The organism is Streptomyces sp. URMC 126, assembly GCF_051386555.1.
Classification (GTDB): Bacteria; Actinomycetota; Actinomycetes; order Streptomycetales; family Streptomycetaceae; genus Streptomyces.
In genome coordinates this window covers 1-51,155 of sequence record NZ_JBPQTX010000009.1, presented here as the reverse complement: position 1 = coordinate 51,155, position 51,155 = coordinate 1, and the positions used below count along the sequence as shown (strand labels likewise).

General features: G+C 73.8%; 36 protein-coding genes, 2 tRNA genes and 1 pseudogene. 25 read left to right on the top strand and 14 right to left on the bottom strand.

Translation table 11 applies throughout. The annotated features are described in order from the left end of the window. Both ACSNOK_RS02575 and ACSNOK_RS02570 read left to right on the top strand, forming a co-directional pair. On the top strand, positions 1-1,172 hold a 1,172-nt coding region (locus tag ACSNOK_RS02575), incomplete at its 5' end, for a pyridoxal phosphate-dependent aminotransferase (RefSeq protein WP_436778877.1). Positions 1,173-1,251: 79 nt separating this feature from the next. Further along, positions 1,252-2,310: an MBL fold metallo-hydrolase gene (locus tag ACSNOK_RS02570; RefSeq protein WP_436778876.1), complete on the top strand. Its 1,059-nt coding sequence runs from the start codon at positions 1,252-1,254 to the stop codon at positions 2,308-2,310. A 99-nt stretch (positions 2,311-2,409) separates the two neighbouring features. Here ACSNOK_RS02570 and ACSNOK_RS02565 read toward each other — a convergent pair whose 3' ends face one another. Both ACSNOK_RS02565 and ACSNOK_RS02560 read right to left on the bottom strand, forming a co-directional pair. Next, complete coding sequence (locus ACSNOK_RS02565; RefSeq protein ID WP_436778875.1) at positions 2,410-5,895, bottom strand: ATP-binding protein; 3,486 nt, start codon at positions 5,893-5,895, stop codon at positions 2,410-2,412. A 184-nt stretch (positions 5,896-6,079) separates the two neighbouring features. Next, positions 6,080-6,607: a GNAT family N-acetyltransferase gene (locus ACSNOK_RS02560; protein ID WP_436778874.1), complete on the bottom strand. Its 528-nt coding sequence runs from the start codon at positions 6,605-6,607 to the stop codon at positions 6,080-6,082. Between the two features lie 116 nt (positions 6,608-6,723). Between ACSNOK_RS02560 and ACSNOK_RS02555 the strand changes: the two genes are divergently transcribed. Beyond that, the gene (locus tag ACSNOK_RS02555) at positions 6,724-7,518 is read left to right on the top strand and encodes an SGNH/GDSL hydrolase family protein (RefSeq protein WP_436778873.1); all 795 of its coding nucleotides are present in this window, start codon (positions 6,724-6,726) and stop codon (positions 7,516-7,518) included. 60 nt (positions 7,519-7,578) lie between these two features. Here ACSNOK_RS02555 and ACSNOK_RS02550 read toward each other — a convergent pair whose 3' ends face one another. Beyond that, on the bottom strand, positions 7,579-8,424 hold the full coding sequence (locus ACSNOK_RS02550) for an SAM-dependent methyltransferase (RefSeq protein ID WP_436778872.1): 846 nt from the start codon (positions 8,422-8,424) through the stop codon (positions 7,579-7,581). Positions 8,425-8,857: 433 nt separating this feature from the next. Between ACSNOK_RS02550 and ACSNOK_RS02545 the strand changes: the two genes are divergently transcribed. Beyond that, positions 8,858-10,282: an amino acid permease gene (locus ACSNOK_RS02545; RefSeq protein ID WP_436778871.1), complete on the top strand. Its 1,425-nt coding sequence runs from the start codon at positions 8,858-8,860 to the stop codon at positions 10,280-10,282. 215 nt (positions 10,283-10,497) lie between these two features. Next, positions 10,498-10,911 (top strand): nuclear transport factor 2 family protein, encoded by a 414-nt coding sequence (locus tag ACSNOK_RS02540; RefSeq protein WP_436778870.1) that lies wholly within the window; start codon positions 10,498-10,500, stop codon positions 10,909-10,911. Here the strand turns inward: ACSNOK_RS02540 and ACSNOK_RS02535 are convergent. Continuing rightward, entirely contained in the window at positions 10,901-11,707 is an 807-nt protein-coding gene (locus ACSNOK_RS02535; RefSeq protein ID WP_436778869.1) for a helix-turn-helix domain-containing protein, read from the bottom strand. The genes ACSNOK_RS02540 and ACSNOK_RS02535 overlap by 11 nt on opposite strands. A 125-nt stretch (positions 11,708-11,832) precedes the next feature. On the opposite strand from ACSNOK_RS02535, the gene ACSNOK_RS02530 reads away from it, so the two are divergent. Beyond that, positions 11,833-12,138 (top strand): 4a-hydroxytetrahydrobiopterin dehydratase, encoded by a 306-nt coding sequence (locus tag ACSNOK_RS02530; RefSeq protein ID WP_436778868.1) that lies wholly within the window; start codon positions 11,833-11,835, stop codon positions 12,136-12,138. Positions 12,139-12,208: 70 nt separating this feature from the next. On the opposite strand, the gene ACSNOK_RS02525 is transcribed toward ACSNOK_RS02530, so the two are convergent. From ACSNOK_RS02525 to ACSNOK_RS02515, 3 genes are all read right to left on the bottom strand, one after another. After that, positions 12,209-13,051 (bottom strand): aldo/keto reductase, encoded by an 843-nt coding sequence (locus tag ACSNOK_RS02525; protein ID WP_436778867.1) that lies wholly within the window; start codon positions 13,049-13,051, stop codon positions 12,209-12,211. A gap of 250 nt (positions 13,052-13,301) precedes the next feature. Next, positions 13,302-15,134, bottom strand: a complete 1,833-nt coding sequence (locus ACSNOK_RS02520; protein WP_436778866.1) for an AMP-dependent synthetase/ligase — start codon at positions 15,132-15,134, stop codon at positions 13,302-13,304. Positions 15,135-15,349: 215 nt separating this feature from the next. Beyond that, a complete protein-coding gene (locus ACSNOK_RS02515; protein ID WP_436778865.1) occupies positions 15,350-16,351 on the bottom strand; it encodes a LysR family transcriptional regulator in 1,002 nt (333 codons plus the stop codon). 86 nt (positions 16,352-16,437) lie between these two features. On the opposite strand from ACSNOK_RS02515, the pseudogene ACSNOK_RS02510 reads away from it, so the two are divergent. Further along, positions 16,438-17,508, top strand: a pseudogene (locus ACSNOK_RS02510) (bile acid:sodium symporter family protein); the annotation flags it as partial. Between the two features lie 323 nt (positions 17,509-17,831). Here the strand turns inward: ACSNOK_RS02510 and ACSNOK_RS02505 are convergent. Further along, positions 17,832-18,764, bottom strand: a complete 933-nt coding sequence (locus ACSNOK_RS02505; RefSeq protein ID WP_436778864.1) for a quinone oxidoreductase family protein — start codon at positions 18,762-18,764, stop codon at positions 17,832-17,834. A gap of 137 nt (positions 18,765-18,901) precedes the next feature. Here ACSNOK_RS02505 and ACSNOK_RS02500 point away from each other — a divergent pair, with 137 nt between their 5' ends. Then, positions 18,902-19,363 carry a MarR family winged helix-turn-helix transcriptional regulator gene (locus tag ACSNOK_RS02500; protein ID WP_436778863.1) on the top strand — a complete coding sequence of 154 codons (462 nt, stop codon included), beginning with the start codon at positions 18,902-18,904 and terminating at the stop codon, positions 19,361-19,363. A gap of 543 nt (positions 19,364-19,906) precedes the next feature. Further along, positions 19,907-22,360: a GTPase-associated protein 1-related protein gene (locus ACSNOK_RS02495; protein ID WP_436778862.1), complete on the top strand. Its 2,454-nt coding sequence runs from the start codon at positions 19,907-19,909 to the stop codon at positions 22,358-22,360. Between the two features lie 94 nt (positions 22,361-22,454). On the opposite strand, the gene fdhD is transcribed toward ACSNOK_RS02495, so the two are convergent. Continuing rightward, a complete protein-coding gene (gene fdhD, locus ACSNOK_RS02490) occupies positions 22,455-23,288 on the bottom strand; it encodes a formate dehydrogenase accessory sulfurtransferase FdhD (protein WP_436778861.1) in 834 nt (277 codons plus the stop codon). Positions 23,289-23,630: 342 nt separating this feature from the next. On the opposite strand from fdhD, the gene ACSNOK_RS02485 reads away from it, so the two are divergent. The 13 genes from ACSNOK_RS02485 to ACSNOK_RS02425 all read left to right on the top strand — a co-directional run bounded on the left by ACSNOK_RS02485 (position 23,631) and on the right by ACSNOK_RS02425 (position 38,681). Further along, positions 23,631-25,184: an aldehyde dehydrogenase family protein gene (locus ACSNOK_RS02485; protein ID WP_436778860.1), complete on the top strand. Its 1,554-nt coding sequence runs from the start codon at positions 23,631-23,633 to the stop codon at positions 25,182-25,184. A 353-nt stretch (positions 25,185-25,537) separates the two neighbouring features. Continuing rightward, positions 25,538-25,625: transfer RNA gene (locus ACSNOK_RS02480), tRNA-Leu, on the top strand. A gap of 227 nt (positions 25,626-25,852) precedes the next feature. Continuing rightward, on the top strand, positions 25,853-26,581 hold the full coding sequence (locus ACSNOK_RS02475) for an HNH endonuclease (protein WP_436778859.1): 729 nt from the start codon (positions 25,853-25,855) through the stop codon (positions 26,579-26,581). 49 nt (positions 26,582-26,630) lie between these two features. After that, positions 26,631-27,017 carry a hypothetical protein gene (locus tag ACSNOK_RS02470; protein ID WP_436778858.1) on the top strand — a complete coding sequence of 129 codons (387 nt, stop codon included), beginning with the start codon at positions 26,631-26,633 and terminating at the stop codon, positions 27,015-27,017. A 474-nt stretch (positions 27,018-27,491) separates the two neighbouring features. Then, positions 27,492-27,579: transfer RNA gene (locus tag ACSNOK_RS02465), tRNA-Leu, on the top strand. 361 nt (positions 27,580-27,940) lie between these two features. Next, positions 27,941-30,196, top strand: coding sequence for a hypothetical protein (locus tag ACSNOK_RS02460; RefSeq protein ID WP_436778857.1), 2,256 nt, complete (start codon positions 27,941-27,943; stop codon positions 30,194-30,196). A gap of 1 nt (position 30,197) precedes the next feature. Next, entirely contained in the window at positions 30,198-31,508 is a 1,311-nt protein-coding gene (locus tag ACSNOK_RS02455) for a TRAFAC clade GTPase domain-containing protein (protein ID WP_436778856.1), read from the top strand. After that, entirely contained in the window at positions 31,505-33,997 is a 2,493-nt protein-coding gene (locus ACSNOK_RS02450; RefSeq protein WP_436778855.1) for a GTPase-associated protein 1-related protein, read from the top strand. The genes ACSNOK_RS02455 and ACSNOK_RS02450 overlap by 4 nt, the downstream gene beginning before the upstream one ends. Then, complete coding sequence (locus ACSNOK_RS02445; protein ID WP_436778854.1) at positions 33,994-35,589, top strand: TRAFAC clade GTPase domain-containing protein; 1,596 nt, start codon at positions 33,994-33,996, stop codon at positions 35,587-35,589. Before ACSNOK_RS02450 ends, ACSNOK_RS02445 begins: the two co-directional genes overlap by 4 nt. A 63-nt stretch (positions 35,590-35,652) precedes the next feature. Further along, positions 35,653-35,805 (top strand): hypothetical protein, encoded by a 153-nt coding sequence (locus ACSNOK_RS02440; RefSeq protein WP_436778853.1) that lies wholly within the window; start codon positions 35,653-35,655, stop codon positions 35,803-35,805. A 31-nt stretch (positions 35,806-35,836) separates the two neighbouring features. Continuing rightward, positions 35,837-36,505, top strand: a complete 669-nt coding sequence (locus tag ACSNOK_RS02435) for a vWA domain-containing protein (protein ID WP_436778878.1) — start codon at positions 35,837-35,839, stop codon at positions 36,503-36,505. Further along, entirely contained in the window at positions 36,502-37,350 is an 849-nt protein-coding gene (locus ACSNOK_RS02430; RefSeq protein ID WP_436778852.1) for a PP2C family serine/threonine-protein phosphatase, read from the top strand. Before ACSNOK_RS02435 ends, ACSNOK_RS02430 begins: the two co-directional genes overlap by 4 nt. Then, the gene (locus ACSNOK_RS02425; RefSeq protein WP_436778851.1) at positions 37,350-38,681 is read left to right on the top strand and encodes a protein kinase domain-containing protein; all 1,332 of its coding nucleotides are present in this window, start codon (positions 37,350-37,352) and stop codon (positions 38,679-38,681) included. Before ACSNOK_RS02430 ends, ACSNOK_RS02425 begins: the two co-directional genes overlap by 1 nt. A 15-nt stretch (positions 38,682-38,696) precedes the next feature. Here the strand turns inward: ACSNOK_RS02425 and ACSNOK_RS02420 are convergent, their stop codons facing one another. After that, a complete protein-coding gene (locus tag ACSNOK_RS02420) occupies positions 38,697-39,020 on the bottom strand; it encodes a hypothetical protein (RefSeq protein WP_436778850.1) in 324 nt (107 codons plus the stop codon). A gap of 48 nt (positions 39,021-39,068) precedes the next feature. Continuing rightward, positions 39,069-40,535, bottom strand: a complete 1,467-nt coding sequence (locus tag ACSNOK_RS02415) for a hypothetical protein (protein WP_436778849.1) — start codon at positions 40,533-40,535, stop codon at positions 39,069-39,071. Positions 40,536-40,822: 287 nt separating this feature from the next. Here ACSNOK_RS02415 and ACSNOK_RS02410 point away from each other — a divergent pair, with 287 nt between their 5' ends. Then, positions 40,823-41,149 carry a putative quinol monooxygenase gene (locus ACSNOK_RS02410; RefSeq protein WP_436778848.1) on the top strand — a complete coding sequence of 109 codons (327 nt, stop codon included), beginning with the start codon at positions 40,823-40,825 and terminating at the stop codon, positions 41,147-41,149. 175 nt (positions 41,150-41,324) lie between these two features. After that, positions 41,325-42,905 (top strand): FAD-dependent oxidoreductase, encoded by a 1,581-nt coding sequence (locus ACSNOK_RS02405; RefSeq protein ID WP_436778847.1) that lies wholly within the window; start codon positions 41,325-41,327, stop codon positions 42,903-42,905. A 40-nt stretch (positions 42,906-42,945) separates the two neighbouring features. On the opposite strand, the gene ACSNOK_RS02400 is transcribed toward ACSNOK_RS02405, so the two are convergent. From ACSNOK_RS02400 to ACSNOK_RS02390, 3 genes are all read right to left on the bottom strand, one after another. Continuing rightward, positions 42,946-44,217, bottom strand: coding sequence for a cytochrome P450 (locus tag ACSNOK_RS02400; protein ID WP_436778846.1), 1,272 nt, complete (start codon positions 44,215-44,217; stop codon positions 42,946-42,948). A gap of 210 nt (positions 44,218-44,427) precedes the next feature. After that, entirely contained in the window at positions 44,428-48,081 is a 3,654-nt protein-coding gene (locus ACSNOK_RS02395; RefSeq protein WP_436778845.1) for a ferritin-like domain-containing protein, read from the bottom strand. Further along, positions 48,078-49,649 (bottom strand): flavin monoamine oxidase family protein, encoded by a 1,572-nt coding sequence (locus ACSNOK_RS02390; protein WP_436778844.1) that lies wholly within the window; start codon positions 49,647-49,649, stop codon positions 48,078-48,080. Before ACSNOK_RS02390 ends, ACSNOK_RS02395 begins: the two co-directional genes overlap by 4 nt. Before the next feature lie 397 nt (positions 49,650-50,046). On the opposite strand from ACSNOK_RS02390, the gene ACSNOK_RS02385 reads away from it, so the two are divergent. Further along, positions 50,047-51,117 (top strand): DMT family transporter, encoded by a 1,071-nt coding sequence (locus ACSNOK_RS02385; RefSeq protein ID WP_436778843.1) that lies wholly within the window; start codon positions 50,047-50,049, stop codon positions 51,115-51,117. Positions 51,118-51,155 lie beyond the last annotated feature (38 nt).

Below are 51,155 nucleotides of genomic sequence, written 5' to 3'. Positions count from 1 at the left end.
AGCGCGGTCTCCCCGTCCCGCCCGAACTGCGCGAACGGTTCGCCGAGGCCGCGCCCCGGACCGCGCCGGAACCCGTCGGCGGCGGTTCCGACCTCCGTACGGCGGCCTGCGGCTACTGGGCCCGCCGCGGGCTGGCCGCGGACCGGTCCGACGTCCTCGCCGCGCCCGGCGCCCAGCCGCTGCTGCTCGCCCTGTTCGCCTCCGCCGGCGGCGAGGTGCTGCTGACCCGCCCCTGCGCCCCCTGGTACGCGCCGCTCGCCCGGCTCGCCGGCCGCCTCGCCTACCACGTGCCCGTCACGGCCGAGGCCGGCGGTGTCCCCGACCCCGTCGCCCTGCTGGAGACCGTCCGCAGGATCCGCGCCGAGGGCGGCAGACCGCGCTTCCTCGTCCTGTCGGTCGCCGACGACACCACCGGCACGGTCGCCCCGCCGGAGCTCGTGCACGAGGTCTGCGAGGCCGCGGCGGGCGAGGAGCTGACCGTGGTCAGCGACGAGACGTGGCGCGACGCCCGCCACGACCCGCACGCCACCGTCTTCGTCGGACCCGCCGAGATGTACCCGGACCGCGTGGTGGTCCTCACCGAGCTCGCCGGGACCCTGCTGCCGGCCGCCTGGCCGGCCGCGTTCGCCCTGTTCCCGCGGTCCGGCCCCGGGCCCGTGCTGCGCGCCCGGGTGGAATCCGTCCTGGACGCGCTGCGCGCCGAACTCGCGCCGCCCCTGGCCGTCGCCGCCCGCTGGGCGCTCACCGAACCGCCCCCCGTCCGCGAACGCACCGCGGCCGCCGCGCGGCTGTACGGAACCATGGCCGCCGCCGCCCTGGAACGGATCACCGCGGCCGGGGCGCTCGCCCGCCCCGCGCAGGCGGGCTCCCACCTCTACGCCGACCTGGGCGAGCTGCGCACCGGCCTCGCCCGGCGGGCCGTCACGGACTCCGTCGAGCTGGAGGCCCACCTGAGCGCGGCGCTCGGCCACCCGGTCTGCGGCGGCCACCGCTTCGGGGACGACCCGGACGCCCTGCGCGTCCGGCTCTCCACCCTGCCGCTGCTCGGCGCCGGCGACGAACCCCGGCAGCGCGCCCTCGACTCCCCGGATCCGCCGGCCCTGCCGGAGGTCGCGGAGACGCTGGCCGGCCTGGAAGCGGCGTTCCGCGCCCTGGCCGGCACCGGCACCTGAGGTCCCCGACCCCCGTCGGCGAGCGTGCCGCCGCTCCCGCCCCGCGCCGGCACCCCGTCCCCCCGAACGGAGCCCTTCGATGACCGAGCAGACCGAGCGCCCCCTCTCGGAACCGCGCCCGACGGGGGAGATCCGCACCTGGCCGCGTTCCTTCGCCGACCGGCTCACCGCGCCGCTGCCGGGTGTCCGGGCGCTGGCCCGGCTCGCCCGCGAGGGGATGCTGCGGCCGGGCGCCGAGGCGCTGCGGCAGATCCCCGAGCTGCCCGTGGCGCCGGGCACGCCCGGCCCGCCCCCGGCCGTCGACGCTGCCACGGTCGCCGTCACCTGGGCCGGGCACGCCAGCTGGGTGGTCTCCATCGGCGGGCTCACCGTCCTCACCGACCCGGTGTGGTCTCGGCGGATCCTCGGCACCCCGCCCCGGATCACCCCCGTGGGCGTCCGCTGGGAAGACCTGCCCCGGGTGGACGCCGTCGTCATCAGCCACAACCACTACGACCACCTCGACGCCCCCACCCTCAAGAGACTCCCGCGCGACACCCACCTCCTGCTCCCCGCCGGCCTCGCCCGCTGGGCCCGGCGCCGCGGCTTCACCCGGGTCACCGAGCTGGACTGGTGGGAGGCCGTCGAGCTGCGGGGCGATGCCGGTCCCGTCCGCTTCGACTTCGTGCCGGCCCACCACTGGAGCAAACGGACGGTCACCGACACCTGCCGCTCGCTGTGGGGTGGCTGGGTGCTGACCGCACCGGACGGCCGGCGCGTCTACTTCGCCGGCGACACCGGCTACGGCCACTGGTTCGAACGCATCGGCGCCCGCTACCCCGGCATCGATCTGGCGCTGCTGCCGATCGGCGCGTACGCCCCGCGCTGGATGCTCGGGCCGGTCCACACGGACCCGGAGGAGGCCGTACGGGCCTGCCTGGACCTCGGCGCGCGGATCATGGCGCCCATGCACTGGGCCACCTTCCTGCTGTCGGCCGAACCGCCCATGGAGCCGCTGCGCCGCGTGCGGGCCGCGTGGCAGGCGGCGGGCCGGAACCGGGACGACCTGTGGGACCTGCCGGTCGGCGGCTCCCGGACGCTGCGGGGCGGCGGCGTGGGACCGGAGGGCGTACGGCGGGCTTGGGGCGCCACACCCTAAGGCCAGAGGCGGACGTGCTCCTCGCGGGGCCCGGGCTGCCACCCTCGAGGGACTCACCGACCCCCAGGGCCTGGAATCCCCGCCCCAGAGCCGCACCCCTCACCCCCGCGACCGAGTGGCCATCGCCTCCCAGAACCCGTGCAGCTCCCTGGCCCGCATCCCCGCCCAGTGCGGCGTCCGCCGGCGGAACGCCCCGGGGGAACGCCGCCGTATCCGGCCCCGCAGCAGGGCCTGCTGCTGCCGGCAGAAGGGCTCGCGCAGTTCCGCCCGCGGCCGGACGCCGCGCGGCGGGTACGGGCAGTACCGGAACGGACAGGTGGGCAGGCAGGTGGAGCCCGGCGCCGGGAGGGCGGAGGTGCCCGCCGTCAGCTCGGGGTGCAGGGGCCGCCGGTCCTGGGTGAGGCAGGGCGGAAGCGGGGCGCCCGGCTGCCGTGAGCGGCGGAATCGTTCCTCCACCTCGTCCGGCCGGCCGTCGCGTTCGATCAGGTTGGTCAGGACCAGGACGTCGGCGACCAGCCGCTGCGCGCGGGCGTCGAGGGTGCTCCAGCCGACCGAGGGCGGCAGCCACAGGTTGTGCTTGCGGTAGTGGCGGGGAGCGCAGGCGCGCGAACCGATGGTGTCGACGACGGCCTTCTCGTCGATCCACAGGAACCGCTCCGGGCGCCGCGTCTCCAGGGCGAGCGCCGCGAGGTCGCCGGCCTCGGCGACGAACGGGTGCAGGACCCGCCGCCCCGCCGCCCCGTCCGCCGGACCGCCCGCGCCGTCGGCGCCCTCCGGCGTGCCCGCCATCGACAGCCAGCGGCGCACCGTCTGCACCGCGGTGGTCGGCCGGGCGGCGGGCGGGCCTCCGTCGTCGTCCCCGCACTCCGGGTCCGCCGCCACGTCCGCCTCCGTCCCGTCGCGGGCGATGCTGTCCGGCAGCTTCCACAGGCAGAGCGCCTGCACCAGGGTGAGCTGCGCGTACCAGCACCGGGACTGCTGGAGGACCGTCTCCGCGTGCCGGATGAGCTCGCTGCGCCCGCCCTCGTACGCCAGCGGATGCCGCTTCCGCCGGTTCGCCGCGTACTTGAAGCCCTGGGCGAGCGCGTTCTCCAGCACCAGCGGCAGGTCGGGGCTTCCGCCGGTGTGCCGCGGGTCGAGGTGCCGCATCCACTTCACCAGCCGGTAGCGCGCCTCGTCGCGGTGGCCGTCGGAGACCGACCCGAGCAGCATCGGGACCATCCAGGCCCGGATGACGAACTCCCGCACCAGCTCCACCCGTTGCCGGCGGTAGCGGCGGTGGACGGCCTGCCGCTCGCGGTCGAGCCGGTCCCGCGCGGCGGCGTCCGAGCCCCGGCCGGCCGGCACGCCCCGCGCCGCGGCGGCCCAGGCGTCGTAGGCCCGCCGCCGCTCGGCCTTCAGCGCGCCCACCCGCGACCGGTACTCCTCCACCGGGTCGGAGTCGACGCCGACCCGGCGGCGGATCACGGCGAACGCCGCGTCGCCGCCGTCGCCGAACTCCTGGGCCGCCGCCAGCCGGACCGCGTGCGACGGCTCCTGCCGGGCCAGCTCGAAGAGCTGCTCGTACAGCGGGGTGGTGTCGGTCTTACCGGCCGCCGCGCGCAGGGCCGCGCCGAGCTGTTTGACCAGGCCCAGCTTGGCCTCCTCCAGCGTCCGGCCGTTCCCCCTGACGTCCTGCCAGCGCCTGTTCAGCGTGGCGGTGACGGTGTGCAGCAGCCGCGGCTCGCCCTCCACCGCGTCCATCTCCAGCGCGGCGGCGTACAGGTCGAGCGCCTTGGGGTCCGTCCGCCGGTCGGCGGCGGCCGAGAGCTGCCCGGCGAGCGACCGGCCGCTCAGCGGCGACCGCCGCCACAGCTCGTGCAGGTCGCGCCGGACGTCCGCGGCGAGACCGCCGCCGGTGCCCGCGAGCTCCGCCGCGCGCGCCCGGGAGAGCAGCACCAGCGCGATGAGCAGCTCCCGGCTGGGCCCGGGCGGCGACAGGGCCTGCTGGACGAGGGCGCCGGCGCGGCGCTCCCCGAGGCGGGCGAGCAGCCGGAAGCCGAGGTACGCCTGGATGACGCTGTGCGGGAAGCGGACCTTCCGCTCGAACCCCTCGACCAGGCCCAGCGCGTCCGCCCGGTTGACCGCCCGGGCCAGCGCGGCCTGGCACTGTCCGGTGTTCCCCGTCGTCAACTGCCGTCTCTCGTCGTCCCCGAGACCCTCGCGGAGGGCGTCCCAGAGCCGCTCGCGGTGCCACTCGGAGAAGGCGTCGCCGCGCTTGCCGTACCGGTCGAAGCGGCGGCCCGCCCACAGGTGCCCCGCCGTCGCCCCGGCCCGCCGGACGGGACCGGGGTGGACGTCCCGGTCCAGCAGGTCGGCGAACCCCACCTCCAGCTTGTCCTGGAGCAGCCCGGCGCAGGCCAGGGCGGAGACCGCTTCCAGAGTGTCCCGGCGCTCCCGCGCCGGCAGCCCGACGTGCTCCCGCAGCCGGCCCTCGACCAGCGCGTGGTACCAGGTCTCCAGCAGCCACAGCCGCAGCGTGGACCGGTCCCAGCTGCGGGTGTCGAGCCGGTGCGGGTCGTTGCGCGGCCGGTCGCGCTCCAGGCTGTGGTGGCGGTGCAGCTCCCGGGCGATCTGGAGGTAGAGGGGCGACTCGGTGGCCTCCGCCGTCTCCACGATCCAGTCGAGCCGGCGCTCGTCCGACTCGGCGGCGCGGTCCTCGACGAAGTGCAGCGCCTCCTCCTCGCTGAGCGGCTCCAGCTCGATGATCGCGGCATGGGTCCCCTCCAGCGGCGTGTGCGGCCGGGACGCGATGACCAGGGGGAGGCGTTCCTCGTGGGCGCGTTCGATGGCCCGGCGGATGATGTTGTCCCGGTCGTCCTGGAACCGCTCGCCCAGGACGGCCTCCTCCAGCCCGTCCGCGATCACCACCGGCTTGTCGTCCGCGAGCAGTTGCTGCCAGACGCGCTCGTTCTTGCTGCGGGCCAGGATGCCCTGCGGCGCCTCCTCCGCGAACCGGCGCCGGGCCAGCTTCTCGAAGTCCAGCTCGCCCTGGTCGGCCGTGTCCCGCAGCCGGACGGGCACGGGTACGGCGCCCTGCCGCGCCAGCATCTCGGTGAGCCGCACCAGCACCGCCGTCTTGCCCGTCCCCAACCCGCCGACCAGCAGGTACGGCCGCCGGGTGGCCCGGTCGCGCAGCCGTTCCGCGATGACCTGCGCCACCTCCTGGCGGCCGACGATCTCGGCGGTGTCGGGCCCCGCGGTGGGGACCAGCTCGTGCGGACGGCGCCGGGCCTTCGCCAGATAACGCCGCTTGGTCCAGCCGTACCAGCAGAACAGGAACGCGGCGGAGGCGATCCCGGCGGTCAGCACCGGGCCCACGAACCGGATCAGCGCGTCGAACCCCGCGTTCCCCTTGCGCCAGGTCTCGAACGGCGTGGTGTGCCCGGTGATCACGATGTACACGCCCTCCGCGCACCAGGCGGTCACCACCAGCGCGATCAGCAGGCAACAGGCCCGGAAGACGGCGGTGTACGAGTTCCACCGGCGCCACCGGCCCGGGCGGGGGGCGCCGTGACGGGCCTCGCGGCGGACGACCTGCGTCATGCTGCGTCTCCTCCCGGAGGGGTGGGGAGGTTCGCGAAGTGGCCGTGCGGAAGGCGGCGTTCATTTCACGGTAGGCACGGCCGGAACGCGACCGCAAGCGGGGCGGTGGACGGGCGCGTGAGGGTGTGGCCGGGCGCGCACTTCAGCCGTTCCGGGGGCCCTCTCCAGGGGGGGCCGGGGCCCCTCACGGCCGGGCCTCCAGCACGTACACCCGGACCGGCGCCCCGGACAGCGGGTGTCTCGTCTCCCGCTCACACCGCATCCCGAGCTTGCGCATGATGTGCTCCGAGGCGTCGTTGCCCACGGTGTGCACACTGACGATCCGGGCAAGCCCGCGGTCGCGCAGGGCGAAATCCAGCACCGCGCGGGCTCCTTCGGTGGCCAGCCCGCGTCCCCAGAAGGGCCGGCCGAGCCGCCATCCGATCTCCACGGCGGGCAGGATCTCCGGCAGATAACGCGGCACCGACAGGCCGACGAACCCGATCAGCCGCCGGTCCTCGCGCAGTTCCGCCGCGAAGAGGCCGATGCCCTGCTCCTCCCACTCCCGTTCCCAGGCGGCGATCCCCGCGGCCGTCTGGGAACGGTCCAGCACGGACCCGTCCCTGATCCACCGCATCACCTCCGGGTCGGCCTGGATGGCCGCCATCGGTTCGAGGTCGTCCTCGCGCCAGCGGCGCAGCGTCAGTCGCGGAGTGTGCAGGGTGATCGTCATGGGGGCATCCTGCCCACTACGACGCCCCTTAGAGGTGAATCGGGCCACGCTCAACCGCTCTTGGCGCACCTCGGAGTGGTAGGAACGGCGCACCGTCCACGAACCGGGGAGATCCTGTGCGTCCGACCTTCCGCGCCGCCCGCCTCGTCGCCGTCCTCGCCGCCGCCTCGTCCGTGCTGTGGTCCGCACCGCCGCCCGCCGCCGCCGGGCCGCCCCCGGCCTCGTACGCCGCCCTCGGCGACTCCTTCTCCTCCGGCGTCGGCGCCGGTCCCTACGACCCGACGGGCGGGCTCTGTCTCAGAAGCCCGCGCGCCTACGGCCCGTTGTGGGCCGCCGCGCACCGGACGCGCGACTTCCGGTTCCCCGCCTGCGCCGGGGCCACCAGCGACGACGTGCTGCGGAAGCAGACCGCCGTGCTCGACCCGGGCACCCGCCTCGTCACCCTGACACTCGGCGGCAACGACGTCGGCTACTCCCGGGTCATGCTGGCCTGCAGCCTCGGCGGACCCGGCACGTGCGACGGGGAGGCGGACCGGGCCGAGGCCGCCATGGACCACTCCCTGCCCCACCGGCTGGACGCCGCGTACCACGCGATCGCCCAACGGGCGCCCGGGGCACGCGTGGTGGTGCTGGGATACCCGCACCTCTTCGGCGGCTCCTCCTGCCTGGTCCCCTCCCCGCCGAACGCCCGGCGGATGGACGACGCGCTCGACCACCTGGACGCGGTGATCGCCGACCGCGCCCGCGCCGCGCGGTTCACCTACCTCGACCCCCGCCGGGCCTTCGCCGGGCACGGAGCCTGCTCCGGCGCCCCGTGGATCAACGGGGCGGGACCGCTGTTCTGGGAGTCGTACCACCCCAACGGTGGTGGGCAGCGGGGGTACTTCGGGGTTCTGGAGCACGGCCTCTGACCGGCGGTCGCGGTCCTGCCGTGGTCTCGGCGCGGCCGCGGCGTCATCACCGCCGCGGCGTCAGCGCGGACGCCGCGGCTTGGAGGCGACCACGATCGCGTAGCCGACCTCAGGCGTCTCGGTGAGCCGGTCCATGGCGTCGATCAGGGTACGGAGCTCCTCCCGCTCCTCCGGGGGCACCTCCGTCCCGTCCGTCCGGAGGGCCGCGCAGAGGGCGCGGAAGGTCTGCGGGACGCTGTGGTCCGACACGTCCGCCACGCTCTCGACGACCAGTCCGGCGTCGGCGAGCAGCGCTGGGTAGTCGGCGAGCGGCAGGATCGCGGCGATCCGGTTGAGCTCGCAGAAGGTGTCGAGGGCCCGGCGGCTCGCGGCCGGCAGGGGGGCGCGTTCGACCACGTTGGCGATCGCGAGCCGGGCCCCCGGCCGCAGCACGTCGTGGATCCGTCGCAGCACGTGCCGGGGGTCGGGCATGTGGAGCAGGGACTCGAACAGCCATGCGCCGTCGAAGGAGCCGGGCGGGAACGGGAGCTCCGCCGCGTCGGCGATCCGGAACGAGACGCGGTCGGCCAGGCCCTCGGCGTCCGCCGCGGCGGACGCCAGACGCACCTGCTCGCCGCTGAGCGTGATGCCGGTGACCGTGGCCCCTGTGGCGCGGGCGAGCCGGAGGGCGGGCCGGCCGGTGCCGCATCCGACGTCCAGGACGCTGTCGCCCGGGCGGACCTCCAGGGCGTCGGTCATCAGCCGGGTCATGTGGCCGGACGCCGCGGCGACGGAGGCGTCCTCGGACGGATCGGGCCAGTAGCCGAAGTGGATGCTGCCGCCGAGCAGCTCCGCGGTCCGTTCGCTGCGCCGGTCGTAGAGTTCCGCGATGGCCTGGGGCGTGACGTCCCGGAAACCACTGATCATGGTGGACCCCTCCTGCGGGTGGGCGGGCTGAGGGAACGGGCGGTGATCGACGGTCTTGATAAACGGTTTTGATCGACGGGCGTGAGCGACGGTTTTGATCGACGGGCGTGAGTGACCAGGTCTCGACGAATGCTGTCCGCGGAGACGCGGACGATCTCCCGAACGTTGCCCTCCGGGCCGGCGGCCGGACAGGAGGCGTCCGGCGAAACGGGACGCAAGCCGCGCACGAGCGGCCGTAACCGTCCGCCCGCCTGTTCGGAAGGGGGTGGACGAATCACGGCCGACGCCCCGCCCAGCTGGACCTTTTACGGCGAACGGCGGCCCCGCGCGGGACAAAAAAGAGCGATTTTGCGCCACGGTCCGCACTGGTCACCATGTGCTTCTGTCGCACAGATCTGCGACCTGCCCGCAGGATGAGAGGCGCACCACCCCCATGCACGAAACCGACGGCATCCCCGCGCGCCGTTTCGGCCTCCCCACGGCGATAGCGCTGGTCATGGGGAACATCATCGGCGGCGGCATCTTCCTGCTGCCCGCCTCCGTCGCCCCGTACGGCACCGTCAGCCTGCTCGCCTTCGGCGTGCTCACGGTGGGGGCGATCGCGCTCGCCCTGGTCTTCGGACGGCTCGCGGAGCGGCATCCGCGGACCGGCGGCCCGTACGTGTACGCGCGCGAGGCCTTCGGCGACTTCGCCGGATTCCTCTCCGCGTGGTCGTACTGGACCATGACCTGGGTCAGCAACGCCGCGCTGGCGGTGGCCGGCGTCGGCTACTTCCACGCGCTGACGGGCGGGAAGGGTTCCATGGGCTCCGACCTGGCCGTCGCCCTGCTGATGCTCTGGCTGCCGGCCCTGGCCAACCTCGCCGGCACCCGCTGGGTGGGGGCCGTCCAGCTGGTCTCCACGGTGCTCAAGTTCGTCCCGCTGCTGTTCGTGGCGGTCGTCGGGCTGTTCTACTTCGACCCGCACAACCTCGGCTCCTTCACCGAGGGCGGCGGGAACTGGGCCGGCGGCCTCACCGCGTCCGCCGCGATCCTGCTCTACAGCTACGTCGGCGTCGAGTCGGCAGCGATGAGCGCGGGCGAGGTCCGCGACCCGGAGCGCAACGTCGGCCGGGCGAGCGTACTCGGCACCATCGGCGCGGCCGTGGTCTACCTGCTCGGCACCCTCGCGGTCTTCGGCACCGTGCCGCACGGCACGCTCGTGAACTCCTCGGCGCCGTTCTCCGACGCCGTGAACGCCATGTTCGGCGGTGAGTGGGGCGGCACGCTGATCGCGGCCGCCGCCGTGATCTCCATCGTGGGCGCGCTCAACGGCTGGACGCTGATGAGCGCCCAGGCCCCGTACGCGGCGGCGAAGGACGGTCTGTTCCCGGCGGCGTTCGCGCGCAAGCGGCGCGGCGTGCCGACGGCGGGCGTGCTCGCCGCGTCCGTGCTGGCCACCCTGCTGACGGTGATCAACTACGTCTCGGGCGCGGGCGGGGTCTTCGAGATCCTCGTGCTGGTCACCACGTTCTCGGCGACCGTCCCGTACCTGCTGGCCGCCGCCGCCCAGGTGTACTTCCTGCTGACGGGCCGGCGCGACCGGGTGCACGCGGGCCGGCTGACCCGGGACATGGTGCTGGCGCTCGGCGCGTTCGCGTTCTCGTTCTGGCTCGTCGCGGGCGCCGGTTACAAGGCGGTCTACCAGGGCGTGCTCTTCCTCTTCGCGGGCGTCCTCGTCTACGTGTGGATGGCGGCCCGGCGGCCGTCCGAGCGGTCCGCAGCGGGGGACGCCGTGGACACCGAGGGCGCTGCGAATGCCGTGGACGCCGGGCCCGAGGTGTGCTCGGCCACGGCGGGGGCGGCCGTCAGGGGCTGAGCGTCGCGGGCTCCTTCCGGCCGCTGCCGGCCCGTTCCGACGCGTGAGGGCGCGCCTCGGTCCTGATGCCGGTGCCGCGGGGGAGCCCCGGCCGCTGCCGCTACCTCGGAGGTAATCGCCGCCGGCTCCGGCGCGCGGCAGGCTGTGGGCATGCCTCCGGACCCGGGCGCTCGGGTTCGGAGGCTCCCAAGCCCTTCAGCAGAGGAGAGCCCGCCATGTCCGTCCACGCGTCCGCCCCCACGGCCCCCGCCTCCGCCCCCGCGTCCGTTTACGAGACCGCCGTCATCCGTTACCTCGCCGCCTGGAACGCCGACGCGGCGTCCCTCGCCACGGCCGTCGCCGCCGCCTGGACCGAGGACGGCTCCTACACCGACCCGCTGGCCGCCGTCACCGGGCACGAGGGGATCGCCGCCGTGATAGCCGCGGCCCACGAGCGGTTCCCCGGCTTCGAGTTCCGGGGGACCGGAGCGGTGGACGGGCACCACGACACCGTCCGTTTCGGCTGGGAGCTGGTCTCCACCGCCGACGGCTCCGCGCCCGTCGCCGGCTTCGACGTGGCCGTGCTCGCCGAGGACGGCCGCATCCGCAGCGTCCTCGGGTTCCTCGACCGGGTGCCCGCTACGGCGTGAGGCCCCGCAGGTACGCGGCCGTCTCCGCGTCGGCGGGGAGGAAGGTCTCCAGCGCCAGCTCGGAGACGGTCACGTCCAGCGGGGTGTTGAAGGTGGCGATGGTGGAGACGAACGACAGCGTCCGGCCGTCGTGATCGATCACCATGGGCAGCGCGTAGGCGGCGCACCGGTCGCCCGCCCGCTCGTCGCCGCACGGATCCGGCAGCGGGAAGGACGTCACCTCGTCGTAGAGGGCCCGCAGCGGGGCGGACCGCATCAGGGAGAGCTGACGGTCCATCTGGTGCAGCAGATGGCAGCGCCACTCCATGAAGTTGCGGATGCGCGGGGCCATGCCACGGGGGTGCAGGGTCAGGCGCATCGCGTTCAGCGGCGGGACCAGCAGATCCTCGTCGACCCCTTCCAGCAGCGTGGTGATGCCCCGGTTGGCGGCCACCACCTGGTACGTGCCGTCGACGACCAGCGCCGGGAACGGCTCGTAGCCGCGCAGCAGGACGTCCAGGTTCTCGCGCACATCGCTCAGCACCGGATGGTCCAGCGACCGCTCCGGGTAGCGGGGGGCGTAACCCGCCGCCATGAGGAGGGTGTTCCGCTCCCGGAAGGGAACGTCCAGGTGGTCGGCGAGGCGCAGCACCATCTCCTCGCTCGGCCGGGACCGGCCCGTCTCGATGAAACTGATGTGCCGGGCCGAGGAGTCCGCCCGCAGGGCCAGCTCCAGCTGGCTGATGCGCCGGCGGTTCCGCCAGGAACGCAGGAGTTCCCCCACTTGCGGGACGGTCGAGGTAGCAGTAAGCGTCATGCGTGCGACCGTAACCCGCCGCCCTCCCGAGCCGACGGGAAACCGCCCCCGCCCCATGGGACGCTTGGGGTACCGGCGGTGCGCGGTGCGCCGACGAGGGGGTACGGGCGACGAGAGGAGCCGTCATGGCGGTGGAACCGCTGTCACAGCAAGACGTCGAGGAGCGCCTCCGGGAGCTCCCCGGCTGGACGACCGACGGGCTGCTGCTGCGCCGCACCTACACCTTCGCCGGACACCTTCCGGCGGCGGCGCTGGTGCTGCACATCGCGGTGATCCAGGAGGAATTGGGGCACCACGCCGAGGTCACGCTCGGGTACGACAGGGTCGGCGTCGCGGTCAACACGCACAGTGTGGGCGGCAAGGTGACCGGTCTGGACATCGAACTCGCGCGCAGGATCGAGGCGGTGGCCCCGGGGCACGGAGCGCGCTGACGGAGCCGCCTCGGCGCGCTGACGGAGCTGCCTCGGTGTTGCCTCGGGACCGCCTCGGAGCCGGCCGGGATCAGAACTCGTCGAACGAGTCCGGGTGCGGGCCGAGCCGGGTGCCGTTGTCCAGGGCGGAGAACGCCGCCATGTCCTCGCCGTCCAGCTCGAACCCGAAGACGTCGAAGTTCTCGCGGATACGGGCCGGGGTCACGGACTTGGGGATGACCACGTTCCCGAGCTGGAGGTGCCAGCGGAGGACGACCTGCGCGGGCGTCCGCCCGTGCTTCTCGGCGATCCGGACGACCACCGGGTCGCCGAGGAGCTCCTTGCCCTGACCCAGCGGCGACCAGGCCTCCGTCGCGATGCCGTGGCCGGCGTGGTAGGCGCGGAGCTCGGCCTGCTGGAGGTAGGGGTGCAGCTCCACCTGGTTGACGGCGGGGACCACCGGGGTCTCCGCCAGGACGCGGTTCAGGTGCGCGGGCTGGAAGTTGGAGACGCCCACGGCCCGGGCCCGGCCGCTCTCGGCGATCTCGCCGAAGGCGCGGAGGACGGTGAGGTAGTCCTCGCGCACGGCGCGGGGCCAGTGGATCAGGTAGAGGTCCACGTAGTCCAGGCCGAGCCGGGTGAGGGAGGCGTCGAACTCCCGGAGGACGCTGTCACGGGTCCAGGTCTCGGAAGCGCTGTTCCAGAGCTTCGTGGTGATGAAAAGGTCCTCGCGGGCGATGCCCGAGGCGGCGATGGCCTTTCCCGTGCCCTCCTCGTTCTGGTAGACCGCCGCGGTGTCGATGCTGCGGTACCCCGCCTCCAGGGCGTTCGCCACGGCCGCGGTGGCCTCGTCGTCCGGCACCTGCCAGACGCCGTAGCCGAGCTGCGGCATCCGCACACCGTTGTTGAGGGTGATGGAAGGGACCTTGCTCACAAGCGATCGTTCCTTACGTGCTGACGGCTGCTTGCTTTGGGCGACAACAAGCGGGTTCCGGGGTCGCATTCCCGGAAATGGCCCGAGGTTGCGAGGGGGATACCAGAAAATTCGGCGTGTTTCAGGGATGGGCGGGGGCGGGTGAACAGGCGCTCGAACTAACGTGCGGGCGGCTGTCGTCTTGATGAGCGTACGGTCAAAAGACGATGGGGTCTCCGAACCTTCTGGCCCCGCTCCTCGGGGCGGCGGCCTACGGCACGGCGACGCGGTACAGGGCGTCGACGTCGGTCGCGTACGCCTTCTCTATCGCCCGCCGTTTGAGCTTCATGGTGGGGGTCAAGAGCCCCTGTTCCTCGGTGAACTGGCCGGCGAGGATGCGGAAGGTGCGGATCGACTCGCCCGGTGGCGCCTGGGCGTTGGCGGCCACCACGGCCCGCCGGATCTCGGCCTCCAGGTGCCCGTCGCGCACCAGCTCGTTCGGTGGCGGGACGGACCGGCCCCGCATCGCGCACCAGTGCGCCACCGCCGCCCGGTCCAGGGTGACCAACGCCGCGAGGAACGGGCGGCCGTTGCCGACGACCAGGCAGCGGTCCACGAGAGGGTGTGCCCGGACCCGTTCCTCCAGGGCCGACGGCAGGACACCGATCCCGTCGGAGGTCACCAGGTACTCCGACTTGCGGCCTCTTATCGTCAGGTATCCATCGCGATCGAGGGTGCCCAGATCCCCGGTGGCCAGCCAGCCGTCCCGGAGGACGGCGTCCGTGCCGCGCCGGTCGCCGAGATAGCCGGCGAAGACCTGTGGGCCCCGCAGCCATACCTCGCCGTCGTCCGCCACCCGTACGCCCGTGCCGGGGACGGGTGTGCCGACCGTGCCGAAACGGGGGCGGCCGAGCGGATTGGCCGTGACCGCGCCCGAGGTCTCCGTCAGCCCGTAGCCCTCCACGAGGGTGATGCCGGCGCCCGCGAAGAAGAGACCGAGGCGCCGGTCGAGCACGGCACCGCCGGACAGCGCGAAGCGCAGCCGGCCGCCCAGGCTCTCCCGGATCCCGGAGTAGACGAGGCGGTCGAAGACCTGGCGCCGGACGCGCAGCGCGGCGCCCGGGCCCGGACCGGTGCCGAACGACCGCTCCTCCAGGGCACTCGCATGACGGACGGCCACTTCCACCGCCGCCTCGAACGTCTTCCCCCGGCCGGTCCGCTCGGCGTCCCGCCGGGCAGCGGCGAAGAGCCGCTCGAACACGTACGGCACCGCGGTGAGGAACGTCGGACGGAAACTCCGCAGGCCGGGCAGCAGCGCCGACTCCGACATCCGGGGCTGGTGCCCCACCCGGGCCCCCGCCCGGACGGCGGTGACCTGCATCATCCGGCCGAGAATATGGGCGAGTGGCAGGACGAGCAGCGTGGACGCCTGTTCCCCGGGGCCGGGGCGGAAGACCGGGTCCAGGCGGCCGACGACGTTGTCGGCCTCCGCCATGAGGTTGGCGTGCGTGAGGACGCAGGCCTTGGGACGGCCGGTGGTGCCCGCCGTGTAGAGGACGGTGGCCGGTGTGCCGGGGGTGACGGTGGCGCGCCGGAGGTCGACCTCCTCGTCCGGGACACCGGCACCGGCCGCGATCAGATCGTCGACGGCGCCCGCGTCGAGCTGCCAGAGCCGGCGCAGGGCGGGCAGCCGGTCGATGACGGAGCCCACGGTCATGGCGTGGTCCCCGTGCTCGACGACGCAGGCGGAGGCCTCGGCGTCGTGCAGCGTCCAGTAGACCTGTTCCACGGACGCGCCCGGGTACAGGGGGACCGACTGCGCGCCGACGCACCACAGGGCGTAGTCGAAGAGCGTCCACTCGTACCGCGTCCGGGAGACGATCGCCACCCGGTCGCCGGGGCGGATCCCCTCCGCCAACAGCCCCTTGGCCACGCCCATGACCTCGTCCCTGAAAGCGGAGGCCGTCACGTCCCGCCAGCCGTCGGCCGTCCTGCGGGCGAACGTGACCCGGTCCGGGGTGGCGGCGGCATGCTCGAACACCGGGTCCGCCAGGCCGCCGGAGGCAGGCGGCGGTATCAGGGGTGGGACGGTGATCTCGCGCACAACCTCGCTCCTCGCCACGCTCCGTGCAGCGCGGGTGACCGTACCCGATCCCGTCAGGGTGAACCCTGAGGTTCCGGTAGACGGGCGGGGCTCACGGTATTTGCACGGAATCTCCGCGACCTGGACCGATCAACTGCCGACCGACCGCGACCGTTTCACATACCGAACGGGCCCGATCGCTGGGACACTTCGCCGCCTTCGATGGACCGCGCGCTTCAGGCACAGGTACTGCCGGACGCGCGACCCGCCCGGGCACCGCCACCGTTGTTGCCGGTGCCGTCGTCGGTACCGCCGACGCCGGTGCCTCTCCCTCCGTCCTCGCCGGGGCCGACAGGGGTGCCGACGGATGTGTGCAGGCGGTCACCGGCCGCGAGGATCGCCTGGGACAGCGCCTCCGCGCTGCCCCGCACCGCCGCGTCCCGCTCGGGGCCGGGACCTTGGAGCAGGACGACGTCGATGGCGCCGAGCTCCGGCAGCCCGGCGCGCGCGGGGACCGGCGCCAGCCCCGGCGGGATCATGCCGCGCGTGTGGGCCATCACCCCCAGCCCCGCCCGGGCCGCCGCGACCAGCCCGTTGAGGCTGCGGCTGGTGCACGTCACCCGCCAGGCGCGGCCGTCGCGCTCCAGGACGTCCAGGGCCCGCGCCCGGGTGATCGCCGGGGCCGGGAAGACGACCAGGGGAAGCGGCCGACGGACGTCCAGGCGCAGTCGCTCGCTGCCGATCCACACCAGGCGGTCCCGCCAGACGAGCCGGCCGTTCTGCGGTTGCCGGGGGTGGCGTTTGACCAGCACCAAGTCGAAACGCCCGGCCGCCATCTGCTCGTGGAGCGTGTCCGACAGGTCCACGGTGAGCTCCAGATCGACCTCCGGATGCTCGCGCCGGAAGCGTTCCAGCACCTCGGGCAGCCGGGTGAGGACGAAGTCCTCGGAGGCACCGAACCGGAGCCGTCCGCGCAGCCGGGTCCCCGCGAACCAGTGGGCGGCCCGCTCGTTCGCCTCCAGGATCGTGCGGGCGAAACCGAGCATGGCCTCACCGTCCTCGGTCAGCTCCACGCTGTGCGTGTCGCGGACGAAGAGCTGCCGCCCCGCGGCCTCCTCCAGCCTGCGCACCTGCTGGCTGACGGTCGACTGGCGCACCCCCAGGCGGTGGGCGGCCTGCGTGAAGCTGAGCGTCTGGGAGACCGCGAGGAAGGTCCGCAACTGCACTGGATCGAACACGACGGCCAGCCTATCGCCAACCGTGATGACAGTCAGCACGGTGAACGGGGTTCCCGATGGCCGCCCCGCCGGGCAGGCTGACGACCATGCGCTCACCGTCCCTTCCGGCCTTCTTTCCGCGCTCCTTCCTGTCCTCCCTCCGCTCGCGCATACCCGTCGACCCCTACGTGGCCGCGCTGCTCGGCACGGTCCTGCTGGCGGTTCTGCTCCCGGCCCGCGGCTCGGCGGCGACGGCAGCGGGCGTGGCCGCCAAGATCCTCGTCGGTCTGCTCTTCTTCCTCTACGGCGCCCGCCTCTCCACCCGGGAGGCCGTCGAAGGACTGCGCCACTGGCGGTTGCACATCGCGGTCCTCTGCTGCACCTTCGTGATCTTCCCCCTGCTCGGACTCGCCGCCCGCGGTCTCGTCCCCTACGTCCTCACACCGAGCCTCTACGACGGCTTCCTCTTCCTCTGCCTGGTGCCCTCCACCGTCCAGTCGGCCATCGCCTTCACCTCCATCGCCCGGGGCAATGTGGCGGCGGCCATCTGCGCGGGCTCCTTCTCCAGCCTCGTGGGCATCATCCTCACCCCCCTCCTCGCCGCTGCCCTGCTCGGTAACAGTGGTGCCGGGTTCTCACTCGACTCCCTGCTGTCGATCGTCCTGCAACTGCTCGCGCCGTTCCTCGCCGGCCAGGCACTGCGCCCCTGGATCGGGGGCTTCCTCACCCGCCACCGCACCGTCCTCGGCCGCGTCGACCGGACCTCGGTCCTGATGGTCGTCTACGTCGCCTTCAGTGCCGGCATGGTGCGTGGGGTGTGGAACCAGGTGACGCCGTGGCGGCTGCTGGCCCTGCTGGGCGTGGAAGCCGTCCTGCTGGCGGTCATGCTCGCCCTCACCGGCTACGGCTCCCGCCGGCTCGGCTTCTCCCGCCCCGACCGCATCGCCATCGTCTTCGCCGGCTCGAAGAAGGGCCTGGCGGCCGGACTGCCCATGGCCACCGTGCTCTTCGGCCCGGAATCCAGCCTGGCCGTCCTGCCCCTGATGCTCTTCCACCAGCTTCAACTGATGGTCTGCGCCGTCCTCGCCAAGCGGTTCGCCCGCCAATCCGAGGACCAAGCCCCCGAAGCGGACAACAGCGCCTTCAGGGCCGCTCCGGACGGCTCCGCTACGAGCGGGACCCCGTCGGACGAGACCGCGACCGACGACACCACACTGGACCGGACCACGCCGATCCCGACCGTGCCGCACGCCCCCGCGCCGAACGTCCCCGCGTTGGACGGCTCCGCGCCGGATGCCCTCGCGCCGGATGCCCCCGCGCCCAACGGCCCGGCGCCGGACCGGACCCCGTCGGCCGAGCCCGCCTCCGGCGGTGCGAGCCGGGCCAGGTGACCCAGGGCGAACCACGGAACAGGTGGCGTCCCCATCTCACCGCATCGCATCTCACCGCATCGCATCGCATCGCGCCGCGCCGCAGCACATCGGTCGGCGGGCTCGGGGCGTCACGCCGGCCGCAGCACCACCTTTCCCTGGTTGGCGCGCGCTTCCATGATCTCGTGCGCCTTGGCGGCGTCCTCCAGAGGCAGTTCGGCGTGGACGCACGGGCGTATCCGGCCTTCGGCGTAGAGCGTCCAGAGATCCTGTCGCCACTGCTCCATCAGGTCGGGTCGGTGTCGGGCTATCAGTGCCATCTGGAAGCCGATCGCCGATTTCGCGCCGACCAGCAGGTCGTATGCCTGGAGAGTCCCGCCCCCGGAGCTGTAGGCAACCAATCGCCCACCGGGTGCCAGCGCCCGAACGGCAGGGGAGAGGATGTCGCCGCCGACTGCGTCCAGGACGACGTCCACCGGGTCGCCCCAGGACTCGCTCTCGTAGGTGACGGCCTCGTCCGCGCCCAGGGACCGGACGAACGCGAACTTCTCCCGGGAACCCACCGCCGCCACCACGCGGCCCGCCCCACGAGCCCGGGCGATCTGCACGGCGAGGTGCCCGGCACCACCCGCCGCTCCCGTGACCAGCACGGACTCGCCCTGTGTGGGGCGTGCCGCTTCGTAGGCGCCGCGTGCCACCAGCCCGCATCGGACGAGGGCCACAGCGTCCGTCGCGCCGGCGCCGTCGGGGATCCGGGAGGCCATCGACGTGGACAGCAGGGCGTAGTCCGCGTAGGCGTCACCGAAGCAGAGGCCCGTGACCCGCTCGCCCGGCCGGAAGCCGGTCACGTCCGGACCGACCGCGACCACTTCCCCCGCGACGTCACCGCCCAGTCCCGACGGGAGGGGCTGCCCGCCCTCCCGGACCTTCCGCGTCACGGGCAGGGTGACGCCGATCGCCTCGACGCGCACCAGCAGTTCACCCGGGCCCGGGCGGGGGACCTCCGCCTCTTCGACCCGCAGGACCTCGGGACCGCCGTTCTCTTCATAGCGGACACGTCGCATGGCGCACCTCCACAGGCGTCGGTAGCGTCGGACACATTCATTGGGCGCCCCAACGGTTTCGACCGTAGCGGATGCCGTTGGGATTTCCAACGGTTTTCCGTGGGGATTCCCAACGAGTTCCGGGCTACCCTCGACGCATGGCACACACACGTACGGATCCCGGCACGGGAGAGCCCGCCCTCACCCACATCCAGTCCCTCCCAAGCTGGCTGCTCAACCGCGCCTCGGCCCGCGGGCGCCGTCTCGTCGCCGACGCGCTCGCGCAGGACGGCATGCGGATGCCCCACCATGCCGTTCTGTCCGCCGTGGCCGATCTCGGGCCCGTCGCCCAGGCGGAGCTCGGCCGTACCACGGGCTTCGACCCCAAGGACATGGTCGGCATCCTCAACGACCTCCAGGCGCAGGAGCTGATCACTCGCGCCCCCGATCCGTCCGACCGTCGCAAGAACGCCATCACGCTCACCGACGAAGGCCGCAAGCGCCTCGCCCGCCTCACCGAGTTGGGGGACGAGGCCAACGAGGAACTGCTCTCCGCCCTTTCGCCGGCCGAGCGCCAACTGTTCCTCGCCCTGCTCGCCCGCGTCGTCGGCCAGGGCTGACCGCCTCCGCGAGGTCGCCGCGCCGTCGCTTCCAACCCACGCGCGCCCTGCCTCGGGGGCTCCGAGGCGGGTTCGGGCGTCCGCCGGCGAACGGCGGGGGCGAACGGGGTGCGGTGGAGGTGAGAAGGCGTGAAGGCGACGTGGGCCAATCCCCTGAGGGCTGGCCTAGGGGATTGCCCGGAGGTGACCCTGGGGCGACCCTAGGGCGGCCCTGATATTCGGCCAAATCCCGGACGGCCTCCCCTCGGATCTGGTGGGATGGCTTCGCGCGGACGGTGGCCGAGGAATCGGGGTGGTGAGAGTGGCGTGGGGCATCGGCGGCCTCGCGAGCCCGCGGGGCGCGGCACGGAACGGACGGCCGAGCCCGAGCGGGTCACGTCTCCCGCACCGGCGGGGCAGCGGCGGAGCCGCCGGCCCCGCACGCGCCGGGGCGTTCGCGGTCCCGCCGCGGCCGCCGCGGTCGTCGTGCGGCCTCAAACCCCCGCCCCCGCAAGGCCGTCGGCGTACCACGCGCCGATTCCCCGCACCGCGAAAGGAGCCCGAGTGACCCTCCAGCAACTGCACTACTCCTGCTCGTCCGCGACCTCGGGCCCCCGATTCACCGCCGCCAGCCCCGACCTGCCCGCCCTGCTGCTCGGCGAGACCGAGCCCCTGCTCGCCTACGAGCCGCCGGACGTAGTCCAGCCGCCCGCCTCGGCCCGTCAAGTCCCCGTCTCCCGCGCCGCGTCCGCGACCGCTTCCGCCTCTTGTCACCCCCCTGCCCCCGCCTCCGCCCCCGCCTCCGCATCCGGCTTCCGCTCCGACGCGGACGGTGACGAACTCGCCGACCTCCCCGTCGTCTTCAGCCACAACCGTCTCTCCGACGGCACCCGCCTGCTCTGCCGCACCGTCTGTACCGGCACCTATCTCCGCGGCCGGCGCCACGCCTTCCACGCCCATGCCGTCCGGCTGACGCAGGACGGGCCCCTTCCCGGTGGTCTGCTGCCCATCGAGGCATGGGAATCGCCCTCCTGGGCCGACATGACCCCCGACGACGGCGTGCCCACCCCGCTCACGGCCCTCACCCCGGCCCGGCGCATCGGCAAGGAGGGGCTGCTGGAGTTCGTCACCGCCCGCGCCGAGCGGCTGGAGCCGTTTCTGACGGACGTACGGGCGCTGTTCCGCAGCCCCGACTCGCCTCAGCTGCTCGTCATCGAACGGGACACCACCCGTATCGCGCACTGGATCGCCGTCGCCAGCGCCGTTCTGCCCCGCGAGCACGCTCACCGTCTCACCTTCACCACCTACACCCGCCGACCCCTGCTCGCCCGGCACCAAATCGTCGGTGCCCTCCCCGGATCGGACTTCGACTACGCCCATGTGGCGGCCGACCGCCGGTACCGCGTCCACGATTGCGCGGGAGGGCAGTCCAGTCCCGCCCGGGACGAACCCGACCCCTGGGCCGCTGTGGCCGCCCGGGTCCTCCTGGCGGGGAAGCCCGCGCTGTTCACGGAGGCCGCCCGGCTCCGCACGGCCGGCGACCGCGACACCACGCACGACGCCGGCCGGCTGGCCGCCGTCGCCCTCCGCGAAGGGATCGCCCTGGACGCGGCGGGGCGAGCCGCCGCCGCCCGCTGGGCCCGCCAGCACACCCCGGGCGGCCGGGCGGACGCAGGAGGCGGCGCGGGCCCGGATCCGGTGGTCGTCGCCCTGGCGCGCGGAGGCACCCCGCGCACCACCGCCGAGTGGGCCGCCCTGGCCGAACTCACCGACCGCTTCGCGCCCTTGGCGGACCACCCCGCCGGCGAGCGGATCAGACGCGATCTGCGCGCCGAGCTCGACCGCGCCGCGCCCGGCGAGCCTCTCGAACAGGTACTGTCCCTCCTCCGCCTCGCCGAGGCCCTGCGCGTCGACCACACCCCCGTACTCACCGCCCGGCTGAGCGCCGCACTGCTCGGCGACGCCGCCCAAGACCGCGAACGGGTCTGGGCGGCGGTCACCGGACGCCCGGGGCTCACGACAGCCGTCCTCGACGCCCTGGAACGCACCGCGGCCACCGGTGACCCGACATCCGTCGTCCGCCTCCTCAGCACCGGCTTCCCCAGAGAGCACTTGGTGGACCACCCCCACCTGCGCATGGCGGCGGCCGTGGCAGACCGCCCGCTCCCGGCCGACGAGGACCGGACAGAGCTCCTCGCCGCCCTCGTCCGCACGGCCGGACGCCCGCACGGTTCCGACCCGTCAGTGTTGCGCACCGCCTACCGGCTGATCTGGGGCAGCGCCCGGCCCACCCCGGCGGAGACCGCCACCCTGCTGGCCCGGCTGCCCGCAGAACGGCACCGCGCGGCGGGCCTCGACGACGCGTTCGTCCGGTCCGCCCTGGAGAGCGGCCCGGACGACGAGCACGCGCCGGCCGTCGCCCGGACCCTGATCCTGCGGTGCGGCCGTCGGCTCGACCCCCGCCGGCGCGCGGCGCTCCTCCTCCTCGACCAGGCGGGAGCCCTCGCCGACGGAGACGAACTGCCGGGCTTCGCCGCCAGAGTCCTCGCCCTCCGCGAACAGGCCGCACCCTTGGAACCGGCCGTCGACGAGCGGGTGTGCGGCGCCCTCCTCCGCAGGCTGCTCTCCGGGGAACCGTGCCACGACGAGCTGTCCGCCCTCATCCGCTCCGGCGACGAGGAGCTGATCACCGCCTACGCCCGCATGGCCCGCAGCGGGGTGGCCGACCTCGTCCTGCGCCGCTCGCCCGAGTTCGCGGGCGTGTGCTTCGTCGCCTGGAACGTCGAGGCCGGGACGAGCGACCTCTGGGACGGGATCCGGAACGATCTGCTCACCGGAGTCCTGCGGCCCGCCGTCCGCCGCATGACCCGGGAGGAGCTGGACGAAGTCCAGTGGTTCCTGAGTGAACAGGACGGTCCCTGGGCCGAGATGTTCCTCGACTGGAACAGACGCCCCGGCGTGCTCGGCCGGCTGGGTTCCCTGTGCCGGACGGCGGGGGCGAGGGCTCGGCCGGACTGAGCGCTCCCGCTTGCGGTCCGTCGGCGCCGACCGGACAGGGCGCCCCCGCCCGTACCGGCTCATTCCCGCTCGGCTCCGGCTTCACCCCGGCCCGTCAGGGTGTCAGGACGCGTTCCTCGCCCGCGTAAATGTTCATCGAGGAGCCGCGCAGGAACCCCACCAGGGTCATTCCGGTCTCCAGTGCCAGGTCGACGGCCAGGGAGGACGGCGCCGACACGGCGGCCAGGACGGGGATCCCGGCCATGACCGCCTTCTGCGCCAGCTCGAAGGAGGCCCGCCCGGAGACGAGCAGGACGGTGCCGGACAGCGGCAGGGACCCCTCACGCAGTGCCCTGCCGACGAGCTTGTCGACGGCGTTGTGCCGTCCGACGTCCTCCCGTACGTCCAGGAGTTCGCCCTCGGCGGTGAAAAGGGCCGCTCCATGCAGGCCGCCCGTGCGGTCGAAAACCGTCTGGGCGGCCCTCAACCGGTCGGGGAGGGCCGCCAGCAGAGTGGGCGAGAGCCGCACCGGAGCCGCGCCGTCCGAAACCGGCCACCGGGCCGTGGTCCGTACCGCGTCCAGGCTGGACTTCCCGCACAGTCCGCACGACGACGTGGTGTAGACGTTGCGTTCCAGGCTCACGTCCGGGACGGGCACGCCGGGAGCGAGGCGTACGTCGACGACGTTGTAGGTGTTGGAGCCGTCGTCCACGGCCCCCGCGCAGTAGACGATGTTCGCCAGTTCCTCGGCATGCCCGAGCACCCCCTCGCTGACCAGGAACCCCGCTGCCAGCGCGAAATCGTCGCCCGGCGTGCGCATGGTGATCGCCAGCGGCTTGCCGTTGAGCCGGATCTCCAGCGGCTCCTCCGCCACCAGGGTGTCGGGGCGCGTGTTCACCGCCCCGTCCCGAATGCGGATGACGCGGCGGCGTGCGGTGACCCGTCCCATGCTGATCGGTTCCGTTGCTGTCGGAGGCGGCGGACGGCCTTATTCTCACCGGCGCGGCGGACGGGACGGGACTCGGGGGCGCGAGGGCGGAAGAGGCGGTGATCCCGGGGTGAGCTGGGGCGGCTCGACGGAATCCGGTGCGGCCGTTCCGGCCGACGGCCCAGGGGCGTGGCCGGCGGTCCGCGCCCACGACCCACCCCTCCACCGGTTACCGACAGTCGTACGTGATGTGGGCCTCATCGCGTACCAGGCGCCCTCCCACAGGGCCGGACAGGAGGCTACCGTTCAGTAGGCAACGTGCTGTTCCCCGCCCCGACTGTGCACCGAGAGCGGAGAAACCTCATGGCACCGACCCTCAACACCCTCGTCCTGCGCCCCGGCGCCGAATGGGACAGCGCCTGGCAGCGCTGCCTGGAGCTGGCCCCCGAAGCGTTCCGGGACGATCGCGTCCTCAACCTCTGGAACGGCACCTGGCAGGCGGACGGCCGCCCGCTGCCCGCCGTCACCCCGGTCGACGGCACACCCGTCGCCGGACCCCCGCGGCTCGACGCGGAGGCCGCCCACCGTGCCGTTCGCGCCGCGCTCGACCAGCACCGGACCTGGCGCGAAGTACCGCTCGCCGACCGCAGGGCCCGGGTGAGCGCCGCGCTCGACGCGCTGGAGGAACACCGGGACCTCCTCGCCCTGCTCCTGGTCTGGGAGATCGGCAAGCCCTGGCGGCTCGCGCGGGCCGACGTGGACCGGGCGATCGACGGGGTCCGCTGGTACGTGGACGGCATCGCCGCGATGACCGAGGGACGCGTCCCGCTCCCCGGCCCGGTGTCCAACATCGCCAGCTGGAACTACCCGATGAGCGTCCTCGCCCACGCCATGCTCGTCCAGGTCCTCGCGGGCAACGCGGCGATCGCCAAGACCCCGACCGACGGTGGCCTCTCCTGTCTGACCCTGGCCTGCGCCCTCGCCGTGCGCGAGGGGCTGCCCCTGACCCTGGTCAGCGGCAGCGGCGGCGAGCTGTCCGAGGCGCTCGTCCGGGCGCCCGAAATCGGCTGCGTCTCCTTCGTCGGCGGCCGGGACACCGGCGCCCGCGTCGCGACCGCCGTCGCGGACCTCGGAAAACGGCACATCCTGGAACAGGAGGGCCTCAACACCTGGGGCATCTGGAACTTCACCGACTGGGACGCCTTGGCCCCGCAGATCCGGAAGTCCTTCGACTACGGCAAGCAGCGGTGTACGGCCTACCCCCGCTTCGTGGTGCAGCGCTCGGCCTTCGCGGACTTCCTGGCCGTGTACCTGCCGGCGGTACGGTCGGTGCGCTTCGGGCACCCGCTGGCGACCGAATGGCCGGCGGACGACCTCCCGGACCTGGACTTCGGGCCCCTGATCAACGCGGCCAAGGCGAAGGAACTCACCGACCAGGTCGCCGAGGCGATCGACCGTGGCGCCGTCCCGCTGCACCAGGGCTTACTGACGGACGGGCACTTCCTCCCCGGCCAGGACCGCAGCGCTTACGTCCCGCCCGTCACCCTGCTCAATCCGCCGCCCTCATCCCCCCTGCACCACGCGGAGCCCTTCGGTCCCGTGGACACCATCGTCCTCGTGGACACCGAAGCGGAACTGCTCGCCGCCATGAACGCGAGCAACGGCGCCCTGGTCGCCACCCTCTCCTGCGACGACCCCGCGACCTTCGACCGCCTCGCCCCGCAGATCAGGGCCTTCAAGGTCGGCCACGGGAAGCCGCGCTCGCGCGGTGACCGCGACGAGCTGTTCGGCGGCTTCGGCGCGTCCTGGCGAGGCGCCTTCGTGGGCGGAGACCTCCTGGTCAAGGCGGTAACCCAGGGCCCGACCCCGGACGAACGCCTGCCCGGCAACTTCCCGGACTACCACTTGATGCCCTGACGCGAGGCGCGCCGGCCGGCGCCACACGTGCGGCTCCGGCGCGGGGCGCGCGGCCGGCGCGGCGTGTGGGGCCGATAGGGCACGCATCCTCCCGGGCCAAAGCACCCGCCCACCCGCGGCGACCTCCGGCCCCCCGCTGCCGGCCCCCGCTTCCTGACCCAGCCCATGGCGGCGGAGCCCCCGCAGTCGAAAACCCGACCCCGCCCCGTTGAGCGTCACTCAGCCGCCGATGAGCCGCCTATGCCCATAAAAACCCCTTATGGCCGCCTTAAAAACCCTGGTCAGAGGTGCTTCGAAACCTTGGTAGAGTTATCCGTGTCGCCGCGGGGAGCGCCCCGAGGAGACAGCACCTGGTCCGGGTGGCGGAATGGCAGACGCGCTAGCTTGAGGTGCTAGTGCCCTTTATCGGGCGTGGGGGTTCAAGTCCCCCCTCGGACACCACTGAGAACCCCAGCTGAGCTGGGGTTCTTCTGTTTGTGTGGCTCTGGCGTGACCAACCACGTGACCAACAGCCGAGCGGACTTCCTCGTCATGGCAGGCGCCAGTTGTCAGTGGCGGCACCTACTGTGCGTACATGAATGACAACTCACTGAACGGGCGGGAGTCGATGTGAGGCCGAAGGGTGTCGCGCTGTATCACGACATGCGGGTCGAAGAGGACTTCATCAAGTGCGCCACCCGCCTTTTCTCGATCCTCAAGAAGGCCGCCGCGAGAACCCCGGTGCTCCGCGCCACTTCTACCTCGATATCCAGGGGCATCGCGACGCCGCCGGCGGCTACGACGATGACGCCCTAGAGATCATCCGCGACTTCGTTCCGGGATTCCTCGGTCCGTATCTCACGGAGACCAGCACACCGCTCTACCAGGCGAGAAACCCCGAGCCGCAACGTGAGGACGTCCCTGATGTCCTGAACATACGAGACCCCGACCGTGAACACGCCTGCGACCATCGCGAGCTGCCCGTACGCAACCGTGACAGCCACCCCGACCCCCGCCGGTCCAGGCCCCCGGTCCGGGCCATCGCCGACTACCTCGGTCTCGATGAGCCCATCTGCCTGATCTGCTGGCAGGCGCCGGTGGAGAGAGCCCATGTCGTTCCGGAGTCGCTCGGCGGTTCCAACGGTGTGCGTAACTTCGCCCTCCTCTGCCCGCGTCACCACCGTGAGGCGCCCGATGTCGCGGACGCTGAGGCGTTCTGGTCCTGGGTCGACTATGCCTGTGAGCGCGACGGCCATATGAAGTGGGAGGGTGTGGAGCCTGAAACGCTGGCGAAGGCGGAACGTGTCGGCCTCCACATCGAGACGTCTGGGCGCGGAAAGGCCTGCGCCATTTCGACCGACTCCGTGACGAACTTGTGCGTCACTACGGCTGGTGCCCGGGCGCGAGGCCGACGATGACCGGCCGGTGGTATCGAGGCGTCCGTCGGTCGAGTTGGCGGAGCGGACGGTGCGCAAGTCGCCTGACAACAGTGGCGCGCGGAGCTTGGCCGATGCCGCACGGCGGGCGGACATCGCGATCGAGGCGGTGGCACTCGTGCGCGACATCATCGCTTCGACGTGGGTTTCGAGTGCTGAGGAGGTGCTGCGGGGCATCAAAGAGGAGGCGGCGGACCGCACCGCACAGTTCGAGCGGCTGGCCGATGAGTTGACGGGGCACGCAGTCTGTCGGTACTGCGGCCACGCTATAGCGCGGATCGGGGACGCTCCCTGGCGCCACAGCGCTGCGGCGCCCATTTCCCGTGGCTGTCGCGCGGCCAGTTTCGACCGGGACGGCACCTGGGACGATTCCCTCGATCGAGCGTGGAAGGGGAGTCCGCCGAAGACGTATCGGTGAGCTGTCCGCAGACGCCAGTAGGGACGCGGTGGCGCGTTGGTTGGAACTCGATTCGCTCCGCGCCTGACGCAGGAAGAGTTCAAGTCCCCCTCGGACACCGGCAAGATCAGACGAAACCCCCGTTCATCGGGGGTTTCGCTGTTTCGTGGCCGTGGGGCCTTGGGGCGGAGTGGTCGGCAGGTTCGGAAGCTCGCCGCCGGTGTGGGGCGTCCGGTAGCTGTTCGCCGGTTTCCTCGCCTTCCGGCCGTGAGTGTGCTCAGGCAGTGACGGGACGACAGCTGCGGAAGGACCGGTAGCCGGTCCGGCAGGCTTCGTATGTTCGGCCGACTGGTTCGCGAGGTGGTCGAAGGCCGCGCCGATGGGCCGCGGGGAATCGGCGCTTCCCGTCGCTCCTCGACCGTGGTCGGCTGGGCCTCGGTATACATGTAGACTTATCCATGTCGCCACGGGGAACGCCCCGTGAGACGACACCCGGTCCGGGTGGCGGAATGGCAGACGCGCTAGCTTGAGGTGCTAGTGCCCTTTATCGGGCGTGGGGGTTCAAGTCCCCCCTCGGACACCAGTGGAACCCCAGTTGACCTGGGGTTTTTCTGTTTTCCGGGGGCGGTCGCCGGGTGTTCGACGCCGGGTGGCCTGTGACCCACGCGTGGTCCCTGCGCGGTCCGCCGTGCGAGCGGCGGTCAGGGTCCCGGTTTCCGTAGGCGATCTTCTCCTCGCCTCCGCCCGGCCCTCAAGTGATCTTTGTCGAAATCCCCGGCGGTGACGCCGCCGATCTGATGAGATGGCCTCCGCACGTGGGGGACGTGGGACGTGCGGAAACACGACACTCATGGTCCGTGGGGGAGCAGGGGCGGATGGCACGGGAATTCGGGGAAGTGCTGGGGCTTCCCTTGGCGTTGCCGGATCTTCCGGTCGCTCCGCTCGTGCCCGCTTACGCCGACCTCCGCGCGCAGCAGGCGGCGCTGGGGCTGCGGCACGCCGCCGACGGGCTCTTCCCGCCGACCGCGGGGCAGCCCGCGCGTGCGGTGCGTTTCCTCGTGCTGGACGGCCTGCGGATACCCGGGCGGGGAGGCCGCCCGCGCCATGTCGACCGCCGCTGTATAGCCGAGCTCCGTGCCGCCCAGGCCGGACCGGAGGCGACGGCCGCGGCCGCCTGGACCGCGTTGCTGGCCCGCTACGACGCCATCCTCGCCGAGGATCCCATGGGGCTGCGCCGCGTCGTGCTGTACGAGCTCTCGCGCCTGCTGGGCGAGGATCCGCAAGGTCCCCGGCCGGAGACCGCCGTCGCCTTGGGCGTCGACCCGCTGGAAGCCAAGGCCCTCGCCTACGCCGCGGGCCGTACGCCGCGCCTCGACGCCGACGGGCGGGAAGCCGCCGAAACCCTCCCGGACATATGGCGCGCGCACCGCGTCCGCCGTGCCCATGCCCTCGCCGGACGGCTTCCCACGCCCCTGCGCGATCAGCGCCTCGCCCGGCTCGTCGCCCGCATCGAAAGCCGGGCCGGGCACGCGGACCGGCTGCTCCGCGAGGCGAGAGCCCTGAAGCGAGCCGGTGAAGGGGAAGCCGCCGTCGGCCTGTACCTGCGGGCCGCCCGGGCCGCCGAGGACGACGCCCACGCGCTGCGCGGTCTCGTCCTCGCTCGCCGCCCGGGCGGGCTCCGCGTGGAGCCCGGCCATGAGGGTGTGCGTCTGGAATGGCGGATGGATGCCGTCTCCCCGGTCTCCGACGACGCCTCCCTCGTCTCCCCGGCTTCCCCTGCCTCCCCAAGCGCCAAAGCGTGGCGGATCCTGCGGCACGCGCCCGGGCACGCCCCCGTGGCCGTCGGAGAAATCGCGGCGACGCCCCCGCCCGGTGCGGGCGCGACCGCCGCCGTCGTCTTCACCGATGCCACCGCCGCCCTCGGCACCCGCGTCCGTTACGCCGTCCTCCCGCTCGCGGGCGGCCGGATCGCCGGGCTTCCGCTCGTCAGCCCGGACGTCCTCGTCGCGCCCGAGGCGGACGAGGTGCGGCTGTCCGACGCCCGTGCCCGGATCGAGGCGGAGTGGCGCACTCCGCCGGAGGCACGCCGCGTCGTGGTCGTACGCTCCGGGCCGTCCCCGGACGCCACGGCCGCCGAGATACCCGCCGCCCTCCACGGCTTTCGTGACGAGGGGCTGTCACCCGGCACGTACGAGTACGCGATCAGATGCGTCTACCGCACCGCCGACGGCCGCGAGATCCGCTCGCCGGGGCTCCGGGTCCGCCGGACCGTCCACCCGTGGCCCACCGCGGTGACCGCCCTGACCGTGGGGCCCGGCAGCACCCCCGGGACGCTGGAGGCCACCTGGACGGGAGGCGACGAAGGGACCGTCAGCCTGCGGGAATGGCCCGGTACGCCGCCTCCGGCCGGACGGGACCTGCTCCCCGGCGCGGATCCGCTGCCGCCGCCGCTCCCGTGGCCCCGTACCGGGCCCACCGCGTTCCGGCCGCCGCCCGGCACCGCCGCGTACCTCACCGCCGTCACCGTGCTCGGCGAGCGGGCGGTCACCGGCCCCAGCGTCCGCGTCGACGTCCCCGAGGCCGTCCGGGCGCTGACGGTGCGCCGGGCCGGAGCCGGCCGCGCGCGCCTGACCTTCGAGTGGCCGGGAGAGGCGGACAGGGTCCTGGTCCGCTGGTGGCAGGGCGGGGAAGCCGGCGAGCGCGTGGTCGCGCGCAGCACCTATTTCCGCGAGGGGCTGCACCTCGACGTCACGGCCGCCGCGCTCCGCGTGCAGGTGGAACCGGTACCCGCCGGGGGCGCCGACGTACTGCTCCCGCCATCGCCGGCGGCCGCGGAGCTCCCCGCCGACGTGGCCGTCGCCTACACGGTCGGCCGGTCGGCGCGGATCCCCGGCCGGCGCCGCCGGGTCACCGTGCGGGCGGAAGCCCTCGGCGCGGCCGGCCCCGCCGCGCTCCCGGACCTCCTGATCGTCGCCCGCGCCGAGGCGGAGCCCCTGCCCCGCACGCCCGAAGACGGCACGCCGGTGGGGCGCCTGAGCGGAGCGGAGTTGAGGGACGGGCCGGTGTTCCAAGACGTGGCGACGGCCGTGGCGGAGGCGGGGATCCGGCGCCCCTATACGGTCCGCGCCTTCCTGCTCGGCCCGCACGCGCACGCGGTGCGCCTCGAAGACCCCCCGTACAAGGACCTGGTGGTGCGCTGACATGACGACCGTCATCTGTCCCTACTGCTTCACCCGCGCCCGGGCGGCGCAGCTCGGCTACCGCTGCCGGATGTCCGCCACGGGCGTGCGCGGCGGGACCACGTGCGATCCCGAACGCGACGACGTCTGGGCCGACTTCATGGGGCCCGCTGTCGGCCCGCAGGCCCGGATGCGCGGCCCCGTCTTCCAGGCCCCCCGCACGCTGCGGGGCGGCGGCGGCCGGACGGACTGCCCCGGCTGCGGCGTCTCCACCTCCGTGCGCGTCTGCCCCCGCTGTCACAACGACCTGCCCACCGACTACTGCGACCAGGACAGCCGCATCATCGCCCTGGTGGGGGCGAAGGCCACCGGCAAGAGCACCTATGTCACGGTCCTGGTCAACGAGCTGCGGCACCGCGTCGGAAGCGCGTACCGGACGTCGATCGCCGCGATGGGCGACACCCAGCGCCGCGACCGGGAGATGGCCGACGAGCTTTACCTACGACACCAGCTCCCCGCCACCACCAGGCCCGCGGCGCTGGGGTTCAACGACCCGCTGCTGTACCGGCTCAGCGTCCCCTCCGGTAACCGCGTCCCTTCCGGCAACCGCTTCCCCTCCGGTACCCGGTTCCCCGGCGGCGGCCGGTTCCGGAGCGGCAGCAGGCACACCGCCCTGGTCTTCTTCGACGCCGCCGGCGAGGACCTGCGCAGCGCCGAGGCCATGGACCGCTACACCACCTACCTCGCCGCCGCCGACGGCATCATCCTGCTCGTCGATCCCTTGCAGCTGCCATCCGTCCGGGACGAGCTCGCGGGCCGGGAGGGGCCGCCCCTGCCGGCCGTGGAGACCCCGCCCCAGCAGATCGCCGCCGACATCGCGGCACAACTGCGCAGCCACCGCCGCGCCGGCGCGCGCGGCAGGCTCGCGACCCCCGTCGCCGTGGCGCTCACCAAGACGGACGTGCTCCGTCCGCTGCTCTCCCCCCAGTCGCCGCTGCACCACAACGCCTCGCACCAGGGCGGCATGGTCGACGAACACGACCGCACCGCCGTCCACCACGAGGTGCGCTCGCTGCTGGACGGCTGGGACGGCGGGGCGCTGTACCGGCAGCTCGAGAGCGACTTCTCCGACGTAGGGCTGTTCGGCCTGACCGCCCTCGGCGCGTCCCCGCCGGCCGACGCCCCGGCCGACGCGCCCAGGTCGGGCCCGCAGCCGGTCCGTGTGGAGGACCCGCTCCTGTGGCTGCTGGCCCGCCGGGGGCTGCTGCCCGTGCGCAGGGCGACGAGCGCGGCCCGTGCCGCCGTACGCGCGGAGGGGGCTGGCATCGCGTGACGCTCCAGCAGCTGCATTACACGTCGGCCGCCCCGGGCCCGGACGGTTCCGGTTTCCGCTTCACCGCCGTCAGCGAAGACGTGCCGGCCACCCTGCTCGGGGAGGTGGAGCAGCTGGTGGGGTACGAGCCGCCGCGCGACGCCCCGGCCCGGCCCACCGCCGACGAACTCGCGGCGATGCCCGTCGCGTTCGGCCACCACCGTCTCTCCGACGGCAGCCGCCTGCTCTGCCGGGTCGTCTACGTCGGCACCGACTACAGCGGGCGGTACGGGAACTTCCACGCCCACGCCGTCCGGCTGCCCGAAGGCCGGACGCTGCCCGGCGGCATGCTGCCCATCGAGGCCTGGGGCTCCCCGTTCTGGGCCCGCGACACCCCCGAGGGAGGCAGTCCCGACCAGCGGAAGGCGCTCACCCCGGAAGGACGCCCCGGCAAGGCGCGCCTGGTGGAGTTCGCGCGGTCCCGGGCGCGGCGGCTCGAACCCTTCCTCGCGGACGTACGGGCCCTGTTCCGCGCCGCCGACGCCCCCCAGCTCCTCCTCGTCGAGCGCGACAGCGCCGACGCGGCGAACTGGATCGCCATCGCCAGTTCCGCCCTCCCCACCGGCTTGGCCGACCGACTGACCTTCACCACGTACACCCGGCGGCCCCTGCTGGCCCGTCAGCAGATCGTCGGCACCTTCCCGGACGCCGACGCCGACTTCGGCGAGATCGTGTCCTCGCGCCGCTACCGCGTCCACGGCGGCACGGACGCGCCGACCGGGCCGGCCCCCGCGGCGTCCGACACCTGGGCGGCGGTCGCCGCCCGGCTGTGGCTGGCGGGACGGCCCGAGCTGGTGGCCCACGCCGCGCGGCGGCAGCCGGACGCCGGCATCGGCGTGCCGGACGACGCCGGGTACCTCGCCGCCCTGGCGGTGCGGGAAGGGGTCGGCCTGGACGCGGCCGGCCGTACGGCGGCGGCCCGCTGGGCCGCGGCGCGCTCCTCCGCCGCCGGCGTTTCCGAGGACTCCGCGGCCGGGCTTCTGCCGGGACTCGCCGCCGGCGGAACGGAACGCACCGCCGAGGAGTGGACGGCCCTCGCGGACCTCGCCGACGCGTTCGCCGCCCTGGCCGGCCATCCGGCCGTCGAGCCGCTCGCACACGACCTGCGGGCGGAACTGGACCGCGCGTCCACCACGTCCGGCACCCCCCTGGACGTGCTCCTGGCCCTGCACCGCCTCGCCGGGGCCCTCCGTCTCGACCGGACCGCCGTCGTGCCCGTCATCGCGGAACGGACGACCGCCGGTCTCCTCGACGCCTCGTCCGGCACCGGGGACGCCACCCGAGCCGCACTCGGGCATCCCGAGCTCGCGGCCGCCGTCCTCGGCCTTCTCGACCGGGCCGCCGCCACCGGTGATCCGTCGGCCGTCGCCCGCGCCCTCCCGGCCGCGCTCCGGGGCGCCGCCCTCGCCCTCCATCCCCACCTGCGCATGGCCGCGGCCCTGGCCGACGGCGGTCACCGCCCGCCCGCCGACCGCCCCGGCCTCTTCGACTTCCTCATGAGCAAGGCGGGGGACGAGGGCCGGAACACACCGTCCGTACCGCGCACCGCCTTCCGGCTCGCCTGGGGCGACACTCCGCCCACGACCGCGGAAGCCGGCATTCTGCTCGACCGGATCCCCGAGGCGTGGCTCTCCGGGGCAGGGCTCGACACCATCCTCGTCCGGACGGCACTCGACAGCCTCCCCGACGACCGGCACGCCCCCCGGCTCGCCAAGGAACTGCTGGCGCGCCGCGGCGCGACCCTCGATCCCCGGCAACGCGCCGCCCTCTCGCTGCTCGACCTGGCCGGAGACCTGGCGACGGGAGAGGCCGAGCCCCGGTGCGCCGGCCGCGCGGTCGCCCTGCGCGCGCAGGCCCGGCCGCTGGAGCCGGGCATCGACGACCGGGTGAGCACCGCGCTCGCCGAGCGGCTCCTCGACGCGGACACGCCCCCCGCCGAACTGCTCGTCCTCGCCCAGTGCGACGACGGCCACTTCCTGCGGGCCTACGCCCGGGCGGCGCGCCGGGAGAGCGTCGCCGACCGGATGCGCCGCGTCCCCCCGTACGCCGCGCACTGCTTCGTCGCCTGGCAGACGGCGTCCGGCTCCGGGGGCCGCTGGGAGGAGATCCGCACCGACCTGCTCACCTCCGTCCTGCGGCCCGTCGTGCGCCGTATGCCCGCCGAGGACGTGGACGCGCTGCGCGAGCGGCTGCGTCAGAGGGGAGGCCCCTGGGCCGCGAGATTCGAGGAGTGGGAACGCCCCGGTGTGCTCGGCCGGTTCGGGAGCCGCTGGAGGGGCAGGGGCGGCAAACGGCCCGGCGGCGCGAATGGCCACGGCGCCGGCGACATCCAACCCCCGCGCGACGAGCGCGTCGAGCCCCCACGCGTCGAATCGCCCTCGCCCCGCGAGGAATCCCCACGCATCGCGCCCCCACGCATCGAACACCCTCGAGAGGAGCGTCCCCGTTGAACGGTGGCCCCCTGGCCTGGCTGCTGATGATCGTGTGCCTGGGCGCGGGTCCGGTCGCGGCGGCCGTCTTCCTCCGTACCGTCCCCGACTTCCTGTGGCGCGCCCTCCACACGACCGCCCGCTGCCTGGGGCCCTGGCGGCCGGGCGCCCCGGATCCCCGGGTCGAGACGCCCGGCGGTGTGGACGAGCCCGCCCATCTGGCCTACTGGTACCGCCAGGTGTGGACGGACGTGACGTCCGCGGCCCAGAGCGGCGTCAGGGCCGCCCGGTACGCGCTGGTCCACTACTGGTTCGGACGCCTCACCCGCAACCTGCTGGGCGGCCGTAGGCCTTCGGGCCCCCAGGGGAAGAACGCCTTCACCCGTGCCGTGATGGTGATCGTCGGCCTCGGTACCGGGGTGGGCGCGGGCGCCGCGGCGGTCGTCTCGGGGCTCGTCTTCGCGGCGGTCCTGCTGCTCTTCCTGCCGGCCGTCGCCCTGGTCTGCGCGGCTCTGGCCACGGCCGCCCTGGCGGTACGGGCGGGGGAACGGGTGCTCCTGCTGGTGCGCGGGGTCCGCATGGCGTGTCCCCACCCCGGCTGCTACCGGCGGATCGCGCGCCCCGCCCACACCTGCCCGGCGTGCCAGGCGCGCCACGGCCGGCTACGGCCGGGCAGGTACGGGGTCCTGCGGCGCGTCTGCGTGTGCGGGACGACGCTGCGCACCGTCCGCTCCGGCGGGAGTGACGGGCCGGCGCCCCAGTGCCCGTACTGCGAGCAGCGGCTGCCCCGGGCGCTGGGCACCGCGCGGACCGTGCACCTGCCCGTCCTCGGAGGCACCTCGTCGGGGAAGACGATGCTGCTGGCCGCCGTGGTCGGAGGGCTGGCGTCCTGGGACCGGCGCGGCCTGCTGACCATGGAGTGCGCCACCCGCCACGACGCGGACGAACTCGCGGCGCTCTCCCGGCAACTCGACGGGCAGGGTTGGGCGCACGCCACCACGGCCCGCCGCCCCCGCGCCCTCATGCTCCTCGTCTCGCGGGGCCGCCGCCGGCGGCTGCTGTACCTGTACGACCCGATGGGAGAGAGCCTGCGCGACCCCGGTTCCGTGCGTGAGCAGCAGTACCTCGCCCACGCCGACGGGGTGGTGCTGGTCGTGGACGCGCTGGCCGAACCGGGCGTGCGCGCCACGCTGACCGGTGACGACGGGGGCCGGGCGGTGGCGGCCCGTCCCTCGCCCGAGGGGCCGACGGCCACGTACGAGCGGCTGACGGGGGAGATGCAGGCGCTGACCGGCCGGCGCGGGCGCACCCCGGTCGCCGCGGTGGTCACCAAGCGGGACGTCCTCGACCAGTTGGTCTCGCTGCCCGTTCCCGGTCCCCGTATCGACGTCTGGCTGGAGAGTGTGGGGCTCGGCAATCTCGTCCGGGGCCTGGGCCACGACTTCGGCCGGACCCGTTACTGGGCGGTCAGCGCCCACGCGGCCACCGGCGTAGGAGCCCTGGACGGCGAACAGCGGCGTGCCGCCGAGCCGGTGCTGTGGCTGCTGGGGCACACCGGCTTCCCGGTAAGGAAGTTGCTGACGGAGGAGACGGGAACTCCGGTAAAGGCGTGACGTCGCACGTCCCTCTCGGTAGGGTCATGACATCGGACGGTGAGGAAGAGAAGACCGCGCAAGGTGACACCCATACCGACCCGGACGCCCCTCGCGGTGCCGGCCCATGTGGCCAGGCAACGCCGCGTCGTTCTGGGACTGTTCATCACGGCATCCGTCGTCGTCGTCACGACCGTGCTGTTCGCCCTGCTACTGCTGACCGGAACAATGGAGTGATGCCCGCGTGAGCGATATCCCCGGTGGCCCGATGGAGAGCCGCCCGGTGCATTTCATCTGGATCCTCGACTGCTCGTACTCCATGGCGGGCGAGAAGATCGGAACACTCAACTACGCGATCCGGGAAGCGATTCCGGAAATGCGGTCCGTGGCGCACGACAACGCCTCGGCCCGGTTGCTGATCCGGGTGCTCACCTTCTCCAGCACCGCGCGGTGGCACCAGGCGACGCCCGTTCCCGTCGACGACTTCACCTGGCAGGACCTCCAGGTCGACGGGGGCACCAACCTCGGAGCGGCGCTGTCGCTCGTGGCGCGCGAGCTGGAGACGCCGCCGATGCCCCAGCGGGCCCTCAAGCCGGTGCTGGCCCTGGTCTCGGACGGCCAGCCGCTGGACGAGTGGCGGGACGGGCTGAAGGCCATCGACGCGACGCCGTGGGGCAGGAAGGCGGTGCGGGTCGCCATCGCCATCGGGGCGGACGCCGACCGGAGCGTCCTCCAGGAGTTCCTCGGGAACCCCGAGCTTCCCGTGCTGGACGCCAACAGCCCCAAGCAGCTGGCGGCGGCCATCCGCTGGGCCTCGACGGCGGCGGTCAAGGCGGCGTCGCAGCCCGTCGCGGGCGGCGGAACGGCGGGCGGCAAACAGCTCGGCCCCGCGTTCGCGCCGCCCCGCCTCCAGGACGATGACGACGACGTGTGGTGACCGTGCCGCATTGGGAACTTCTCAGCCGGTCGGTCAAGGGGCCCGGCAAGAAAGAGAACCAGGACCGGTTCGACGTCGTGGACGCGGGGGACGGCACCCTCGTCCTGGCCGTCGCGGACGGCCACGGCTCGGCCGCCCACGCGCGCAGCGACGTGGGCGCGCGGTTCGCCGTCGAGGCGTTCCTGCGGCACGGCCGGGCGTTCGCCGAGCGCGCCCGGGAGGCGGGCGGTCTGCGGCAGCTGTACCACGACGCCTGTGACCGGGTGCCCCGCGACATCGTGCGCGACTGGCGGGAGGAGGTACTCGGCCATGAGCGCGCCCACCCGCCGGAGGACGCGCACCAAGCCGACGCGCTGCTGCCGTACGGCACGACGCTCCTCGGCGCGGTGCTCGCGCCCGACCTGCTGGTCGCCTGGCAACTCGGCGACGGCGACCTGATGCTCGTCGAGGCCGACGGCTCGGTCAGCGCGCCCCTGGCACCGCTCGAACCGGAACTCGGGGACGAGACGGAATCCCTGTGCAGCCGCCAGGCACGGGAGCTGGTGCGGGTGCACTGGGCGCCCGTCGCCGACCCGGAACGGCTGCCGAGGATGCTGTTGCTGGCCACGGACGGACTGTCGAAGAGCTTCGCCGCCGACGACGGATTCGCCCGTTTCGTCGGGGAGTTGAGCGACCGGCTGGAGGCGGAGGGCGCCGCGTCCATCGGCGAGGCGCTGCCCGGGTGGCTGGAACGCGCCAGCCGGTACTCGGGTGACGACACCACCCTGGTCGCCGTCTGGCGGCCGTCGCACGACGGGGGTGCGTCCTCCGACGGCCCGCGCAACCAGGAAACGGAGGAACTCTGATGTCCGGCATGCTCGACGTGGGCGACCGGCTCACGACCGACTCGGGCGACGACGTGGAAGTCACCGGGATGCTGGGGTCCGGCGGCCAGGGCGAGGTCTACCGGGTGCGGACGCCGCACGGCGACAAGGCCCTCAAGTGGTACTTCCCGAGCTGTGCCACACCCGAGCAACGCAAGATCGTCGAAGAGCTGGTCAGCCGCGACTTCGACGACAGGCGCTTCCTCTGGCCGCACGCCGTCGTCACCGGCGGCGGCAGCGGGTTCGGCTACCTCATGGACATCCGCCCCGACCGGTTCAGAAGCCTGCCGGACCTCTTCCGCCGCCGGCTGCGCACCACCCCCACGGCCCTGGTGACCGCGGGGCTCAACACGGTGGGGGCGTACCAGACGCTGCACTCCCGGGGCATCGCCTACCGGGACATCTCCGGGGGCAACATCTTCTTCGACCCGGCCAACGGCGACGTCCTGGTCTGCGACAACGACAACGCCGTGGTCGAGGGGGAAGCCAGCGGGATCTCGGGAACCATGGAGTTCATGGCCCCGGAGCTGGTGCGCGGCGACCCCGGGGCGATCCCGGGTACCCAGACGGACCTCCACTCGCTCTCCGTCCTGCTGTTCATGCTGCTCATGAACCACCACCCGCTCAAGGGCAGGGCGGAACTCGCCATCCGCTGCCTCGACGAGGCCGCCGAGAAGAAGCTGTACGGCAGGAACCCCGTCTTCGTCTTCGACCCCGACGACGGCAGCAACGCGCCGGACCCGCAGGAGCAGAGCACCGTCCTGGCCACGTGGGGCGTGCTCCCGCCCGTCCTGCGCACGCTGTTCGTCAGGAACCTCACCCAGGGGCTGCGCGACCCGTCCCGCCGCGTGCGCGAGACGGAGTGGTGCGACGCCCTGCGCGCGGTCCGCGACACCATCGTCGACTGCGCCGGCTGCGGCCGACAGAACATGACCGAGCCCACCTCCGTCCGGGCGCGCGACTGCTGGTACTGCCGGAGCACCCTCGTCCTGCCGCCCCGCCTCGTGATCACCACGGCGATGCTGAAGGACGAACGCCATCTGCGGCTGCGCCGCTCGGCGCGGGTGCACGCGCACCACCTGCGGGACGAACCCGCGACCTACGACTACGGCGACGACACCGTCGTCGCCGAGCTCGTCGAACACCCGCAGAAGCCCGGGCGGTTCGGCCTCGCCAACCGGTCCGCGACCACCTGGAGCGCCCGCCGCTCGGACGGCACCGCCCAGGACGTGGCACCCGGCCGGACGGTTCCGCTGCGGTCGGGGCTGGAGATCGACCTGGGCGGGGCGCGGGCCGTGGTCCACGCCGAGTGAGCGGACGGGCCGGGCTCACATCCCCAGAGCCTGGCCCAGCTCCCGGGCGAGGGCCAGCGATCCGCTGCCGGCCGCCGCCCCGGTGGTGATCAGCTCCAGCCACTGCCGGATACGCCCCCGGTCCACGGGACGCCGTTCCTCGTCCGCGCGCGTCAGCTCGCCGCGCACCAGCGCGGCGGGCTCCGCGAGTTCGGGGCTCTCCGCGCTCAGCCGCCGCACGAGCTCCCCGGCCAGCCGCAGCGCTTCGGCCGGGGACTCGCCGTGCCGGATCTCGATCCTGCCGTGGTCGCCGAAGTTGCTCGGCCCCGTGATGTTGCCGTGGATGTTGAACGTGCTCATCTGACTCCTCGTCTTCTGCGAAGGGATGGCGGGGCGCAGGTCTCCCTGTCAGCCGCCGCCCTGTCCGGACGCCTGCGGGCCGTGGTGGTGGATCTGGCCGCCGGTGCCGATGTTGGCGGTGCCGGTGATGTCACCGGAGATGTTGTACGTCTGCGTGGAGATGACCTGCTGCGCGCGGTCGAAGTCACCGGTGTCGACGTGGTGGTCCTGAAGGAAGCGCTCGGTGGCGATCAGCACGCCCTGCTGGAGCCGCAGGAACGTGTCCCGGGAGTCCATGCGCTCCGTATGGCCCATGGCGTTCCAGTCGGAGCACCGGTTCCGCAGGCTGTCCGTGGCACCGTAGTCGTAGGCCTCGTGCTGCTTGGCGATGCCCCTCCGCCGCCGTTCCAGTTCGCGGGCGTACCGGGCCCGCCCGGTACGCCGCCGGGAGATCCGGCCGGGGGCGCCCCAGACCTCCCGCCAGGTGCGGGACGCGCCGAACCGCAGCAGGCTCGACCAGTACGCGAACCCCTGGACGGGCACGTACCGGACGGCGTCGAACCGGGCCTGCAACGGGGGTATCACATAGGCGGCCACCTCCCAGGACAGCCGCGGAGGCAGCAGCCGGGCCCGCAGGTGCATGGAGACGACGATGTTCCCGGCCTCGCCCACCATCTCCAGGCTCAGGTACGTCCGCATGCCGGCGCCCGGCTGTGCCGCGGCGGACTGCACGTACTGCCGGGGGATGCGCGCGACGGGCCGCCGCAGCGGGTCCGGCAGCAACTCGGGCAGGAACGGCACGCTCCCGCCCCGGACGTAGAGGCGGTTCTGCGCCCTCAGGCCCTCCAGGCCGACGATGTGCTTCATCTCCTCGGCCACGTACGTATGGAGGTCGATCACATCGAAGGGCTTGATCGTGAGCTTGCCGCCGGTGGGGGAGTCCGCGGGACGGCTCACGTCGATGGACTCCCAGACGACTTCCTTGATCTTCCGTCCGCTGCCCACGAAGGGGTTGCTCGCTTCGAACCGTTCGTCGTACGGCAGGACGTTGGCGCGACGCAGCTCCCGCAGGCGGTCCTCCACCTCGGCGGCGACCGGCGGCGCCAGGTCCTGGGGCTTGTCCGTGCCCCGCTGCACCTCCAAGGCGGCCTGCCGGGCCCGGTGTTCGTCCCGGCAGACCAGCACCGCCCCGCAGCCGAGGAGGGCCACGGCCGCGAGGAGGCACACCCACCAGCCGGCGCCGGCGCCGACGAACAGGCTCCCGAGGGCACCCGACAAGGCCGCGACCAGGCCGAGCAGTACGAGGCCGAGCCGGGCGTCCCGCGACGTCCGGCGCCGCACGGCCGCTTCGGCGTGGCGGACGAGCGCGAGCAGGTTGACGCCCAGCGGCAGGCCGTTGGCCTTGAGCCGGTCGGCGACGAACTCCCGCCGCACCTCCTCCGCGAAGGCCTCGTCAAGGTGGGCCGTCGCGCACATCCGGCGCGTGACGACGTCCCCCCAGTACTGCGGCAACGGCGGCAACTGTCTTGGCGCCATGCGTTTCCCTCCCCTGCGCCCGCCCGGTGACCGGGCCGGGATCACCCTAGGGCAAGGCGTTGCCGTGCGGTACGCCGTGGGATCTCTGGTGGGGGGAGGGGGGAAGGTCCGCTCAGGGCGGACGGGGCGCGACCCCGTTCGGCGCGCCCGCCCCGGAGCGCTGCCGTCTGCCCGGTGAACCGCCGGGGCCCCCGATGATCTTCCGTGACCGGCACGCGGCATAATCGGACATCCCGGGTGAAAACCTGGACCCGACCGCCCCGACAGGCAAGCGCAGGAGCACGTTCATGATCTTCATCGTCGTCAAGTTCACCGTCCGTCCCGAGCGGAGCGAGGACTGGCTGGGCCTCGTCGAGGACTTCACCCGGGGCACCCGCGAGGAGCCGGGCAACCTCTTCTTCGAGTGGTCCCGCAGCGTCGAGGACCCCCACCAGTTCGTCCTCGTCGAGGCCTTCGAGGACGCCGCCGCCGGCGAGGCGCACGTCAACTCCGAGCACTTCAAGACGGCCATGGCCTGGATGCCCGACCTCATCGCCAAGACCCCCGAGATCGTCAACGTCGAGGTGCCCTCCGAGGGCTGGTCGGCGATGGCGGAGCTGTCGCCGCGCGGCTGAACCGGCGGTACGCGGCCCGGGCCCCGTCCGTCCTCCGGGGGAGGGCGGGCGGGGTCTCGGCGTCTTCGGGCGCCGCCAGGACGCCCCCGAGGGGAAAGGTGCCATTGAAGGCGTCGTGGTGGGTACCGCACGATAAAGGGCGAAGCGGTGGTGGCGTCGGGGAAGGCGGGGCGGCGTGGTGGAGGTTCGGGACGTCGTGATCGTCGGGGCCGGGCCCACCGGGCTGGCCCTGGCGATCGCGCTGCGGCGGTACGGGCTGGACGTGCTCGTCGTCGAGAAGGAGCCCAGTACGAAGAAGGAGGCCCGCGCGTGCGTCATCTGGCAGCGGGCCCTCGAAGCGCTTCGGGACATCGGGTGCGCGGACGCCCTGGTCGCGGAGGGGCTGGCGGTGCGGAGAGGGGCGTTCAGGCTGCGTGGGCGGCTGCGCGCCGAGTACGACATGGCCGTGCCGGGGACGGCATTCCCTCACCCGCTCTCCATCGAACAGGACGCCACCGAGCGGCTGCTCCGCGACCGGCTGCGGGCGTCGGGGGAGGACGTCCGGTGGGCCACCGAGGCCGTGACGGTACGGGTCGGGGCGGATGGGGCCGAGGCCGGTCTGCGGGGGCCGGACGGGCGAGTGCGTACCGTCGCGTGCCGGTGGCTCGTGGGGTGTGAGGGGGCGCACAGCATCGTGCGCAAGACCCTGGGTATCCCCTTCGAAGGCGAACGCCGCGCCGGGCTCCAGGCGGTGCAGATGAACGCCAAGCCCGACTGGGGCTTTCCGCAGGACCCCGGTCTCACCCAGATCTTCCTGCACCGGGGCGTCTCGCTGATCGTCAGTCCGCTGCCCGGCGGGGGACACCGGTTCTTCGCCTTCCGCGACGACCCCGCGCCCCGGAGCGAGGAACCGCCGGACACCGAGGAGATGCGGGAGCTCGTCGCACGCGCCACCGGTGACCCCGGCGTCCGGCTGGTGCCGACGACCCCGCCGTGGAGCAGCCGGGCCCGCTTCCACGACCGGCTCGCCGCCTCGCTCCGCCACGGCGCCGCCCTGCTCGCCGGCGACAGCGCCCACCTGTGGGCGCCCGTCGGCGGACACGGCCTCAACGCCGGACTCTGCGCGGCCCACAACCTGGGCTGGAAGCTCGCCGCCGTCCACCGGGGACGCTGTCCCGAGGCGCTCCTCGACACCTACTCCGCCGAACAGCGCCGCACGGCCGCCGGGGTGATGCGCGACATGCGCCACAACATCACCGAACTCCCGCCCGGCCCCCTGACGCTCGCCGCCCTGAGCCTCGCCGCGCCGGTGGTCCTCGGCAGCAGGCGGGCCGAACGGCGGACCCGGCTGTTGCTGAGCGACTTCACCCGGCACCACCGGCCGAGCGCCCTCTCCGCCGACGCCGGCACCGGCGGCGGCCGGCGGATGCCGCCGCGCGCCGGCGACCGGCTCCCCGACCTCCCCGTCCGCGAGCGGGACGGCCGCCCGCGGCGCCTGCACGACCTGCTCTCCTACGAGCGGTGGACGCTCCTCGTCTTCGGGGACGGGCACGACCGGGGCGGGGCGGCGGATTTCGCGGGGTTCCGGGAGCGGTACGGCGACGCCTTCGAGACGTTCCCGGTCCGTTCCGAGACGGACGTGCCCGGCGCGGTGCCCGCCGGGACGCTGCTCCTCGTCCGCCCGGACGGGTACGTGGGTCTCCGGGCCGCCGCCGACGATCGGTCCGCGCTCGCGGCCTACCTCGAACGGTGGTTCGTACCGGCTCGGGAGCGGTGAGGCTCGGCGGCCCCCGGGGGGCTCGGGAGTACCACTCGTCTCAACGGCCTACGCGCACCACCATCTTCGACGGGCCGTGGAAGACCAAGTCGTCCGCGTACCGCACGGGGCCGCCCGGTTCGTCCTCCGCCGGCCGCAGCCCCGGCAGGCCGGTCAGCAGCCGGGCGAGACCGATCTCCGCCTCCACGCGCGCGAGCGGGGCGCCCAGGCAGTAGTGGGCGCCCAGCCCGAAGCCGCAGTGGCGGCGGGCGTCGCGGCGGACGTCCAGCCGGTCGGGGTGCGGGAAGCGGCGGGGGTCACGGTTGGCCGAACCCAGGACCAGGGTCACCTTGTCGCCCTTCCGGACGCGGCGGCCGCCGATCTCACCGTCCTCGTGCGCGCGCCGGCTGATCATCTGCACCGGGCCGTCGTAGCGGACCAGCTCCTCCACCGCCCCCGGCAGCAACTCCGGCCGCTCGCGCAGCAGACCGAGCTGATACGGGTGGTTCAGCAGGGCGAGCAGGCCCTTGCAGAGGAGGTTGGTGGTGGTCTCGTGGCCGGCCGTGAGCAAGTGGACGCAGGTGCCGACGAGGACGTCGTCACCCAACGGCTCCTCCTCGGCCGCCCGCAGCATCGCCGATATGAGATCGGCGTCGTGGCGGGCGTTAGGGCTGCCGGTGCCGTCGTCCTCGCTGTCGCCAGACCCGGCCGGGCCCGCGGAGCGGCGCCGGGCCAGTTCCGCGCGGAAGTACGCGTCGAGCTCACGGGCCGCCGTGTCCGCCACCCGGTAGGCGTCGCTCCGCCGGGCGGCGCGGGCGCTCGTCGCCTGCTGGAGGTCGACCGCGCGGGCCCGGAACCAGGGCCGGTCGTCCGCCCGTACCCCCAGCAGCTCGCTGATCACCAGGATGGGGAAGGGCGCGGCGAACCGGTCCACCAGATCGGCCCGCCCGTCCTCCGCCAGGGCCTCGCCCAAGGCGGCGGTCAGCCGGCCCGCGAGCGCGTCGACGCGCGGCCGGAGCCGTTCGACCACGCGGGGCGTGAAGCTCTTCGCGACCAGCGCGCGGACCCGGGTGTGCCGCGGCGGGTCCATGAAGACCATCCAGTCCGAGGCCGTCCGGCGCAGGTGCGGGCAGTCGGCCGGCAGCGGCGCCGGCAGACCGCCGCGGCCGTACCGGCGGTCGGACAGGACGGCGGCGACGTCGGCGTGCCGGAAGACGTACCAGCCGTCCTCGCCCCGGTGGACGGGGTCGTCCTCCCGGTAGCGCTCGTAGGACGGGTACGGGTCGGGCACGTGCACGTCGGAGAGGCGGAAGGGGGCGAGGGGTGTCGTCATGGGCGCTGCCTCTCGGATGCGGGAGCCCGGCTGCGGGTCTCGCCGACGTGGGGCTCGTGGGTGCGGGGCTCGTGAGTGCGGGTCTGGTGGATGCGGGGCTTGTCGATGCGGGGCTTGTGAAGGCGGGCTCGTGGATGCGGGGCTCGCGGGGACGGGTGTGCCGGGCGTGGGTCTCGGACGCGCGGCCCCCGCCCGTACCGCTGTCGTCGCTCATCCGTGGCCCTTCCCCCCGGGATCCGCCGCTGCCCGGAAGGCGTCGGCGTAGAACGCCGCCATGTCGCCTACCTGGCCCGGCACCCGTGGGCAGGCGCGGGCCGCGGCGGCCAGGTGGGAGAAGCGCAGGGCGAGGGCGCGCCGGGCGACGTCGGGGCGGGAGACGGGCTCGGGCACGGTTTCGAGCTCGAACGTCGGCCCCGCCGTCCGGCCGCGACGCCCCGAGTCCATGGTGACCAGCAGCTCCGCCAGGGGGCGCATCATGCCGGTCATGACGTCGATGGAGGCGTTCATCAGCTTGGAGCGGCGCAGGCTGCCGTCGGCGGCTTCGCCGAAGTGCTGGACCATCAGCCGCAGCATCAGCTCGTACGCCTGGTTGAACAGCCGGGCGACGGCACGTGCCTCCGGGTCCGTGATCGGGTCCTTGGCCGCGTCGCCGGAACCGAGGGTGGGGTTGCGCAGCACCGGATAGGCGGGATCCCAGGGGAGCAGCCGGCCGTGCGGGCCGGGGGCGCGCTCCGTGGTGAGGAGTTCGCCGATGCGCAGGAACGTCTCGAAGTGCGAGGTCTCCGGCGGGGGAGTGGTGCCGGAACCTCCCTCGCCCTGTTCGGTGATGAGGTCGACGGCGAACAGCGCGCTGGACAGGTCGTCGACCTCCAGCTGGTAGTCCGGGTGCGCGGTGTTGACGGACTCCCGCATGAAGAGGTGGTGTTCACCGCCGCCGCGTCCCTTCTCCACCAGGAACAGGTCCGGGACGCGGCGCAGCCCCTCGCGGATGGCCGCGTACAGCTCGCTGATCGACCCCCAGGCGCCGGCGCGCGGCGTGGCCGGGGCGCGCTCCGGCGCTCCCTCCCGGCGGAGCGCCGGGGTGAGGCCGGCGGGCTGCTCGACGGCGATGTACCGCTGGACGCTGCCGATGCTCAGCCCCTCCAGGGCGAAGTCCAGCGGCACGGGCAGTTGCCCGTTGAGCGTGCCGAAGTCGATGACGGGGACGTGGAACGGTTCGCCGAGCGCCGTGATGATGTTGTTGACCAGCAGGAAGTGGATCATCTCCTCGCGGGCGACGCTCAGCAGGGCGCCGCGGATCCCGTCGTCGAGCGTCGCCCCGCCCTGGCCGCAGACGAGCTCCAACTGGCGCGGGGTCCACAGGCCGCGCCGGACCAGGACGCGGCCCGCGCCGTACGCCGGCAGCGAGAACGCGGCGTACAAGTACTGGAGCATCACCGCCAGTTCGAGTGTCGCCGCCTGTTTGAGGACGGCCCACAGCCGGCCCCGGGTGGTGATCGCCGGCGGCGGGGACGGCGGTGCGGGCACGGTGAGCGGCGGACGGCTCGCGGCCTGCCGGTTGCGCAGGTAGGCGAGGAGCAGCCGGGCCTTCGGGTCGGTGAGCTCCCGGGTGGGCGGCATGTAGTACGTGCGGTCCTTGTTGCGCGGATCGCACATCTGCCAGGCGAGTTCGGCGTACGTCTCCACCTTGCAGCGGTCGGCGAGGGAGAAGACCTCGGACTTCATGAAGGTGGAGACGTGCTCGTAGTAGGCGAAGACCTCGCGGTGCAGGAGGTCGAAGTCCACGTCCTCGCGGGGGATCGCGTCGAGGTGCCAGTCGTCCGGCAGGACGCGGACGGCCAGCGAGCCGGCGCCCGCCCAGAAGCCGAGCGCGTCCGCGTCGTCGTATGCGGTCCAGGCGGAGCCGGGTGCGCGGGGGTCGGTGCCGGGGGCGTCGGAGGGGCCGGTCGAGAGCAGCACCCGGCAGGTGCCCGCGCGGTCGCCGCGCAGGAGGAGCTCGCCGTGGCCTTGGGCGTCTGTGGTGAGGGCGCACTCCGGGGCGTAGGGGGTGGGCGGGGTGTGTGGAGCGCCGGGGGTGGGTGTGTTGGATGTGATGGGTGCGCTGGACGGGGTGGACAGGGCGTGGGAGGTCGGCGATGGGTGGTGCGTTGGGGGTGCCAGGGGTGTAGGAGGCGTCGGTTCCGGCTTCGGTCCGGCCCCCGGCTCCTCCGCCGGTGCCGTCCGCGCCGCTCGCAGCCCCAGCACCACCGCGTCCGCGCAGCGCGCGCCCGGCGCGCCCGCCGTGCGGTCGGCGGGCAGCGCACGGGGGTTGTAGTACTGGCGCGCACGCACCTCGACGGGCGCCGGGCGCCCGCGTACGAACGAGCGCACACGCACTCGGACGGCGTGATCGTCGCCGCGCGCGCGGTCGCGGTGGTGCAGCACCACCAGCGCGTCGTCCGACTGCACGACGGCCTCCCGCTCGGCCAGCAGCGTTTGCCGGCGCCCGTCGGGCGCCGTCCGAGTCAGCAGTAACCGCTCGTCCGCGGCCTCCGGAAGGCGGCGGTCGGTGCCCCCGTCCGCGGTGGGCCGGCTCGCGGGGATCCGGTCCATGGCGGCTTGGTCCGCAGAGGCCCGATCCGCGGAGGTCTGGCTCGCGGAGGCCCGGTTCGCGCGGACCCGATCCGCAGAGGTCCGGTCCGCAGAGGTCCGGTCCGCGGAGGCCCGGTCCGCGGAGGCCCGATCCACGGAAACCCGCGACGCACGGACCCGGTCCACGGTGACGAGCCCCGAAGTGGCGTCCGAGGGGTACGCGCCGGCGGGCAGCCGGGCGACGAGCGCCCCCGACGCCGTCCTCAGTTCCAGGTCGCCCAGGTCGAGGGCCGGCCCGAGCACGTGCAGGGGTCCCGGCCCGGCCTCCTCCGCCCGGTGCGTGACAGGGACCGCGGTGATCATGTCGAGCACCGCCCGGTCGTCCGTCAGCCGCACCGTCAGATGCCGCAGCGGACTCCCGGGGACGGGCTCCAGCAGCCGCCCCGCGGGGTAGGTGCGCAGCTCGTGGGCGTACCAGGGCGCCACGGTGCCTCGGACGCGCCAGTGGCTCGGGGCGTCGGGGACCACCGGGGTGCTCATGGCGTCCAGGGCGAACCGGACGACGAGACCGTCCGCACGCCCCTCGTCCACCGCCGAGCGCAGCGCCTCCGTGACGGGGGAGCGCACCGCGCCGGGCAGCCACTCCGCCGCCTTCCCCTCCACCACGAACTGGTGGACGGCGGCGTACCGCAGCTGGTCGGCCAGGACGTGCTCGCCGACGTCCAGGATCCGCCCGAACTGCACCCAGCGCGGCGGCTGGAAACCGGTGACGCCCCCGGTGAACAGATAGCCGTCGTCGTGCGAACGGCCCAGCCGGCCGACCCCGAACCGCCCCGTCATCAACGCCGTGGTCCACCGTGACGCGGGGTCGAGGTCGAAGACCCGGGCTCTGTTGACGGTGGTGCGCAGGTACGGGTTGTAGTGGCCCCAGACGTCCACGGCGCGCCCGACGACCGGATCGTCGGGGTCCGTCCGCCCGTCCGGGCCCTGGACGGCGGTGACGCGCGCGTCGAGCAGGAAGTGCCCGTTGCCGTCGAAGTTCCAGCCCGTCGCCATGCTGAACTCGCCGTCCCGGCACGGACGTCCGTGCCGGTCGTAGTGCGGACCGCGGCGCCGCAGCCACGCGTGGTACTCGCCGGCCGGCCGGTCGGTGGGGAACGCGGTGGGCTCCGGGCCGTCGTCGACGAGCGCGCGCGGGCCCGCCAGGTCGGTCAGGCCGTTGCGCGGCCCGGTGGGCAGCCGGGTCGTCGCGACGCCGGCGAAGTGCAGCCGGGGCAGGTCGAAGACGCTCACCGCAGGGCCCCCTCGCGCCCCCGGCGGCCGGGCGCGCCCAGGACGCGGGCCGGCGGCGCGTAGTGGACGACCTGATGGACGGCGTGCAGTGCGGACTCGATGGCGCCCTCGATCCAGGCGGGCGCCGTCGAGCAGTGCTCGCCCGCGAAGAACAGCCGGCCGGCGGGGCGGGCCGCGCGCAGCCGCTCCATCTCGCACTCGGCCGCCGACCTGCCCCAGCGGGTGGCGCAGCCGCCGCTCCAGCGCGACGCCCCCCAGACGGCGCTCACCACGCCCAGCACCATGCCGGGCCGGCGGAGCCGGGGGTGCGCGGCGGCGAGCTCGTCGAGGACGAGGCGGTGCCGCCGGCGGGCCGGCAGCCGGCCGAGCCGCTCGGCCTCGTCGCCGATGGTGTAGCTGGCGAGCAGCGCGGCGCCGCGGCCCGGAGGACCGCCCTCCGCGCTCCGGGCGTCCGGTGCGAACCCGGCCTCCGCTGCGGCCCTGGCATCCACCGCGGCCTCGGCATCCGCCGTGGGGTAGTACGTCTGGCGTATCAGCCCTCCGGTGAACGACGCTCCGCCGCGGATGCCCTCGTCCTCCCAGAAGGGCTCCCGGCAGTGGACGGCCACCTTGGTGGCCGGGCAGTAGACGACGTCCTCCAGCACGGCGCGCTTGTCGTCGTCGACGCCGCTCAGACGCAGCCGCCGGAGCGCCGGGAAGGGCAGGGTGCAGACCACGAAGTCGGCGTGCTCCACGGCCGTACGCGCCCCGGCGCGCACGCGGACGAGCACGCCGTCGTCCCGGACGTCGATGCCCACGACCCGCCGGCCGCAGGACAGCCGGCCCTTGAGCCGGCCGGCGAGCCGGCGCGGCAGCTGGTCCATGCCGCCCTCCAGGCGGAGCAGGGCGGGGCTGGTCTCGGTGAGGATGTCGTCCAGGAAGCTGTTCAGCCGTCCGCTGCACCCCGTCCGGATCTCCGGATGGGCCGTGAACAGGGAGTGCAGGTCGATCCGGTCGCGGGCCGGGCCGCGCAGATGGGGCGTCAGGTCGAGGCGGGCGACGAGGTCGAGGAGCTGGCGGTGCAGGTCGTCGCGGAGCGCCGCGCGCAGCTCGGGCGGCGCGGTGGCGTCGACGACGGCGGTCAGCCAGGCGCCGAAGGCGACGGTCGGCGCGTCGTACCGGAGACCGGCGCCGCGCAGCGCGAGCTCGGCGCGGAAGTTCTCGCACAGCGGCCCCGAGGCTTCCCGCACCCGGACGAAACCCGAGGGGACGCGCAGAAAGGCGTTCTCCTCGGACAGGAGCGTCGTGAACCCACGCAGCTTTCCCGTGAGGCCCATGCGGTCGATGTATTCGAGAGTGAGGCGGTGGTGCGCCGGAATGCGCATGGCGCCCAGCTCCACCGCGGGAGCGTTCGGCCCGGTGCCGAAGCGGTGGGTGAGGACGCGGCCGCCGATGCGGCTGTCGCCCTCGATCACTTCGACCCGGAAGCCGCGGCGCTCCAGCTCGTAGGCGGTGGTCAGCCCCGCGACCCCGGCCCCCAGCACCAGGACGCGCGGCCTTTTCTGTTCGATTCCGTCGAACGTGTGCACATGCCAAACTTCAGGCCTGCCGGACATTGAAGGTCCCCCCGTAAATGTGACCTATTTCCATTTTGTGGTTCCTGAAGACGCCACGGGATCGGAAATCGCACAGCGGTTTTCCCGGGTACGCGGGGCTCCCGGGAATCCCGGCAGGTCGGCGGGTGACGGGCGTAGACGAATTACGCGCGAGGGATAAGCGCGCCGGCCGCATCCGCCCCGGGGCGGATCACGCGGAGCGCTTACGGCCGTGCGACGGAAGGACCGTCCCGACCTGCACCGTCGCCCCGGCACACGGCCGTACTCCATCGGGAGTACGGCCAACCCCGTTCGCAGGGACGAGGACGCGGCAGGCGGGGCGCGGCATCGTGGACGGTATGAACGACGGTACGGACCACAGAGGCACTCCGTGAGCCTCCTCGCGCTCTCGGTGCTGCTCTGCCTGGTGTCCGCCGTCTGCTACGCGGCGGCGGCCATCGTGCAGGAGCGGGTCGCCGCGGCGGCCGGCGGCGGGATCGGCGGGCCGCTGCGCAGCGGAGCCTGGTGGGGCGCGGTCGTCCTGACCGGCTTGGGCGCCGGACTGCACGTACTGGCGCTCGCCTGGGGCCCGTTGAGCCTGGTGCAACCCATGGGGGCGCTCACGATCGTCTTCGCGCTGCCCATGGCGGCCGTCTTCGCCCACCGGCCGGTCGGCGCCGCCGGCTACCGCGGGGCGCTGCTCGCCACCGGCGGCCTCGCCGGACTGCTCGCGCTCACCGGGCCGCCCCGCACGGAATCCCTCCCGGCCGCCGAACGCCCGCTGCTCGCCGCCGTCATGAGCGCCGCCGTGGTGCTCCCCGCCCTCGCCGCCCGCCGGGCGCGCCGGCCCGGGATACGCGGCGTACTCCTGGCGACGGCGGCGGGCGTCGCCTTCGGCATGGGCTCGGTCTTCACCAAGGCCGCCGCCGAGGACATCACCGCACACCGGACCGGCGCGCTCCTGCCGACCCTTCTCGTGACGGCGGTCCTGGCCTCGGCGGGCATGCTCCTCTCCCAGGCGTCCTACCGTGGCGCGGGCCTCGCCGGGCCGCTGGCCACCGTCACCGTCGTCAACCCCGTGGTGGCCGCCGTCGTGGGCGTCTGCTGCCTGGGCGAGGCCTTCCGGTACGGCCCGACGGGCGGGGTGCTCGCCGGGCTGGCGGGCGCCGGGGCGGCGGCGGGGGTCGTGATGCTGACGTTCCGTGGGGCGGGGGCACCTGAGGTGCCCGGGCCCCGGGAGGCGGCAGGGACGAACGCGGCGCCGGGCGGGCTCGCCGGCCCACGGCAGGCCGACGGGTCGCCGGTGCCGCGGACCGGCGGACGTCCGCCGACGACCGGCGCCAACCACCGGCCGTCCGGGCCGGGTGACGGAACGGCCGCCGGGCGGGGACGGCGGCCCGTCACCCGGCCCGGAGGGCGCTGCCTGGTCGCGTCGTCACGCCAGCGGTCGCGGACGGGCTGACGGGGCGAACGGGGCGGGGACGTAGGTCGCGGCGACGG

What these genes read in the sequence shown, in the direction of transcription:
- ACSNOK_RS02435 (WP_436778878.1), top strand. Translation starts at nt 35,837, where the DNA reads ATGGAGAGCCGCCCGGTGCATTTCATCTGGATCCTCGACTGCTCGTAC.
- ACSNOK_RS02565 (WP_436778875.1), bottom strand. Translation starts at nt 5,895, where the DNA reads ATGACGCAGGTCGTCCGCCGCGAGGCCCGTCACGGCGCCCCCCGCCCG.
- ACSNOK_RS02415 (WP_436778849.1), bottom strand. Translation starts at nt 40,535, where the DNA reads ATGGCGCCAAGACAGTTGCCGCCGTTGCCGCAGTACTGGGGGGACGTC.
- ACSNOK_RS02570 (WP_436778876.1), top strand. Translation starts at nt 1,252, where the DNA reads ATGACCGAGCAGACCGAGCGCCCCCTCTCGGAACCGCGCCCGACGGGG.
- ACSNOK_RS02535 (WP_436778869.1), bottom strand. Translation starts at nt 11,707, where the DNA reads ATGACGCTTACTGCTACCTCGACCGTCCCGCAAGTGGGGGAACTCCTG.
- ACSNOK_RS02500 (WP_436778863.1), top strand. Translation starts at nt 18,902, where the DNA reads ATGGCACACACACGTACGGATCCCGGCACGGGAGAGCCCGCCCTCACC.
- ACSNOK_RS02410 (WP_436778848.1), top strand. Translation starts at nt 40,823, where the DNA reads ATGATCTTCATCGTCGTCAAGTTCACCGTCCGTCCCGAGCGGAGCGAG.
- ACSNOK_RS02530 (WP_436778868.1), top strand. Translation starts at nt 11,833, where the DNA reads ATGGCGGTGGAACCGCTGTCACAGCAAGACGTCGAGGAGCGCCTCCGG.
- ACSNOK_RS02550 (WP_436778872.1), bottom strand. Translation starts at nt 8,424, where the DNA reads ATGATCAGTGGTTTCCGGGACGTCACGCCCCAGGCCATCGCGGAACTC.
- ACSNOK_RS02400 (WP_436778846.1), bottom strand. Translation starts at nt 44,217, where the DNA reads ATGACGACACCCCTCGCCCCCTTCCGCCTCTCCGACGTGCACGTGCCC.
- ACSNOK_RS02485 (WP_436778860.1), top strand. Translation starts at nt 23,631, where the DNA reads ATGGCACCGACCCTCAACACCCTCGTCCTGCGCCCCGGCGCCGAATGG.
- ACSNOK_RS02505 (WP_436778864.1), bottom strand. Translation starts at nt 18,764, where the DNA reads ATGCGACGTGTCCGCTATGAAGAGAACGGCGGTCCCGAGGTCCTGCGG.
- ACSNOK_RS02425 (WP_436778851.1), top strand. Translation starts at nt 37,350, where the DNA reads ATGTCCGGCATGCTCGACGTGGGCGACCGGCTCACGACCGACTCGGGC.
- fdhD (WP_436778861.1), bottom strand. Translation starts at nt 23,288, where the DNA reads ATGGGACGGGTCACCGCACGCCGCCGCGTCATCCGCATTCGGGACGGG.
- ACSNOK_RS02560 (WP_436778874.1), bottom strand. Translation starts at nt 6,607, where the DNA reads ATGACGATCACCCTGCACACTCCGCGACTGACGCTGCGCCGCTGGCGC.
- ACSNOK_RS02420 (WP_436778850.1), bottom strand. Translation starts at nt 39,020, where the DNA reads ATGAGCACGTTCAACATCCACGGCAACATCACGGGGCCGAGCAACTTC.
- ACSNOK_RS02540 (WP_436778870.1), top strand. Translation starts at nt 10,498, where the DNA reads ATGTCCGTCCACGCGTCCGCCCCCACGGCCCCCGCCTCCGCCCCCGCG.
- ACSNOK_RS02455 (WP_436778856.1), top strand. Translation starts at nt 30,198, where the DNA reads ATGACGACCGTCATCTGTCCCTACTGCTTCACCCGCGCCCGGGCGGCG.
- ACSNOK_RS02545 (WP_436778871.1), top strand. Translation starts at nt 8,858, where the DNA reads ATGCACGAAACCGACGGCATCCCCGCGCGCCGTTTCGGCCTCCCCACG.